Annotated in this window: 54 protein-coding genes (1 of these 54 only partly in view); 27 read left to right on the top strand and 27 right to left on the bottom strand. The window is 68.0% G+C overall.

Annotated elements, in window-relative coordinates; genetic code table 11:
• A protein-coding gene (gene rph, locus LMJ29_RS07170; RefSeq protein ID WP_229604831.1) for a ribonuclease PH crosses the window boundary here: on the bottom strand, positions 1-620 show its 5' portion. Its footprint begins 103 nt before the window's first position; 620 of the gene's 723 nt are visible here — the first part of the coding sequence; it begins with the start codon at positions 618-620; the stop codon falls past the left edge of the window.
• Between the two features lie 167 nt (positions 621-787).
• Here rph and LMJ29_RS07165 point away from each other — a divergent pair, with 167 nt between their 5' ends.
• The 6 genes from LMJ29_RS07165 to LMJ29_RS07140 all read left to right on the top strand — a co-directional run bounded on the left by LMJ29_RS07165 (position 788) and on the right by LMJ29_RS07140 (position 6140).
• The gene (locus LMJ29_RS07165; protein ID WP_229604830.1) at positions 788-1651 is read left to right on the top strand and encodes a YicC/YloC family endoribonuclease; all 864 of its coding nucleotides are present in this window, start codon (positions 788-790) and stop codon (positions 1649-1651) included.
• 23 nt (positions 1652-1674) lie between these two features.
• Entirely contained in the window at positions 1675-2295 is a 621-nt protein-coding gene (gene gmk, locus LMJ29_RS07160; RefSeq protein WP_229604968.1) for a guanylate kinase, read from the top strand.
• Positions 2296-2394: 99 nt separating this feature from the next.
• A complete protein-coding gene (rpoZ, locus tag LMJ29_RS07155; protein ID WP_136491282.1) occupies positions 2395-2658 on the top strand; it encodes a DNA-directed RNA polymerase subunit omega in 264 nt (87 codons plus the stop codon).
• Positions 2659-2717: 59 nt separating this feature from the next.
• Positions 2718-4838: a bifunctional GTP diphosphokinase/guanosine-3',5'-bis pyrophosphate 3'-pyrophosphohydrolase gene (gene spoT, locus LMJ29_RS07150; protein WP_229604829.1), complete on the top strand. Its 2121-nt coding sequence runs from the start codon at positions 2718-2720 to the stop codon at positions 4836-4838.
• 121 nt (positions 4839-4959) lie between these two features.
• On the top strand, positions 4960-5340 hold the full coding sequence (locus tag LMJ29_RS07145) for a RidA family protein (RefSeq protein ID WP_229604828.1): 381 nt from the start codon (positions 4960-4962) through the stop codon (positions 5338-5340).
• 65 nt (positions 5341-5405) lie between these two features.
• The gene (locus LMJ29_RS07140) at positions 5406-6140 is read left to right on the top strand and encodes a YajG family lipoprotein (RefSeq protein WP_229604827.1); all 735 of its coding nucleotides are present in this window, start codon (positions 5406-5408) and stop codon (positions 6138-6140) included.
• A gap of 4 nt (positions 6141-6144) precedes the next feature.
• On the opposite strand, the gene LMJ29_RS07135 is transcribed toward LMJ29_RS07140, so the two are convergent.
• From LMJ29_RS07135 to LMJ29_RS07125, 3 genes are all read right to left on the bottom strand, one after another.
• On the bottom strand, positions 6145-6765 hold the full coding sequence (locus LMJ29_RS07135) for a LysE family translocator (RefSeq protein WP_229604826.1): 621 nt from the start codon (positions 6763-6765) through the stop codon (positions 6145-6147).
• A gap of 79 nt (positions 6766-6844) precedes the next feature.
• Entirely contained in the window at positions 6845-7645 is an 801-nt protein-coding gene (locus LMJ29_RS07130; protein WP_229604825.1) for a helix-turn-helix transcriptional regulator, read from the bottom strand.
• A 1-nt stretch (position 7646) separates the two neighbouring features.
• Complete coding sequence (locus LMJ29_RS07125; protein ID WP_229604824.1) at positions 7647-8510, bottom strand: SDR family oxidoreductase; 864 nt, start codon at positions 8508-8510, stop codon at positions 7647-7649.
• Between the two features lie 223 nt (positions 8511-8733).
• Between LMJ29_RS07125 and exbB the strand changes: the two genes are divergently transcribed.
• The 5 genes from exbB to recG all read left to right on the top strand — a co-directional run bounded on the left by exbB (position 8734) and on the right by recG (position 13942).
• The gene (exbB, locus tag LMJ29_RS07120) at positions 8734-9687 is read left to right on the top strand and encodes a tonB-system energizer ExbB (protein WP_229604823.1); all 954 of its coding nucleotides are present in this window, start codon (positions 8734-8736) and stop codon (positions 9685-9687) included.
• Positions 9688-9690: 3 nt separating this feature from the next.
• Complete coding sequence (gene exbD, locus LMJ29_RS07115) at positions 9691-10116, top strand: TonB system transport protein ExbD (protein WP_229604822.1); 426 nt, start codon at positions 9691-9693, stop codon at positions 10114-10116.
• Positions 10113-10841, top strand: a complete 729-nt coding sequence (locus LMJ29_RS07110; protein WP_229604821.1) for an energy transducer TonB — start codon at positions 10113-10115, stop codon at positions 10839-10841. The genes exbD and LMJ29_RS07110 overlap by 4 nt, the downstream gene beginning before the upstream one ends.
• 87 nt (positions 10842-10928) lie before the next feature.
• Complete coding sequence (locus LMJ29_RS07105) at positions 10929-11867, top strand: hydrogen peroxide-inducible genes activator (protein ID WP_229604820.1); 939 nt, start codon at positions 10929-10931, stop codon at positions 11865-11867.
• Positions 11864-13942 carry an ATP-dependent DNA helicase RecG gene (recG, locus tag LMJ29_RS07100; protein ID WP_229604819.1) on the top strand — a complete coding sequence of 693 codons (2079 nt, stop codon included), beginning with the start codon at positions 11864-11866 and terminating at the stop codon, positions 13940-13942. The genes LMJ29_RS07105 and recG overlap by 4 nt, the downstream gene beginning before the upstream one ends.
• Before the next feature lie 14 nt (positions 13943-13956).
• Here the strand turns inward: recG and LMJ29_RS07095 are convergent, their stop codons facing one another.
• Both LMJ29_RS07095 and LMJ29_RS07090 read right to left on the bottom strand, forming a co-directional pair.
• The gene (locus tag LMJ29_RS07095) at positions 13957-14337 is read right to left on the bottom strand and encodes a helicase (protein ID WP_229604818.1); all 381 of its coding nucleotides are present in this window, start codon (positions 14335-14337) and stop codon (positions 13957-13959) included.
• 141 nt (positions 14338-14478) lie between these two features.
• The gene (locus LMJ29_RS07090) at positions 14479-14751 is read right to left on the bottom strand and encodes an HU family DNA-binding protein (protein ID WP_229604817.1); all 273 of its coding nucleotides are present in this window, start codon (positions 14749-14751) and stop codon (positions 14479-14481) included.
• Positions 14752-15032: 281 nt separating this feature from the next.
• On the opposite strand from LMJ29_RS07090, the gene LMJ29_RS07085 reads away from it, so the two are divergent.
• Entirely contained in the window at positions 15033-15566 is a 534-nt protein-coding gene (locus LMJ29_RS07085; protein ID WP_377656185.1) for a chorismate--pyruvate lyase family protein, read from the top strand.
• A 56-nt stretch (positions 15567-15622) separates the two neighbouring features.
• Positions 15623-16513: a 4-hydroxybenzoate octaprenyltransferase gene (gene ubiA, locus LMJ29_RS07080; RefSeq protein WP_229604816.1), complete on the top strand. Its 891-nt coding sequence runs from the start codon at positions 15623-15625 to the stop codon at positions 16511-16513.
• 28 nt (positions 16514-16541) lie between these two features.
• On the opposite strand, the gene LMJ29_RS07075 is transcribed toward ubiA, so the two are convergent.
• A complete protein-coding gene (locus LMJ29_RS07075) occupies positions 16542-16934 on the bottom strand; it encodes a COG4315 family predicted lipoprotein (protein WP_229604815.1) in 393 nt (130 codons plus the stop codon).
• 198 nt (positions 16935-17132) lie between these two features.
• Here LMJ29_RS07075 and phoB point away from each other — a divergent pair, with 198 nt between their 5' ends.
• The 3 genes from phoB (at position 17133) to LMJ29_RS07060 (ending at position 20645) form a co-directional block, all read left to right on the top strand.
• Complete coding sequence (gene phoB, locus LMJ29_RS07070; RefSeq protein WP_229604814.1) at positions 17133-17822, top strand: phosphate regulon transcriptional regulator PhoB; 690 nt, start codon at positions 17133-17135, stop codon at positions 17820-17822.
• A gap of 57 nt (positions 17823-17879) precedes the next feature.
• Positions 17880-19178: a phosphate regulon sensor histidine kinase PhoR gene (phoR, locus tag LMJ29_RS07065; protein WP_229604813.1), complete on the top strand. Its 1299-nt coding sequence runs from the start codon at positions 17880-17882 to the stop codon at positions 19176-19178.
• Between the two features lie 135 nt (positions 19179-19313).
• Entirely contained in the window at positions 19314-20645 is a 1332-nt protein-coding gene (locus LMJ29_RS07060; RefSeq protein WP_229604812.1) for a hemolysin family protein, read from the top strand.
• A gap of 158 nt (positions 20646-20803) precedes the next feature.
• Here LMJ29_RS07060 and LMJ29_RS07055 read toward each other — a convergent pair whose 3' ends face one another.
• From LMJ29_RS07055 to LMJ29_RS07030, 6 genes are all read right to left on the bottom strand, one after another.
• Positions 20804-21739, bottom strand: coding sequence for a peptidoglycan DD-metalloendopeptidase family protein (locus LMJ29_RS07055; protein ID WP_229604966.1), 936 nt, complete (start codon positions 21737-21739; stop codon positions 20804-20806).
• Positions 21740-22057: 318 nt separating this feature from the next.
• Positions 22058-22786, bottom strand: a complete 729-nt coding sequence (gene phoU, locus LMJ29_RS07050) for a phosphate signaling complex protein PhoU (RefSeq protein WP_229604811.1) — start codon at positions 22784-22786, stop codon at positions 22058-22060.
• A 91-nt stretch (positions 22787-22877) separates the two neighbouring features.
• Complete coding sequence (gene pstB / locus LMJ29_RS07045) at positions 22878-23711, bottom strand: phosphate ABC transporter ATP-binding protein PstB (RefSeq protein ID WP_229604810.1); 834 nt, start codon at positions 23709-23711, stop codon at positions 22878-22880.
• 72 nt (positions 23712-23783) lie between these two features.
• On the bottom strand, positions 23784-25400 hold the full coding sequence (gene pstA, locus LMJ29_RS07040) for a phosphate ABC transporter permease PstA (protein WP_264758803.1): 1617 nt from the start codon (positions 25398-25400) through the stop codon (positions 23784-23786).
• 82 nt (positions 25401-25482) lie between these two features.
• Positions 25483-27771: an ABC transporter permease subunit gene (locus tag LMJ29_RS07035; RefSeq protein WP_229604808.1), complete on the bottom strand. Its 2289-nt coding sequence runs from the start codon at positions 27769-27771 to the stop codon at positions 25483-25485.
• Positions 27772-27908: 137 nt separating this feature from the next.
• Entirely contained in the window at positions 27909-28874 is a 966-nt protein-coding gene (locus LMJ29_RS07030) for a PstS family phosphate ABC transporter substrate-binding protein (protein ID WP_229604807.1), read from the bottom strand.
• A 301-nt stretch (positions 28875-29175) separates the two neighbouring features.
• Between LMJ29_RS07030 and LMJ29_RS07025 the strand changes: the two genes are divergently transcribed.
• Positions 29176-29577: an acyl-CoA thioesterase gene (locus tag LMJ29_RS07025; RefSeq protein WP_229604806.1), complete on the top strand. Its 402-nt coding sequence runs from the start codon at positions 29176-29178 to the stop codon at positions 29575-29577.
• Between the two features lie 60 nt (positions 29578-29637).
• On the opposite strand, the gene aguA is transcribed toward LMJ29_RS07025, so the two are convergent.
• From aguA to LMJ29_RS07005, 4 genes are all read right to left on the bottom strand, one after another.
• Positions 29638-30744 carry an agmatine deiminase gene (gene aguA, locus LMJ29_RS07020; RefSeq protein ID WP_229604805.1) on the bottom strand — a complete coding sequence of 369 codons (1107 nt, stop codon included), beginning with the start codon at positions 30742-30744 and terminating at the stop codon, positions 29638-29640.
• Positions 30745-30813: 69 nt separating this feature from the next.
• On the bottom strand, positions 30814-31695 hold the full coding sequence (aguB, locus tag LMJ29_RS07015; RefSeq protein ID WP_229604804.1) for an N-carbamoylputrescine amidase: 882 nt from the start codon (positions 31693-31695) through the stop codon (positions 30814-30816).
• 220 nt (positions 31696-31915) lie between these two features.
• Entirely contained in the window at positions 31916-32548 is a 633-nt protein-coding gene (locus tag LMJ29_RS07010; RefSeq protein ID WP_229604803.1) for a TetR/AcrR family transcriptional regulator, read from the bottom strand.
• Positions 32549-32662: 114 nt separating this feature from the next.
• On the bottom strand, positions 32663-34039 hold the full coding sequence (locus LMJ29_RS07005) for a glutamine synthetase family protein (RefSeq protein ID WP_229604802.1): 1377 nt from the start codon (positions 34037-34039) through the stop codon (positions 32663-32665).
• Between the two features lie 268 nt (positions 34040-34307).
• On the opposite strand from LMJ29_RS07005, the gene LMJ29_RS07000 reads away from it, so the two are divergent.
• From LMJ29_RS07000 to LMJ29_RS06965, 8 genes are all read left to right on the top strand, one after another.
• Positions 34308-35060 carry a gamma-glutamyl-gamma-aminobutyrate hydrolase family protein gene (locus tag LMJ29_RS07000; RefSeq protein ID WP_229604801.1) on the top strand — a complete coding sequence of 251 codons (753 nt, stop codon included), beginning with the start codon at positions 34308-34310 and terminating at the stop codon, positions 35058-35060.
• Between the two features lie 46 nt (positions 35061-35106).
• Positions 35107-36462 carry a glutamine synthetase family protein gene (locus LMJ29_RS06995; RefSeq protein WP_229604800.1) on the top strand — a complete coding sequence of 452 codons (1356 nt, stop codon included), beginning with the start codon at positions 35107-35109 and terminating at the stop codon, positions 36460-36462.
• A 45-nt stretch (positions 36463-36507) separates the two neighbouring features.
• Complete coding sequence (locus LMJ29_RS06990; protein WP_229604799.1) at positions 36508-37866, top strand: aspartate aminotransferase family protein; 1359 nt, start codon at positions 36508-36510, stop codon at positions 37864-37866.
• Positions 37867-37989: 123 nt separating this feature from the next.
• Positions 37990-39087, top strand: coding sequence for a polyamine ABC transporter substrate-binding protein (locus LMJ29_RS06985; RefSeq protein WP_229604798.1), 1098 nt, complete (start codon positions 37990-37992; stop codon positions 39085-39087).
• Positions 39088-39224: 137 nt separating this feature from the next.
• On the top strand, positions 39225-40319 hold the full coding sequence (locus LMJ29_RS06980) for a polyamine ABC transporter substrate-binding protein (protein WP_229604797.1): 1095 nt from the start codon (positions 39225-39227) through the stop codon (positions 40317-40319).
• A 55-nt stretch (positions 40320-40374) separates the two neighbouring features.
• Positions 40375-41526 carry an ABC transporter ATP-binding protein gene (locus LMJ29_RS06975; RefSeq protein WP_229604796.1) on the top strand — a complete coding sequence of 384 codons (1152 nt, stop codon included), beginning with the start codon at positions 40375-40377 and terminating at the stop codon, positions 41524-41526.
• A 17-nt stretch (positions 41527-41543) separates the two neighbouring features.
• Complete coding sequence (locus LMJ29_RS06970; protein WP_229604965.1) at positions 41544-42425, top strand: ABC transporter permease subunit; 882 nt, start codon at positions 41544-41546, stop codon at positions 42423-42425.
• 73 nt (positions 42426-42498) lie between these two features.
• Positions 42499-43344 (top strand): ABC transporter permease subunit, encoded by an 846-nt coding sequence (locus LMJ29_RS06965; protein ID WP_229604795.1) that lies wholly within the window; start codon positions 42499-42501, stop codon positions 43342-43344.
• A 95-nt stretch (positions 43345-43439) separates the two neighbouring features.
• On the opposite strand, the gene LMJ29_RS06960 is transcribed toward LMJ29_RS06965, so the two are convergent.
• From LMJ29_RS06960 to coxB, 9 genes are all read right to left on the bottom strand, one after another.
• Positions 43440-44072 (bottom strand): SCO family protein, encoded by a 633-nt coding sequence (locus LMJ29_RS06960; protein ID WP_229604794.1) that lies wholly within the window; start codon positions 44070-44072, stop codon positions 43440-43442.
• On the bottom strand, positions 44069-44974 hold the full coding sequence (gene cyoE / locus LMJ29_RS06955; protein WP_229604793.1) for a heme o synthase: 906 nt from the start codon (positions 44972-44974) through the stop codon (positions 44069-44071). Before cyoE ends, LMJ29_RS06960 begins: the two co-directional genes overlap by 4 nt.
• Before the next feature lie 43 nt (positions 44975-45017).
• Positions 45018-46070, bottom strand: a complete 1053-nt coding sequence (locus tag LMJ29_RS06950) for a COX15/CtaA family protein (protein WP_229604792.1) — start codon at positions 46068-46070, stop codon at positions 45018-45020.
• Positions 46071-46226: 156 nt separating this feature from the next.
• Positions 46227-46814, bottom strand: a complete 588-nt coding sequence (locus tag LMJ29_RS06945; protein WP_229604791.1) for a hypothetical protein — start codon at positions 46812-46814, stop codon at positions 46227-46229.
• Positions 46792-47556 carry an SURF1 family protein gene (locus tag LMJ29_RS06940; RefSeq protein ID WP_229604790.1) on the bottom strand — a complete coding sequence of 255 codons (765 nt, stop codon included), beginning with the start codon at positions 47554-47556 and terminating at the stop codon, positions 46792-46794. The genes LMJ29_RS06945 and LMJ29_RS06940 overlap by 23 nt, the downstream gene beginning before the upstream one ends.
• Positions 47557-47566: 10 nt before the next feature.
• A complete protein-coding gene (locus tag LMJ29_RS06935; protein ID WP_229604789.1) occupies positions 47567-48454 on the bottom strand; it encodes a cytochrome c oxidase subunit 3 in 888 nt (295 codons plus the stop codon).
• 12 nt (positions 48455-48466) lie between these two features.
• On the bottom strand, positions 48467-49015 hold the full coding sequence (locus LMJ29_RS06930) for a cytochrome c oxidase assembly protein (protein ID WP_229604788.1): 549 nt from the start codon (positions 49013-49015) through the stop codon (positions 48467-48469).
• 25 nt (positions 49016-49040) lie between these two features.
• The gene (gene ctaD / locus LMJ29_RS06925; RefSeq protein ID WP_229604787.1) at positions 49041-50657 is read right to left on the bottom strand and encodes a cytochrome c oxidase subunit I; all 1617 of its coding nucleotides are present in this window, start codon (positions 50655-50657) and stop codon (positions 49041-49043) included.
• A 12-nt stretch (positions 50658-50669) separates the two neighbouring features.
• Positions 50670-51794 (bottom strand): cytochrome c oxidase subunit II, encoded by a 1125-nt coding sequence (coxB, locus tag LMJ29_RS06920; protein WP_229604786.1) that lies wholly within the window; start codon positions 51792-51794, stop codon positions 50670-50672.
• A gap of 301 nt (positions 51795-52095) precedes the next feature.
• On the opposite strand from coxB, the gene LMJ29_RS06915 reads away from it, so the two are divergent.
• The gene (locus tag LMJ29_RS06915; RefSeq protein WP_229604785.1) at positions 52096-52737 is read left to right on the top strand and encodes a hypothetical protein; all 642 of its coding nucleotides are present in this window, start codon (positions 52096-52098) and stop codon (positions 52735-52737) included.
• A 47-nt stretch (positions 52738-52784) separates the two neighbouring features.
• On the opposite strand, the gene LMJ29_RS06910 is transcribed toward LMJ29_RS06915, so the two are convergent.
• Positions 52785-53498 carry a carbonic anhydrase gene (locus tag LMJ29_RS06910; protein WP_377656170.1) on the bottom strand — a complete coding sequence of 238 codons (714 nt, stop codon included), beginning with the start codon at positions 53496-53498 and terminating at the stop codon, positions 52785-52787.
• A gap of 432 nt (positions 53499-53930) precedes the next feature.
• On the opposite strand from LMJ29_RS06910, the gene LMJ29_RS06905 reads away from it, so the two are divergent.
• Positions 53931-54833, top strand: coding sequence for a D-hexose-6-phosphate mutarotase (locus tag LMJ29_RS06905; protein ID WP_377656167.1), 903 nt, complete (start codon positions 53931-53933; stop codon positions 54831-54833).
• Positions 54834-55068: the final 235 nt, after the last annotated feature.

Here is a 55068-nt window from a genome sequence, read left to right as displayed (position 1 = left end):
CCCTCGGCGGTGCCCTGCACCTCGATGAAACCGCCGGCGTCGGTCATCACCACGTTGAGGTCGGTACCGGCGGCCGAATCCTCCAGGTAGTCGAGGTCGAGCACCGCCTCGCCCTGGTAGATGCCCACCGAGACCGCGGCGACCAGCTGCTTGAGCGGGTTCTGCTTGAGCGCGCCGCGCTTCTTCAGGGTCGCCAGGGCGTCGATCACCGCCACGGTGGCGCCGGTGATCGACGCGGTACGGGTGCCGCCGTCGGCCTGGATCACGTCGCAGTCGATGTACAGGGTGTTCTCGCCCAGCTTGGACAGGTCCAGCGCGGCGCGCAGCGAACGGCCGATCAGACGCTGGATCTCCAGAGTGCGCCCGCCCTGCTTGCCGCGGGTGGCCTCGCGGTGGGTGCGCGAGCCGGTGGCGCGCGGCAGCATGCCGTATTCGGCGGTCAGCCAGCCCTGGCCCTGGCCCTTGAGGAAGCGCGGCACACCGGCCTCCACGCTCACCGTACAGATCACCTTGGTGTCGCCGAACTCCACCAGCACCGAACCCTCGGCATGCTTGGTGTAGTGACGAGTGATTCGGATCGGGCGCATCTGGTCGGCGGCGCGGCCACTGGGGCGATTCATCGGCGGGTCCTGTCGGCAAGAGGGAGATTGGCGGCCCATTATAGGGGGCGGCGGGCACGGCGAACCACCGCCGCGATTGGGAGCGCGGCGACGCCTGGGTTACACTGGCGGACTGACTGCGAGGCGTCCGCGAGCGCCATCCCCCCTGATTACCGCGAGGACCGCCCATGATCCACAGCATGACCGCCTTCGCCCGCGTCGAGAGCACCGGGCCCTGGGGCACCCTGAGCTGGGAACTGCGCTCGGTCAACCACCGCTATCTGGAGCCGCACCTGCGCCTGCCGGAGGCCCTGCGCGACCTCGAGGGCGGCGTGCGCGACGCGCTGCGCCAGACGCTGGCGCGCGGCAAGGTGGAGTGCACCCTGCGCCTGGCCGAGGCGAATGCCGGCCAGACGCTGACCGTCGACCGCGAGCGCGCCAGCCAGGTGGTCGCCGCCGCCGAGACGGTGGCCGCGCTGATCAAGAACCCCGCGCCGCTCGATCCGCTGGAAGTGCTGGCCTGGCCGGGCGTGCTGGTGGCCGACGCCGCCGACCCGCAGGCGCTCAACGCCGCCGCCCTCGCGCTGTTCGACAAGGCCCTGGAGGAACTCAAGGCCGGCCGCGGCCGCGAAGGCGCCGAGCTGGCCCGCCTGCTCGAGGAGCGCCTGACGGCGATCCTTGCGGAGGTCGACAACCTGCGCGAGCTGGTCCCGCAGATGCTCGCCGCCCAGCGCCAGAAGATCCTCGATCGCTGCGCCGAGCTCAAGGCCGACCTCGACCCGCAGCGCCTCGAGCAGGAACTGGTGCTGCTGGCGCAGAAGAGTGACGTGGCCGAGGAACTGGATCGTCTGAGCACCCACGTGCGCGAGGTGCGCCGCGTGCTCAAGGCCGGCGGCGCCGCCGGCCGGCGGCTGGACTTCCTGATGCAGGAGCTCAACCGCGAGGCCAACACCCTCGGCTCCAAGGCCTTCGACCCGCGCAGCACGCAGGCTGCAGTCAACCTCAAGGTGCTGATCGAGCAGATGCGCGAGCAAGTGCAGAACATCGAATGATCCAACGAGTGAAAGACACCCCCATGAACGGCGCCCACGGCACCCTGTACATCGTTTCCGCCCCCTCCGGCGCCGGCAAGACCAGCCTGGTCAAGGCCCTGCTCGACAGCAGCGAACAGATCTGCGTGTCGGTGTCGCACACCACCCGCGCCATGCGTCCGGGCGAAGTGGACGGGGTGAACTACCACTTCGTCAGCCGCGAGGAGTTCCTCGCCATGCTCGAGCAGGACGCCTTCCTCGAGCACGCCGAGGTGTTCGGCAACCTCTACGGCACCTCGCAGCGCTGGGTGGAACGCACCCTCGCCGAAGGCCTCGACCTGATCCTCGAGATCGACTGGCAGGGCGCCCAGCAGGTGCGCCGGCTGATGCCGCACGCGCAGTCGATCTTCATCCTGCCGCCGTCGCAGGAAGCGCTGCGCCACCGCCTGAACAACCGCGGCCAGGACAGCGAGGAGATCATCGAGCGGCGCATGCGTGAAGCAGTCAGCGAAATGAGCCACTACGTCGAGTACGACTACGTGGTAATCAACGACCAGTTCAGCCATGCTCTGGAAGACCTCAAGGCGATCTTCCGCGCCCGCCAGCTGCACCAGGGCGCCCAGCAGCGCCGTCACGGCGAGCTGCTCGAGCACCTGCTGCGCTGACCGCCCGCGCATACGCCACTTCCCTAACCATTGGCGATTTTTTAAACTATCCAATCCGCCCGGCATTCCGGGCCCAGCCGTAGAATCACGAGGAACACCATGGCCCGCGTTACCGTTGAAGACTGCCTGGACAACGTCGATAACCGTTTTGAACTGGTCATGCTCGCCAGCAAGCGTGCTCGCCAGCTGGCGACCGGCGGCAAGGAGCCCAAGGTGGCGTGGGAAAACGACAAGCCGACCGTGGTAGCCCTGCGCGAAATCGCCGAAGGCCTGGTCGACCATGAAGTGGTGCAGCAGGAAGACATCGTCGAGGAAACTCCGCTGTTCGCCGCCTTCGAGGAAAACGGCAGCGAGGAGATCTGAATTGCCGGGTCGACGTCGCGCGCCTGAAGCACCGGCACTGACCGGTCTGGAGTAATACTTTGGCCAGCATAGACGCCCTCGCCGACCGCCTCAGCACTTACCTCTCGCCGGACCAGGTCAATCTGGTCCGCCGCGCCTACTACTACGCCGAGCAGGCCCACGACGGCCAGCGCCGGCGCAGCGGCGAAGCCTACGTCACCCATCCGCTGGCGGTGGCCAGCATCCTCGCCGACATGCACATGGACCATCAGAGCCTGATGGCCGCCATGCTGCACGACGTCATCGAGGACACCGGCATCCCCAAGGACGCCTTGAGCGGGCAGTTCGGCGCCACCGTCGCCGAGCTGGTCGACGGGGTCAGCAAGCTGACCCAGATGGACTTCCAGTCCAAGGCCGAGGCGCAGGCGGAAAACTTCCAGAAGATGGCCATGGCCATGGCCCGCGACATCCGCGTGATCCTGGTCAAGCTGGCCGACCGCCTGCACAACATGCGCACCCTCGAGGTGCTCTCGGGCGAGAAGCGCCGGCGCATCGCCAAGGAAACCCTGGAGATCTACGCGCCGATCGCCAACCGCCTGGGCATGCACAGCGTATTCGCCGAATTCGAGGATCTCGGCTTCAAGGCCATGCACCCGATGCGCGCCGAGCGCATCAAGCGCGCGGTCAAGCGCGCGCGCGGCAACCGCCGCGAGATCGTCGGCAAGATCCAAGAGTCGCTGGCCAACTGCCTGAGCCAGGAAGGCCTGCCCGGCGAGGTCAAGGGCCGCGAGAAGCACCTCTACAGCATCTACCAGAAGATGCGCGGCAAGCGCCGGGCGTTCAACGAGATCATGGACGTCTACGCCTTCCGCATCATCGTCGACAAGGTCGACACCTGCTACCGCGTGCTCGGCGCGGTGCACAGCCTCTACAAGCCGTTCCCCGGGCGCTTCAAGGACTACATCGCGATCCCCAAGGCCAACGGCTACCAGTCGCTGCACACCACCCTGTTCGGCATGCACGGCGTGCCCATCGAGATCCAGATCCGCACCCGCGAGATGGAGGAGATGGCCAACCACGGTATCGCCGCGCACTGGCTGTACAAGTCCAGCGACGAGGCGAACCCGCGCGGCACCCACGAGCGCGCGCGGCAGTGGGTCAAGGGCGTGCTGGAGCTGCAGCAGCGCGCCGGCAACTCGCTGGAGTTCATCGAGAACGTCAAGATCGACCTGTTCCCCGACGAGGTCTACGTGTTCACCCCCAAGGGGCGGATCATGGAGCTGCCCAAGGGCTCGACCGCGGTCGACTTCGCCTACGCGGTGCACACCGACGTCGGCAACAGCTGCATCGCCTGCCGCATCAACCGCCGCCTGGCGCCGCTGTCCGAGGCGCTGCAGAGCGGCCAGACGGTGGAGATCGTCACCGCCCCCGGCGCGCGCCCCAACCCGGCCTGGCTCAACTTCGTGGTCACCGGCAAGGCGCGCACCCACATCCGCCACTCGCTCAAGCAGCAGCGCCGCTCCGAATCGGTGAGTCTCGGCGAGCGCCTGCTCAACAAGGCATTGGCCGGCTTCGACAGCCACCTCGAGCGCATCGCCGCCGAGCGCACCGCCGCGGTGCTCGCCGAATACCAGCTGGCCCATCTCGACGACCTGCTCGAGGACATCGGCCTGGGCAACCGCATGGCCTACGTGGTGGCGCGCCGCCTGCTGGCCGAGAGTCTCGACGCCACCGCCGAGCAGTTGCCCGGCCACGACGGCCCGCTGGCGATCCGCGGCACCGAGGGCCTGGTGATCAGCTACGCCAAGTGCTGCACGCCGATCCCCGGCGATCCCATCGTCGGCCACCTGTCGGCCGGCAAGGGCATGGTCATCCACCTCGACAACTGCCGCAACATCAGCGAGTTCCGCCACAACCCGGACAAGTGCATCCCGCTGTCCTGGGCCAAGGACGTCAGCGGCGAGTTCAACGTCGAGCTGCGCGTCGAGCTGGAACACCAGCGCGGCCTGATCGCCCTGCTGGCCACCGCGGTGGCCAGCGCCGACGGCAACATCGAGAAGATCAGCATGGACGAGCGCGACGGCCGCATCAGCGTGGTCCAGCTGGTGGTCAGCGTGCATGACCGCGTGCACCTGGCGCGGGTGATCAAGCGCCTGCGCACCATCAAGGGCGTCAGCCACATCACCCGTTTGCGCGCCTGAACACGGCGGCGGCTTGTCGGCCGCCGACGCCGCCATCGCCAATCCCCCTGCTTCTTCGGTACAACTGCGCAGCGCGGCGTCGCCCGCGCCATCACCCCGATCCATTCGACGAGGAGTTCCCATGAGCAAGAGCGTCATCAGCACCGACAAGGCCCCGGCCGCCATCGGCACCTACTCCCAGGCCATCAAGGCCGGCAACACCGTCTACCTGTCCGGGCAGATCCCCCTGGACCCGGCCACCATGCAACTGGTGGAAGGCTTCGAGGCTCAGGCCGTGCAGGTGTTCGAGAACCTCAAGGCCGTGTGCGAAGCCGCCGGCGGCTCGCTGGCCGACATCGCCAAGCTGAACATCTTCCTCACCGACCTGGCCAACTTCGCCACCGTCAACGAGGTGATGGGCCGCTACTTCCAGCAGCCCTACCCGGCGCGCGCCGCCATCGGCGTGGCCTCCCTGCCGCGCGGCGCGCAGGTGGAGATGGACGGCATCCTGGTCCTCGCCTGATCCCGCCCCGGCCGCGGCGCGCCCGTGCCGCGGCCTTCCCCCGCTCTTTCGGAAAGGACGCCCGCATGCGTTACCCCCTTCCCCTCGGCGTGCTGCTGGCCAGCGCCCTGCTCGGCGGCTGCGCCAGCGGCCCGCAGCAGCTCGCCGGGGCCTGGATCAACCAACCGGCGATCGACGCCGCCGCCGACAGCGGCCGGCTGCGCGAGTCGCTGCTGGCCTACGGCCCCACCCTGGAATGGCGCTTCGCACCGCAGCGCTACACCGCCTGGTCGAGCGACGGCGTAGCGATCGCCGAAGGCCACCTGGCCGCGGGCGACGACGAACAGTGGCGGGTGACCTTCCACGCCGACCAGCAGGAAAGCCTCCAGCTCGACGGCGACGAGTTGATCCAGCAGCCCAGCGCCAGCAGTCCCGAGCAGCGCTTCGTCGCCGCCGAAGCCACGGAGGATAGCCAGCCCGGGCAAGCCTTCGAGCAGGCGCTGTACGCCGCCCTGCTCGGCGGCGACTGGGAGGTGCTCGAGGGCGCAGGCCAGGACGGCCTGGTGCGCTTCCACCCCGACGGCCGCGTCGAGGGCCTGCCCGGTGTCGCCCAGTACGCCCTGTGCCTGTCCGGCGAGTGCGCCGGGCGCAGCGCGGAAGAGGAGATCATCTGGCTGCAGAACGGCGAGCAGGGGGGCGAATGGCTGTTCCGCCTCGCCGACGACCAGCTGAGCATCTTCCAGGCCGACAACCAGGCGCTGCACTCCGACGCCCCGCAGTACCGCCCGGGCCGCCGTGTCTGGCTGCTCGAGCGCGACTGAGCGCTCAGCGCAGCGCTGCCAGCAGCAGTCCGCCGCCCAGCGCCAGCAGGAGCAGCCCGCAGAGGCGATCCAGGGCGCGCACCCGGCGCTGCAGCCAGCCGCGCCAGCGCCGGCCGTCGAGCAGGCGCACCAGGGCCAGGTCCCAGAGCAGTACCACGGTGCCCATCCACAGCACGCACAGACCCAGCGCCCAGGCGGGCAGGCGGAACTGGCCGAGCATGCCGAACAGCCCGGCGTAGAAGATCGGCAGCTTGGGGTTCAGGCTGCTGGCCAGCAGCCCCTCGCCCAGGCCGGACAGCAAACCGCCGCCCGACGCCACCACGCCCTGCGGAAGCGCCAGCTCGCGCCGGGCCAGCAGCGCCCGCAGGCCGAGCCAGGCGAAGTACGCCCCACCCAGCAGCTGCAACGGACCCCGCGCGTGGCCGGCCAGCGCCGGCAGCAGCTCGAGAATGCCGAGCACCAGACCCATGCTGGCCAGATTGGCCAAGGCGATGCCGCAGGCGCAGCCATCGGCGTGCCGGCGCCCGCGCAGCAGGGCGGCGCGGATCAGCAGGAAGAAGTCCGGCCCGGGCGACAGCAGGGCGGCGAAGTGGGTGCTGGCGACCAGCGCGAAGGCGGCGAGCATGGCGATCTCCGAGAGCGGCGGGAGGCCAGTCTGCTCAGCGACCGCTGACGGCGTCTTGGAAGAAACTCAGGTGGACCGTTTAGAGGCGGGCCGCGCTACGAAAGCGCCCCGGGGTCACGCCGGTGAAGCGGCGGAAGGTGGTCGAGAAATGCGCCTGGTCGTAGAAACCCAGCTCCAGGGCCAACTCCACCGGCGCCGCGCCTTGCACCAGGCGGCGCTTGGCTTCGCGCACGCGGCGCTGCAGCAGATAGGTGTGCGGCGGCACGCCGTAGGCGCGTCGGAAGCTCTCGATCAGATGCCGCGGGTGCCGCCCCAGCAGCGCGGCCAGCCGTTCGAGGCTCAGCGGCTCGCGATAGTGCGCCTCCAGGTAGTCGCGCAGCCGTGCGGTGATCCCACCGTCGCGGCGCGCAGCCGCCGCCGGGCGCAATCCGCCGTGACGCACGAACACCAGTTCCAGCAGGGCCAGCAGCTCGCTCTCCAGACTCAGGGCGTCGCCACGCTCGAACTCCGTGGCCAGCCGCGCCAGGCGGGCGGCCACCTCACCGTCGTCGGCGGGATTGAGGCTGCGAAAGCCGCTCGGCAGGTGCTTGCGACCGAGCAATGCCGGCAGCCGGCCCTCCTCCACGTAGAGCATGCGGTAGACCAGGCGCTCGCTCTCGGCATGGCCGGTGTGCGGCTCCTCCGGATTCATCAGCGACAGGGTTCCGGCCGGCAACACGTGACGGGCACCCCGGCACTGGTAGCCGCCGGCCCCGTGCAGGATGGCGCCGACGGCGAAGGCGTCGTGACTGTGGCGGCCGAACGGCTGGCCGGAGAAATCGGCGTGGAACAGCTCCACGCCGGGCAGCCAGGCGCGCGCCAGCAGGCGGTTGGCGTCCATCTCAGTCCGACTCGGCGGTGAGTAGCGCCGCATAGCCCTCGCGATAGCTCGGATAGCGCGGCGCCCAGCCGAGGGCGCGCGCCCGGGCGTTGCAGCAGCGCTTGCTGCCCACCCGGCGGGCGGACGACTCGGCCGCCCAGTGACTGACGCCCAGGCGGGCGCGCAACCAGTCGACCACCTCGTGCAGCGCCGCCGGCTCGTCGTCGACGCCCAGGTAGACCTCCTCCAGCGCCACGCCGCGGGCGTCGGCCTGCAGCAGGCAGGCCAGCAGGCCGGCGGCATCCTCGGCGTGGATGCGGTTGGCGTACTGCGGCGGCTCGCTGGGCGCCCGGTAGCCGGCGCGCACCTGGCCGAGCAGCCAGCGCCGCCCCGGACCGTAGATGCCGGCCAGACGCACCACGCTGGCGGGGATGCCGCTGTCCAGCGCCAGCCGCTCGGCCTCCAGCAGCACCTGCCCGGACCAGCCGGCCGGCTGGCAGGGCGCCGTCTCGTCGATCCATTCGCCCTCGCGCTGGCCGTACACCCCGGTGCTGGACACGAACAGCAGGCGGCGCGGGCGCTGGCCGCGCTGCTCGAGCCAGCCCAGCACATGGCGCAGCCCCTCGACGTAGGTGGCGCGATAGGCGCTTTCCTCGGAGCTGCCAGGGGTGGCGCAGTACACCAGATAGTCCGGCGTCGTGGCCGGCCACTGCGCCGGACAGGCGAGCTCGGTGAGGTCGGCGGCCAGCGGCAGCAGCCCGGCCGGCAAGGCGGCCACGTTGCGGCGCAGGCCGAAGACCTGCCAGCCGGCCATGTGCAGTTGCAGACCGAGCCGGCTGCCGACATCGCCGCAGCCGGCGATCACCACGCTGGGAGGAACGGACATGCTGGACTCCTTGGGGAAAAGACCAGCATACCCCGCCCGCGTATCGCACGCGAAACACGCCCGCGCCTTGGCCGGACGGGGCCCGCGCCTTGTCGTTCAGATGCTGAAATTTTATCCGAATGATTTACAAACAAGAAACATTTGCAATAATCTCGCACTTGACTCTTTCGCGCCGGCCTTGGGCGGCGCCGCCATCCGCTCATCGCTCAGAGGTCAGGCCCCCATGCAACCGCTCAGCATCGCCAATCCGCCCAACCTTGCCCGCTCCTCCCGCCGCCTGCCGGCGCTCGCCGTGCTGCTCGGCAGCCTGCTGCTGGCGGCGCCGAGCTTTGCCGAGGAGCCGGCCGGCGCCGCGGCACCCGCCGCTGCCGCCAGCGAAGCGCCCGCCCCCGGCGCCGCCGCGACCGCGCAGCCCGCCGTTCCGGTGGCCGAGCCAGGCGCCGACAGCGCCGAGGCCAGCGTCGAGCACGATCTGTCGCCCTGGGGCATGTACCAGAACGCCGACGTGGTGGTGAAGGGCGTGATGCTCGGCCTGCTGCTGGCCTCAGTGGTGACCTGGACCATCTGGCTGGCCAAGGGCCTGGAGCTGCTCGGCGCGCGTCGCCGCCTGCGCGGCGAGCTGGCCGACCTAAAGGGCATGCGCACCCTCGCCCAGGCCTCCGAGCAGGCCCACGCCAAGCACAGCTTCAGCGCGCTGCTGATCGAGGACGCCCAGAACGAGCTGCAGCTTTCCGCCGACAGCGTGGAGAAGGAAGGTATCAAGGAGCGCGTCAGCTTCCGCCTCGAGCGCCTGGTCGCCGCCAGCGGACGCAAGATGAGCGTGGGCACCGGCGTGCTCGCCACCATCGGCTCCACCTCGCCCTTCGTCGGTCTGTTCGGCACCGTGTGGGGCATCATGAACAGCTTCATCGGCATCGCCAAATCGCAGACCACCAACCTCGCGGTGGTCGCCCCCGGTATCGCCGAGGCCCTGCTGGCCACCGCTCTGGGCCTGGTGGCGGCGATCCCGGCGGTGGTGATCTACAACGTGTTCGCCCGCGCGATCGCCGGCTACAAGGCCCAGGTCGCCGACATCTCCGCCCAGGTCCTGCTGCTGGTCAGCCGCGACCTCGACCGCCAGCCGCCGGCCGCCGGCGTGCGTCCCGCCACCACCCCGCACGTGGTGAAGGTGGGCTGAGCCATGGGCATGCACATGAACGAGGGCAGTGACGAGCTGCAGGAATCCCACGAGATCAACGTCACTCCCTTCATCGACGTGATGCTGGTGCTGCTGATCATCTTCATGGTCGCCGCGCCCCTGGCCACCGTCGACGTCAAGGTCGACCTGCCCGCCTCCAGCGCCACGCCGCAACCGCGCCCCGAGCAGCCGATCTACCTGAGCATCAAGGAGGACGACGGCCTGTTCCTCGGCAACGATGCGGTGGCCCCCGAGCAGCTGGGCGCCGCCCTCGACCGACATAGCAAGGGCGACAAGGAGCAGACCATCTTCATCCGCGGCGACCAGGAGGTCGACTATTCCCGCCTGATGGAGGTGATGGACCTGCTGCGCGGCGCCGGCTACCTGAAGATCGGCCTGGTCGGCCTGGAAACGGTCGGCCGCCCATGAGCCGCACGCGCAGCCTGCCCCGCTGGGTTCTCAGCCTGCTGCTGGTGCTCGGCCTGCACGTCGGCCTGGCGCTGTGGTCGCTGTACTGGCAGCCGCAGGCCGCCCCGGTGCCGCTGCCGCCGCCGGCCATGCTCATCGAATTGCCGCCGGCGCCGCCCACCCCCGCCGCACCGCCGCCGCCCGAGCCGGTGCAGGCCCCCGAGCCGCCGCCGCAGCCCAAGGTGATCGAGGCGCCCAAGCCCAAGCTGGCCCTGCCGCCGCCGCCCAAGCCCCGCCCCAAGCCGCCGAAGCCGCAGCCCGAGCGCAAGCCCGAGCCCAAGCCGGCGGTGGAGCCGCAGGCGAACGCCCAGCCCAGCGCCGCCCCCGCCGCGCGCAGCGAGCCGGCCGCCCAGCCCAGCCCGCAGGCCGGCAGCCCGGCGCCGTCCAAGGCCCTGCCCAGCTGGCAGAGCCGCCTGCTCGCGCACCTCAACCGCTACAAGCGCTACCCCGAGGATGCGCGCCGTCGCGGCCAGCAGGGCGTGGTCAAGCTGCGCTTCGTGGTCGACGGCCAGGGCCAGGTGCTGTCCTTCGAGCTGGTCGGCAAGTCCGGCAGCGGCAGTCTGGATCGCGCCACCCTGCAGATGATCCGCCGCGCCCAGCCGCTGCCGCCGCCGCCGGCCGAGCTGCTGCAGAACGGCTCGCTCGAGGTGGTGGCGCCCTTCGTCTACTCCCTCGAACGGCGCTGAGGCTCCGCCAGCCGCCCGCCTCGCGCGGGCGGTTGGTTCCATTGAAGACAGTCGCTATGCTTGACGGCATCTCAATGGATATTCGCTATGACACTCACGGAACTGCGCTATATCGTCACCCTCGCCCAGGAACAGCACTTCGGCCGGGCCGCCGAGCGCTGCCACGTCAGCCAGCCGACCCTGTCGGTCGGGGTGAAGAAGCTCGAGGACGAGCTGGGTGTGCTGATCTTCGAACGCAGCAAGAGCGCGGTGCGCCTGACCCCGGTCGGCGAGGGCATCGTCGCCCAGGCGCAGAAGGTGCTCGAGCAGGCGCAGTGCATCCGTGAGCTGGCCCAGGCCGGCAAGAACCAGCTGGCCGCGCCGCTCAAGGTCGGCGCCATCTACACCGTCGGCCCCTACCTGTTCCCCCACCTGATTCCCCAGCTGCACCGCGTCGCCCCACAGATGCCGCTGTACATCGAGGAAAACTTCACCCACGTGCTGCGCGACAAGCTGCGTACCGGCGAGCTGGACGCGATCATCATCGCCCTGCCGTTCCAGGAGGCCGACGTGCTGACCAAGCCGCTGTACGACGAGCCCTTCTACGTGGTGATGCCCGCCGACCACGTCTGGAGCCAGCGCGCCAGCATCGACGCCGCCATGCTCAACGACAAGAGCCTGCTGCTGCTCGGCGAGGGCCACTGCTTCCGCGACCAGGTGCTCGAGGCCTGCCCGGCCACCCGCCGGGGCAGCGAGGCGCAGCAGCACACCACGGTGGAGTCCAGCTCGCTGGAGACCATCCGCCACATGGTCGCCTCGGGTCTCGGCGTGTCGGTACTGCCGTTCACCGCGGTGGACAGCCACCACTACGCCCCCGGGGTGATCGAAGTGCGCCCGCTGACCCCGCCGGTGCCCTACCGCACCGTGGCCATCGCCTGGCGCGCCAGCTTCCCGCGGCCCAAGGCCATCGAGGCGCTGGCCGACTCCATCCGCCTGTGCTCGGTGTCGCGTCCGCCGCAACCGGTGGAGGCGGCGCAACCGGCATGAGCGAACTGGCGCAGGTCGCCGTCACCACGCTCAAGGGCGTCGGTCCGGCACTGGCGGAGAAGCTTGCCAAGGTCGGCCTGGAAACCTTGCAGGACGTGCTGTTCCACCTGCCGCTGCGCTACCAGGACCGCACCCGGGTCACCCCGATCGGCGCCCTGCGTCCGGGCGGCGACGCCGTGGTGGAAGGCGTGGTGGCCGGCGCCGATGTGATCATGGGCCGCCGGCGCAGTCTGCTGGTACGCCTGCAGGACGCCACCGGCACCCTCAGCCTGCGTTTCTTCCATTTCAGCCAGGCACAGAAAGACGCCTTGAAGCGCGGCACCTGCCTGCGCTGCTACGGCGAGGTGCGCCCCGGCGCCACCGGCCTGGAAATCTATCATCCCGAGTACCGCACGCTCGCCGCCGACGAACCGTCGGCGGCGGTCGAGCAGACCCTCACGCCGATCTATCCGAGCACCGAGGGACTCACCCAGCAGCGCCTGCGCGCCCTCAGCCAGCAGGCGCTGTACGGCCTGAACGCCAACAGCCTGCCCGACTGGCTGCCGGCCGAACTGGCCCGCCAGTACCAGCTGGCGCCGCTGGCCGACGCCATCCGCTACCTGCACCGCCCGCCGCCCGACGCCGATCTCGAGGAGCTGGCCGAGGGCCGCCACTGGGCGCAGCATCGCCTGGCCTTCGAGGAGCTTTTGACCCACCAGCTGTCGCTGGCGCGCCTGCGCGCGAGCATCCGCGCCCAAGAGGCGCCGCCGCTGGCCAAGCCCAAGCGGCTACCGGCGCAATTTCTTGCCAACCTCGGCTTCGCGCCCACCGGCGCCCAGTTACGGGTGAGCGAGGAAATCGCCTGGGATCTGGCCCAGACCGAGCCGATGCTGCGCCTGGTGCAGGGCGACGTCGGCGCCGGCAAGACGGTGGTCGCCGCGCTGGCCGCGCTGCAGGCCATCGAGGCCGGCTACCAGGTGGCGCTGATGGCGCCCACCGAGATCCTCGCCGAGCAGCACTTCCTCAACTTCAGCAAGTGGCTCGAACCGCTGGGCATCGAGGTCGCCTGGCTGGCCGGCAAGCTCAAGGGCAAGGCGCGCAACGCGGCGCTGGAGCGCATCGCCGCAGGCGCACCCATGGTGGTCGGCACCCACGCGCTGTTCCAGGACGAGGTGCAGTTCAACAACCTGGCCCTGGCGATCATCGACGAACAGCACCGCTTCGGCGTGCAGCAGCGCCTGGCGCTGCGCCAGAAGGGCGTCGACGGCCGCCTCTGTCCGCACCAGCTGATCATGACCGCCACGCCCATCCCGCGCACCCTGGCGATGAGCGCCTACGCCGACCTCGACACCTCGATCCTCGACGAGCTGCCGCCCGGACGCACCCCGGTGACCACCCTGGTGATCGCCGACAGCCGCCGCCTGGAGGTGATCGAGCGGGTGCGCGCCGCCTGTCTGGAGGGCCGCCAGGCCTACTGGGTGTGCACGCTGATCGAGGAATCCGAGGAGCTGACCTGCCAAGCGGCGGAGACCACCTTCGAGGAACTGTCGGCCGCCCTCGGCGAACTGCGCGTCGGTTTGATCCACGGGCGCATGAAGCCGGCCGAGAAGGCCGCGGTGATGGAGGAGTTCAAGGCCGGCCGCCTGCAGCTGCTGGTCGCCACCACGGTGATCGAGGTCGGCGTCGACGTGCCCAACGCCAGCCTGATGATCATCGAGAACCCCGAGCGCCTCGGCCTGTCGCAGCTGCACCAGCTGCGCGGCCGGGTCGGCCGCGGCAGCGCGGTCAGCCACTGCGTGCTGCTCTACCACGCCCCGCTGTCGCACATGGGCCGCGAGCGCCTGGCAATCATGCGCGAGACCGGCGACGGCTTCGTCATCGCCGAGAAGGACCTCGAGCTGCGCGGCCCCGGCGAGATGCTCGGCACTCGGCAGACCGGCCTCTTGCAGTTCAAGGTCGCCGACCTGCTGCGCGACGCCGACCTGCTGCCGGCGGTGCGCGAGGCGGCGCAGACCCTGCTGGCGCGCTGGCCGCAGCACGTCAGCCCGCTGCTCGAGCGCTGGCTGCGCCACGGGCAGCAGTACGGCCACGTCTAGCGCGGGGGGACGGCTCAGGCCGGCTGCTTGTGGCGCGCGCCGAGCTGGCTGACCAGGCCCTGGAACCACAGCAGCAGCGCCGGATTGCCGAGGATCTGGATGTCCTTGTTCTGGATGCCCTGCATGAAGGCCAGCTGCTTGTTGGTCGCGGTGAGGATGCCGAAGCCGTAGGCGGCGTCGCGGAAGGCGATGCTGAAGTCCGGGTGCGCCACACAGCCGGCGCCGCTGCGGATGCGCAGGTTCTGGACGATGAAATGGCGGGCGACGCGCCCGTCGCGGGTCTGCAGTTGGAACACCAGATCGCGGTCGACCAGCTGCTCGCGGAACTCGGCATTGCTGCGACTGGCCCCCGCCAACAGGCGGCCGAGCAGCCAGAGGAGGAAACGGAATTTCACTGCGACACCTCGCGATCCGCACCAGGAAGTCTGGATTCTAGCGCGCGGCCCCACCGGCCGGGATGCATGGCGCACGCTTGCGCACACGGCCCGCCCAGCGGGCGCAATGACCCGGAGCCGGACGGCCCCGGGTCGTCGGGGTCAGTTGATCGCTTCGCGCAGGGCCTTGCCCGGCTTGAACGACACGGTGTTGCTGGCGCGGATCTTGACCGGCTCGCCGGTCTGCGGGTTCTTGCCCATGCGGGCGCCACGATGGCGTTGCAGGAAGGTGCCGAAGCCGACCAGGGTGACGCTGTCCTCGCGGTTCAGCGCATTGGTGATCTCCTCGAGCACCGCGTTGAGCACGCGATTGGCCTGCTCCTTGCTGAGGTCGGTTTTCTCCGCTACGGCGGCAGCGAGTTCGGGTTTGCGCATAGATGCCTCTGTCGAATTTGTTCTTGTTGTTGCCGCCGGTCCTGGCGAGCGCTCCGTCACCGGCACCGAATCTGCCTGCGCATGCGGGGGTAAGTCCGCGGACAGGCTCTGGCGCGCGGCTGACCGCAGAAGAATGGCACGCCGGCACGGCGTTCGCCAGCCGCCGGCCTCGCTCAATGGTCGTAGATCGAACGGATGGACGAACGGCGCGCCGGGCGTCGGTCGGCAGGCTGGCGGGGCCGTGCTAGACTCGCCGCTGGTTTTTGCCGCGACGCCCCGCCGTGCCCCAGATCGCCTGCGCCCAGTGGCGCGCCCTCGACCAGCTCCACCCCGCCCCCAGCCCCCGCGAGCTCGACTGGCTGAACGAGCAGGGTTCGCTGACCCGCCGCCTCACCGAACTCAGCGGCGAGCGCTTCGCCGTCGAGCCGCTGGCCGAGGGCTGGCAGATCCTGCGCGACGACGAATGCGCCGCCCTCGGCGTCGCCGCCGGCAGCGAGGGCTGGGTGCGCGAGGTCTACCTGTACGGCGCCGGCGTGCCCTGGGTGTTCGCCCGCAGCGTGGCGGCACGCAGCGCCCTGGAGGCTCACCCCTTCGCCCTCGACCGGCTCGGCACCACCTCGCTCGGCCACCTGCTGTTCCGCGACCCGGCGTTCAGCCGCCAGCCGATCGAGGCCTGCCGCTATCCGGCCGAACTGCTGCCGGCGGCGGTGCGCAGCGCCGGGCTGTGGGGGCGCCGCTCGCTGTTCCGTCGCGGCGCGCTGGGCGTGCTGGTCGCCGAGGTATTCCTGCCGGAACTCTGGCAGGCCGACGCCTGAGCCGCGCGGCCGCGCCGGGCCGTATAATCGGCGCTTCGCTTCCCCGGAGGTCCGCGATGTCCTTCTCCCTGCTCAAGCCTCTGGCGCGCCTGCATCCGCGCGCCCAGGACTTCATCGACCTGACCCGCCTGAACCGGCCGATCGGCATCTACCTGCTGCTGTGGCCGACCCTCAGCGCGCTGTGGATCGCCGCCAAGGGCGTGCCATCGCTGGCCAACCTGCTGATCTTCACCTTCGGCGTGGTGCTCACCCGCTCGGCCGGCTGCGCGATCAACGACTTCGCCGACCGCCGCTTCGACGGCCACGTCGAACGCACCCGCGCCCGCCCCCTGGCCAGCGGGCGGATGCGCCCGCGCGAGGCGCTGGTCACCTTCGCCGTGCTGATGCTGGTGGCCTTCGCCCTGGTGCTGCTGACCAACGCGACCACCGTCTGGCTGTCGTTCGGCGCCGTGGCGCTGGCCGCGCTCTATCCGTTCATGAAGCGCTACACCTACTACCCGCAGGTGGTGCTCGGCGCGGCCTACTCGTGGGGCATCCTGATGACCTTCACCGCCAGCGGCGACGCGCTGCCGGCGGCGGCCTGGCTGCTCTACCTGGCCAACCTGCTGTGGACGGTGGCCTACGACACCTACTACGCGATGACCGACCGCGACGACGACCTGCGCATCGGCGTGAAGTCGACCGCCATCCTGTTCGGCGACGCCGACCGGGCGATCATCGCCCTCCTGCAGGGCCTCAGCCTGGTGTTCCTGCTGCTCGCCGCGGCGCGCTTCGAGCTGGGCGTGTACTTCCACCTCGGCCTGGCGGTGGCCGCCGGCTGCTTCGCCTGGGAATACTGGAGCACCCGCTCGCGCGATCGGCAGGCCTGCTTCCATGCATTCCTGCACAACCACTGGGCCGGCCTGGCGATCCTCGCCGGCACCGTCGCCGACCACGCGCTGCGCTGAGCCCGCGATAGGTGCCGGCGGCCAGGCGCTAGTCTTCGGTCACCTGCGGCCTGGCCACGTGCCAGACGTCCATCTTGCCGTCGCCGAGCTTGTCGCCCGGTCGCTTGTCCTGCTTGAAGCGGTACAGCGGCCGCCCCTGGTAGGCCCACTGCCAGCTGCCGTCGGCACGCCCGACCAGGGTCCAGTCGTCGCTCTCCTCGGCATCGGCGGTGGCCGCCAGCGGCGGCCAGTTGTCGGCACAGGCGTCGTTGCAGGTCGATACGCCCGGACTGTCCTTGTCGAAGGTGTACAGGGTCATGCCCTTGGCGTCGACCAGCATGCCGTCCTTGGTGGTGGCCGGATCGGCCGCCTGGGCCTGGCCGAGCAGCGCCAGCAGCAGGCCGCCGGCCAGGGCCTGCAGGAGTGGGGGGATTCTGAGCATCGCGGCTCTCCTCGAAAGGCGGGGAAGACCCGGCGACCGCGGGGTGGGCGGCGGACGGCTCGTCGGGCACCGGCTGCCGACGCGGGCCGGCAGGCCCTTCCAGCATAGCCAAGCGCCTGCCGGGCGGGCGCAGTGTCACATCGCTGCAATAATTCCGTTATGTAATGCGGCATCACCACGGAATACAGAGACACTCCCATGGTTGGCAAATCCATCCTCATCGTTGACGACGAAGCACCGATCCGCGAGATGATCGCCGTCGCCCTGGAAATGGCCGGCTACGACTGCCTCGAAGCGGAAAACAGCCAGCAGGCCCACGCGCTGATCGTCGACCGCAAACCCGACCTGATCCTGCTCGACTGGATGCTGCCCGGCACCTCCGGCATCGAACTGGCGCGCCGCCTCAAGCGCGACGAGCTGACCGCCGGCACGCCGATCATCATGCTCACCGCCAAGGGCGAGGAGGACAACAAGATCCAGGGCCTGGAAGTCGGCGCCGACGACTACATCACCAAGCCGTTCTCGCCGCGCGAGCTGGTCGCCCGCCTCAAGGCGGTGCTGCGCCGCGCCGGCGCCAGCGACGGCGAGGCGCCGATCGAGGTCGGCGGCCTGGTCCTCGACCCGCTCAGCCACCGCGTCACCATCGACGGCAAGCCGGCCGAGATGGGGCCGACCGAGTACCGCCTGCTGCAGTTCTTCATGACTCACCAGGAGCGCGCCTACACGCGCAGCCAGCTGCTCGACCAGGTCTGGGGCGGCAACGTCTACGTCGAGGAGCGCACGGTCGACGTGCATATCCGCCGCCTGCGCAAGGCGCTCGGCGAGAGCTGCGAAAACCTGGTGCAGACCGTACGCGGCACCGGCTATCGTTTCTCCACCAAGGCCTGACGCGGCCGGATCGCACTCGCCGCCCCGCCGGGGCGGCCGCCTCACAAGGATCGCAAGGTGAACCAAGACTGGCGCGGCATTCTCCTCCGCCGCCTGCTGCTGTTGGTCGGCGCCTGCCTGCTGCTCGGCCTGCTCACCGGCCAGTACGCCTGGGCGCTGGTGGTGGGCCTGTCCGCCTACCTGTACTGGAACCTGCGCCAGCTGCTGCGCCTGCACCAGTGGCTGAAGAGCGCCGACGCCGACGAGCTGCCGCCGGAAAGCTCCGGGGTATGGGGCGAGGTGTTCGACCAGATCTACCACCTGCAAAAGCGCAACCAGCGCGCCCGCGGCCGCCTGCAGGCGGTGATCGACCGCGTCCAGGAGTCCACCGCCGCGTTGCGCGACGGCGTGATCATGCTCGACCGCCAGGGCAACCTGGAGTGGTGGAACCGCGCCGCCGGCAACCTGCTCGGCCTCAAGCGCAAGCAGGACGGCGGCCAGCCGATCACCAATCTGGTCCGCCATCCGCGCTTCAAGGCGTACTTCGAGCAGGGCAACCATCCCGAGCCGCTGGAGCTGCCCTCGCCGGTCAACGACCGCATCCGCCTGCAGCTGCAGCTGACCCTCTACGGCAACGGCGAGCACCTGATGCTGGTGCGCGACGTGACCCGCGTGCACCAGCTCGAGCAGATGCGCAAGGACTTCGTCGCCAACGTCTCCCACGAGCTGCGCACGCCGCTGACCGTGCTCAGCGGCTACCTGGAGACCCTGCTGGACAACGTCGACGACATCAATCCGCGCTGGCGCCGCGCCCTGCAGCAGATGCAGCAGCAGGGCGCGCGCATGCAGAACCTGCTCAACGACCTGCTGCTGCTCGCCCGCCTGGAGGCCACCGACTATCCCGCCGACAACAAGCCGGTGGCCGTCGACCTGCTGCTCGCCAGCATCCGCGCCGACGCCCAGGCGCTGTCCGCCGGCCGCCACCGCATCAGCCTGGAGGCCGATTCCGGGGTCCGGCTCAAGGGCAGCGAGGCGGAGCTGCGCAGCGCCTTCTCCAACCTGGTGTTCAACGCGGTCAAGTACAGCCCCGATGGCGGCGAGATCCGCCTCCAATGGCGCAGCGATGCGGACGGCGCGCACTTCAGCGTGCAGGACAGCGGCCTGGGCATCGACGCCAAGCACATTCCGCGCCTCACCGAGCGCTTCTACCGGGTCGACGCCAGCCGCTCGGCCAACACCGGCGGTACCGGGCTGGGCCTGGCCATCGTCAAGCACGTGTTGATCCGCCACCACGGCCAGCTGCACATCGACAGCGCGCCGGGCAAGGGCAGCACCTTCACCTGCCACTTCCCGCCGGCCCAACTGGCGCAGCGCTGAGGCGCCGGGGGTTGCCGACCAGTCACGACAGGCAACCTGCCCGGCTGCCACGGCGGCCTCCTCCGTCAGTCGCACTTGAAAGCCGGGGGACGACCTTCCATCCTATAAGTCTTTCCGTCACCAACAAGACCCTCCATGGACCCTTCTAGTAGTACCCTCCTCGGCTACTTCGCCGACTTCGGCTTCATCCTGTTCGCCCTGCTGCTCGTTCTGCTCAACGGCTTCTTCGTCGCCGCCGAATTCGCCATGGTCAAGCTGCGCGCCACCCGCGTCGAGACCATCGCCGCCGCCCACGGCTGGCGCGGGCGCATCCTGCGCACCGTGCACAGCCAGCTCGACGCCTACCTGTCGGCCTGCCAGCTGGGCATCACCCTCGCCTCGCTCGGCCTGGGCTGGGTCGGCGAGCCGGCCTTCGCCCACCTGCTGACCCCGCTGCTCGACCAGCTCGACCTCAACAACCCGGCGCTGGTGCACGGCATCGCCTTCTTCAGCGCGTTCTTCGTGATCTCCTACCTGCATATCGTGGTCGGCGAGCTGGCGCCCAAATCCTGGGCGATCCGCCGACCCGAGCTGCTGTCGCTGTGGACCGCGGTGCCGCTGTACCTGTTCTACTGGGCGATGTACCCGGCGATCTGGCTGCTCAACGCCAGCGCCAACGCCATCCTGCGCATCGCCGGGCAAGGCGAGCCGGGGCCACACCACGAGCACCACTACAGCCGCGACGAACTCAAGCTGATCCTCCACTCCAGCCGCGCCCGCGACCCCAGCGACCAGGACATGCGCGTGCTGGCCTCGGCGGTGGAGCTGGGCGAGCTGGAAGTGGTCGACTGGGCCAACTCGCGCGAGGACCTGGTGAGCCTCGACGCCGACGCCAACCTCGAGGAGATCCTCGCCGAGATCCGCCGCCACAAGTTCAGCCGCTACCCGGTGGTCGACGCCGAGCAGCAGTTCATCGGCGTGCTGCACATCAAGGACCTGCTGCTGGCCCTGCCCTGCCCGGGCCAGACCGGCGCCTTCGACCTGCACGCCCTGCTGCGGCCCATCGAGCGGGTGTCGCGGCACATGCCGCTGAGCCGCCTGCTCGAGCAGTTCCGCCAGGGCGGCGCGCACTTCACCCTGGTCGAGGAAGCCGACGGCAAGGTGGTCGGCTTCCTGACCATGGAGGACGTGCTCGAGGTGCTGGTCGGCGACATCCAGGACGAGCACCGCAAGACCGAGCGCGGCCTGCTCGCCTACCAGCCGGGCAAGCTGCTGGTGCGCGGCGACACCCCGCTGTTCAAGATCGAGCGCCTGCTCGAGGTGAACCTCGACGACGTCGAGGCCGAAACCCTCGCCGGGCTGATCTACGACAGCTTGAAGCGCCTGCCCAGCGAGGACGAGACCCTGGAGACCCACGGCCTGCGCATCATCGTCAAGAAGATGAAGGGACCGAAGATCGTCATGGCCAAGGTGCTCAAGCTGCACTGAGGGCGGCGGCATGTGCGACCAACGAAAAGGGCCACCCCGCAGGGTGGCCCTTTTCGTTGGTGCCCCTGCAGCGCCGAAGCTGCAGGGGCGAATTCATGCGCCCGGTCCGGCGGCTGCGACAGGCGATGAATTCGCCTTCACCGCCAGCGATGGCGACCTCAGTCCTCACCGCCGACGGCGAAGCGCGGCAGGCTGTCGACCGGCTGGGCGAAGCGGAAGGGGATCGACTCCACCGCCAGACCGACATTGCGCTGCACCACGAAGTGCAGGTGCGGGCCGGTGCTGCGCCCGGTGTTGCCGGAGCGGGCGATCGGCGTGCCGGCGCCGATCCGCTGGCCGACGCCGACCTGCACCGAGCCCTGCTGCAGGTGCAGGTAGACGCCCATGGTGCCGTCGTCGTGGAGGATGCGCACATGGTTGCCGCCCGGATTGGGCGTGGCGCCGGCCTGGTCGTTGCGCGTGCTCACCACCACCCCGCCGCGCGCGGCGCGGATCGGCGTGCCGACCGGCATGGCGATGTCCACCGCGTAGCGCCCCTTGGGGGTGAAGTGGCTGAACAGCCCATTGGCGCCCTGGCTCTGGCGGAACGGGCCGCCCTGCCAGGGCAGCGGATAGCGGAACGGCTTGGGCAGCAGGCGCGGGTCGCCGAGCGCATGGCTGAGCTTGGGCGTGTAGCGCAGCGGCTGGGCGGGATCGCGCGGCGCCAGGGTCAGCAGGCGGATCTGGCTGCGCGGCGGCAGCACCCAGCGCACCGGCTTGTCCGGGGCGCCGCTGGCGTTGGCGACGTTGTCCAGGCGCAGTTCCAGCTCGACCGGCGCGAACAGCTCGTTGCGCACCCGCAGGGTGTCGCCGCCGGCGTGCTTGAGCACCTCCAGCTTCACCTGGCGGGCGAGGTCGTCGGACATTTGCGGCAGGCCGCCGGGCTTGCGCAGGGCGCTGCCCGGCTCGCCGAGCTCGAACACCCGGGCGCCCGGACGGGCCTTGTCGCTGTAGGTGACCACGCCGTTGGCGTCGACGTGCTTGTAGATGGTCAGTGCGCCGGCCGGAGCGGCCAGGCCCAGCAGGAGGGGCAGCAGGAGCAGACGGGCGGGCATCATGGCGGGGCGGTTTCGCTGGTCGGAATAGCGGCAAGACTAGCAGTCCGCCATCACCCGGGCGAGCCACCGACCGTGGCGGTGTGACCGGCCTCGCGCTGCCCCGCCCGCTCGCCGACCGGCGGCGCGCCTCGGCGGGGAGGGGCGCGGCACGGCAACGGCCGGGAAAACACCAACGGCGCCGCAAGCCCCTTTCCAGACGCTCCGGGGCAGGCGCGCCGGCTGGAAGACCGGGGGTTCGGCGTGCCGAACGACCCGGCTTTTCCCATCGAGCCCCCAGCGGCGGACGTTTGCAGGCGGGCGTTTTCTCCCCGCCTCTCAGCCCTGGCTGTCGTCGGCCTGGGCCGCCATCCGCTTGGCCAGACCGGTGTGGCGCACGTCGGTGCCGCGCACCAGGTAGATCACCAGTTCGGCGATGTTGCGCGCGTGGTCGCCGATACGCTCCAGCGAGCGCAGCGCCCAGATCACGCTGAGCACGCGGGAGATCGAGCGCGGGTCTTCCATCATGTAGGTGACCAGCTCGCGCAGCGCGCTCTTGTACTCGCGGTCGACGGTCTTGTCGTACTGCGCCACCGACAGCGCCAGGTCGGCGTCGAAGCGGGCGAAGGCGTCCAGCGCCTCCTGGACCATCTTGCGCACCTGCTCGCCAATGTGGCGGATCTCCACGTAGCCCTTGGGCGCCTCGCCGGCCTCGCTCAGCTCGATGGCGCGCTTGGCGATCTTGGTGGCCTCGTCGCCGATGCGCTCGAGGTCGATCACCGACTTGGAGATGCTGATGATCAGACGCAGGTCGGAGGCGGCCGGCTGGCGGCGGGCGAGGATGCGCACGCACTCCTCGTCGATGTCGCGCTCCATCTGGTTGATCTGGTCGTCGACCTCGCGCACCTGCTGGGCGAGCCCCGAGTCGGCGTCGATCAGCGCGGTGACCGCGTCGTTGACCTGCTTCTCCACCAGCCCGCCCATGGCCAGCAGATGGCTGCGGATCTCCTCCAGCTCGGCGTTGAACTGGGCGGAGATGTGGTGGGTGAGGCTGTCCTTGTTGATCATGTACGAACCCTCGATGAAGCCGAATGCATAAGGAAGATGAATGGGGCCCTGGCCAATCGCCGCCGCGTCCCGGCGCGATTCGCCACGGCCACTAGCCGTAGCGACCGGTGATGTAGTCTTCGGTCTGCTTCTTCGCCGGGTTGGTGAACAGGGTGTCGGTGTCGCCGAATTCGATCAGCTTGCCCATGTACATGAACGCGGTGTAGTCGGAGACGCGCGCCGCCTGCTGCATGTTGTGGGTGACGATGACGATGGTGTACTGGCCCTTGAGCTCGTTGATCAGCTCCTCGACTTTGAGGGTGGAGATCGGGTCGAGCGCCGAGCAGGGTTCGTCGAGCAGCAGCACTTCCGGCTGCACCGCCACGGTACGGGCGATCACCAGACGCTGCTGCTGGCCGCCGGAGAGGCCGAGCGCCGAGTCGTGCAGGCGGTCCTTGACCTCGTTCCACAGCGCGGCGCTCTTCAGCGCCCACTCGACGGTCTCGTCGAGCACGCGCTTCTGGTTGATGCCCTGGATGCGCAGGCCGTAGACCACGTTCTCGTAGATGCTCTTGGGGAACGGGTTGGGCTTCTGGAACACCATGCCGACGCGGCGGCGCAGTTCGGCGACGTCGACGCCCTTGGCGTAGATGTCCTGGCCGTCGAGGCGGATCTCGCCGTCGACGCGGCAGCCGTCGACCAGGTCGTTCATGCGGTTGAAGGTGCGCAGCAGGGTCGACTTGCCGCAGCCGCTCGGGCCGATGAACGCGGTGACGCGGTTGCGCGGGATGTTCATCTGCACGTCGAACAGCGCCTGCTTGTCGCCGTAGAACAGGTTGAGGCCGGGCACCTCGAGGGCCACCGGCTCGCTGGCCAGGTCGAGGGTCTGCTTCTTGCGGCCCAGGCTGTCGAGGCTGATGCCGTGGGTGTGTGCTTGTTGCGACATGGGGGACTCCCTACGCTCACGGTTCGGTTGCGCAGCGCGGGCCAGGGGCCCGCCGGCTGCGGCGGAAATCGGTCAGTGGTCCAGCGCCTTGTACTTCTCGCGCAGGTGGTTGCGGATGTACACCGCGCTCAGGTTGAGCAGGGCGATCACCAGCACCAGCAACAGCGCGGTGGCGTACACCAGCGGGCGGGCGGCCTCGACGTTGGGGCTCTGGAAGCCGACGTCGTAGATGTGGAAGCCCAGGTGCATGATCTTCTGGTCGAGGTGCAGGTACGGATAGTTGCCGTCCACCGGCAGGCTCGGCGCCAGCTTGACCACGCCGACCAGCATCAGCGGCGCCACTTCGCCGGCGGCGCGCGCCACGGCGAGGATCATGCCGGTCATCATCGCCGGGCTGGCCATCGGCAGCACCACCTTCCACAGCGTCTCGGCCTTGGTCGCGCCGAGCGCCAGCGAGCCCTCGCGCAGGGCGCGCGGGATGCGCGCCAGGCCTTCCTCGGTGGCCACGATCACCACCGGCACGGCGAGGATCGCCAGGGTCAGCGACGCCCACATCAGGCCCGGGGTGCCGAAGGTCGGCGCCGGCAGCGCCTCGGCGAAGAACAGCCGGTCGATCGAGCCACCCAGCACGTAGACGAAGAAGCCCAGGCCAAACACGCCGTAGACGATCGCCGGCACGCCGGCCAGGTTGTTCACCGCGATGCGGATGATGCGGGTCAGCAGGCCCTGCTTGGCGTACTCGCGCAGGTAGATGGCCGCCAGCACGCCGAACGGGGTGACGATCACCGCCATGATCAGGGTCATCATCACGGTACCGAAGATCGCCGGGAAGATGCCGCCCTCGGTGTTGGCCTCGCGCGGCTCGTCGCTGACGAACTCCCACAGCTTGGCCATGTAGAAGCCCAGCTTGGCGAAGGTGCCCATGGCGTTGGGCTGGTAGGCGCGCACGATCTTGGCCAGGCTCAGCTCGACCTCGCGGCCGTCGACGGTGCGTACCAGCACGCTGTCGCGGTTGACCTGCTGCTGCAGCTCGACCAGGCGGCCTTCCAGCACCTTGTACTGGGCGTTCCACTGGGCACGCTCGGCGTCCAGGTCGGCCTGGGCGGCGGCGTCCAGCTTGCCGGCCAGCTCGCGCTTGCGGGTTTCCAGGCGCAGGCGCTCGAGGCCGGCGTTGATGGCGCCGATGTCCTTCTTCTCCAGGCGCACCAGCTGCTCGTGCAGCTCGTCGACTCGCTCGATACGCGTCTGCAGCTCGGCCCAGGCGGCGTCACCCTCGGCGACCAGGTTGCCGCTCTCCTTGACGCTCTGCAGGTAACCGTAGAAGTTGCCCCACTCGCGACGCTCGAGGACCAGCAGGTTGTCCGGGGTGCGGGGCGCGCCCAGCCACTCGCCGACCACCCAGTTGAAGTCGGCGCCGTAGATCTCGCGGTTGCCGACCTTGAGCAGCTCGCGGGTCATGAACTCGCCGCCGTCGGCCTGCACCGGCAGGCCGCTGGCGGCCAGGCGCGCGCGCGGCACCTCCTCGGCCTCCACCACCTCGCCGGCGACCAGCTTGGCTTCCTGGCCGGGCATCCGGTACTCGGCCTCGATCACGTCGGCCGGCCAGAAGTGGCCGAGGCCACGCACGGCGATCACCGCCAAGAGGCCGATGGTCATGATCACGGCGATCGACACCGCGCCGCCGGTCATCCACACCCAGGGCGTGCCGCTCTTGAACCAGGTTTTCAGGTTTTGCTGTTTCACGTTCACGGACGTCTACCTTTCCAGGGCCTCAGAGCGACGCGTATTTCTTGCGCAGGCGGGTGCGGATCACTTCCGCCAGGGTGTTCATCACGAAGGTGAAGGCCAGCAGCACCAGCGCGGCGAGGAACAGCACGCGGTAGTGGGTACTGCCCACCTCGGACTCCGGCATCTCCACCGCCACGTTGGCGGCCAGGGTGCGCAGGCCTTCGAAGATGTTGATGTCCATGATCGGCGTGTTGCCGGTGGCCATCAGCACGATCATGGTCTCGCCCACCGCACGGCCCATGCCGATCATCAGTGCCGAGAAGATGCCCGGGCTGGCGGTGAGGATCACCACGCGGGTCAGGGTCTGCCAGGGCGTGGCGCCGAGGGCCAGGGAACCGAAGGTCAGGCTCTTCGGCACGCTGAACACGGCGTCTTCGGCGATCGAGAAGATGTTGGGGATCACCGCGAAGCCCATCGCCAGACCGACCACCAGGGCGTTGCGCTGGTCGAAGGGAATGCCCAGATCGTTGGACAGCCACAGGCGCATGTCGCCGCCGAACAGCCAGTTCTCCAGGTGACCGCTGATGCCCAGGGAGAAGGCGCCGACGGCGAGGATCACCGGGATCAGCAGCGCCGCTTCCCAGCCGTCCGGCACGCGCAGGCGGATGCGCTCCGGCAGGCGGCTCCACAGCCACGCGGCGAGCACCACGCCGACCGGGGTCAGCAGCAGAAGGCTGAAGATGCCCGGCAGGTGGCCTTCGACGTAGGGGGCGAGGAACAGGCCGGCGAAGAAGCCGAGGATCACCGTCGGCAGCGCTTCCATCAGCTCGATCACCGGCTTGACCTTGCGGCGCATCGCCGGGGCCATGAAGTAGGCGGTGTAGATGGCCGCGCAGATGGCCAGCGGGGCGGCCAGCAGCATGGCGTAGAAGGCTGCCTTGAGGGTGCCGAAGGCCAGCGGGGCGAGGCTCAGCTTGGGCTCGAAGTCGGAGTTGGCCGAGGTCGACTGCCAGACGTACTTGGGCTCGTCGTAGCTCTCGTACCAGACCTTGCTCCACAGCGCGCTCCACGACACTTCCGGGTGCGGGTTGTCGACCACGAAGCGCTTGAGCTGGCCGCCCTCCTCCACCACCACGCGATTGGCGCGCGGCGACAGGGCGGCGACGGTGCTGCCGGCGGCGGCGACCTGCTCGGTCAGCAGGGTGCGATGCGCGGTGCTGTGGAAGATGCCCAGGGTGCCGGCGGCGTCGAGGGCGAGGAAACCCTTGCGGCGCTCTTCGGGGAGGATCTGGGTGACCGCGCTGTCGCCCAGCTGGAAGTCGCGGATGCGGGTCAGGGTGGCCTTGCCGTCCTGGTCGCGGACCATGAACCACTGGGCGATGCCGCCCTTGGAGTCGCCGACCATCAGCGAGATGCCGCCGAGCAGCGGGCTGACGGTGGTGACTTCGGTGGCGCCGTCGCGGGCCAGGTCGTAGCGGCCGTTGAGGCTGTGGCTGCGCAGGTCGAACACGTCGGCGGTGGCGCGGCCGTTGAACACGTACAGCCACTGCTGGCGCGGGTCGATGGCCAGGGCGCGGATCGGGTCGGCGATCTGCGGCAGGGCGACGCGCTGCTCGCTCAGGGTGGTTTCGCCGGTGAACAGGTTCTCCTCGCGCTCGAGGCTCAGCAGGTGCACCTCGCTGCCGGTGGAGGCGGCCAGCAGCAGGGTTTCGTCGTCCTGGCTGATCGCCACGTGATCGAGGGCGCGGCCCTGCGCGTCGAGGGCGATGGGCGCCGCGCCGAACGGGTACTCGACCGCCGGGACGATGGTCTTGACGTTGTTCGGGTAGCTGACCTTGTAGCTGTGCTGCAGCACCAGCACCTGGCCGTTGGACAGACCGAGCGCCACGCGATGGCTGCCCGGCTGGTCCTCGGCGACCGTGACGATGCGGCTGCCCTCGGGCAGCGGCAGGCGCACGCTGTCGAGCGCCTCGCCGTTCTTCAGGGCGAAGAACTGCACGGTGCCGGCGCGGTCCAGGCGCATGGCGACCTGGTTCTGCTCCTCGATGGCGAGCAGCAGCGGCTGCTCCTGCTGGGCCAGCCAGGCCGGCTGCTGGGCCGGGCGCGCCTTCAGCTCGGCGCCGCCGAAGATCGGCAGGACCACGTAGACCAGGTAGAAGAAGATCAGGGTGATGGCGCCGAGCACGGCCAGGCCGCCGATGGACACGTACCAGCCGGCCAGGCGGTCCTTGAGCGCGCGCAGACGGCGCTTGCGCTGCAGGGCCGGGGTATCGAAGTCCAGACGCTGCGATTTGGTGTAAGAGGTCATGGTTTGCTGGGCCAAGTCGTTCATGCGCACACCCTAGCGTGAGTTTATGACACAAAAATTACAGAGCAGTGACGTGGCGACGCCCGCCTCTCTCGCGAGGGCGGGCGTCGCTGTGGCTCAGGCTCGCGCCTGTGGCGTCCGTGCCGTTGCCGGCTGCGGCCTTACAGGCCGAGGTCCTTGAGGGTCTTCTCGGCGACCTTGGCGGGCACCGGGATGTAACCGTCCTTGACCACCACTTCCTGGCCCTGCTTGGACAGCACCATCTTGACGAACTCGGCCTCCAGCGGAGCCAGCGGCTTGTTCGGCGCCTTGTTCACGTAGACGTACAGGAAGCGGCTCAGCGGGTACTTGCCGGCCAGGGCGTTGGCCTCGTTGGCTTCTTCGGCGTTGCCCTGCTTGTCGACCAGCGGTACGGCGCGCACGCTGGCGGTCTTGTAGCCGATACCCGAGTAGCCGATGGCGTTCACGGTGCTGGAGATCGACTGCACCACCGAGGCGGAGCCCGGCTGCTCGTTGACGTTGGGCTTGAAGTCACCCTTGCACAGGCCTTCTTCCTTGAAGTAGCCGTAGGTGCCGGAAACCGAGTTGCGGCCGAACATCTGCACCGGCTTCGCGGCCCACTCGCCGGTCAGGCCCAGGTCGCCCCAGGTCTTGACGTTGGAGCCGCCGCACAGACGGGTGCTGGAGAAGATGCCGTCGACCTGCTGCATGGTCAGGCTCTTGATCGGGTTGTCCTTGTGCACGAACACGGCCAGGGCGTCGACGGCGACCGGGATGGCGGTCGGCTTGTAGCCGTGCTTCTCCTCGAAGGCCTGCAGCTCGTTGTCCTTCATCTTGCGGCTCATCGGGCCGAGGTTGGCGGTGCCCTCGGTGAGCGCGGGCGGCGCGGTGGAGGAACCGGCGGCCTGGATCTGGATGTTCACGCTCGGGTAGAGCTTCTTGTAGTCCTCGGCCCACAGCGTCATCAGGTTGGCCAGGGTATCCGAGCCGACGCTGGACAGGTTGCCCGACACGCCGCTGGCTTTTGCGTAGGTCGGCAGAGCCGGGTCGATGGCGGCTGCCGCACTGGCGGCGGCGACGCCGGCGGCGACGAAGGTCATGGCCGCCATCAAACGCTTCAATTTCATGCCTTGCTCCTAGGGAATGGAGATGGTTTGGATCGGGGGCCAGTATCGGGAGGCCGCATGAACACTCTATGAAGCCATTGTGACAATTATGTGACTGAAGTCCGCCAAGCCGCGGCCCGGCGGCGGTTATTCGTCGCAGGCGCTGTCGCAACCCAGTGGATCTTGGCACAATTGCTGCTTCAAACTGCTGAGCAACCCTGCCGGTAACAGTCCCGGGCAAGCCGTTATAGTGGCTGTGCGGATCGACGGGATTTTGCCGCGGTCGACACAACAACAAATTTCGCCCGAGCCTCCCTCTCCGATGAACGACTTAGAACAGGAAGACCCTATCCCGCAAGGCGACCTGGCCCTGCAGATCACCGCGCTGCCGCGCGACGCCAACGGTTACGGCGACATCTACGGCGGCTGGCTGGTCGCCCAGATGGACCTGGCCGGCACCGCCATGGCCAGCCGCATCGCCGGCGGCCGGGTGGCCACCGTAGCCATCGACCGCATGGCCTTCCTGGTGCCGGTGCCGATGGGCGCGCAGCTGTCCTTCTATACCCAGACGGTGGACATCGGCCGCAGTTCGGTGCGCCTGCTGATCGAGGTGTGGAGCGACGACCCGCGGACCAGCGAGTGGCGCAAGGTCACCGAGGCGGTATTCGTGTTCGTCGCCATCGACAGCGACGGCCGCACCCGCTCGCTGCCCGCGCGCGGCTGAGCCGACGCCTTCGCGCCCGCCCAGCGGCGGGCGTGGGCGGTCCCCTGCGCGCCCGGCGCTTCAGCCCCGCTGCGGCGCCGGCTGCTGCTGGGTGATGCAGTGGATGTTGCCGCCGCCGAGGAGGATCTCGCGGCCCGGCACCATCACCACCTCGCGCTCGGGGAACAGGCGCCGCAGGATCGCCTCGGCCTCGGCGTCGCCGGGATCGTCGAAGCACGGTGCGACGATGCCGCCGTTGACGATCAGGAAATTGACGTAGGAGCCGGCCAGGCGGATCGCCGGATCGCGCGGCTGGCTGCCGGGCACCAGGTCCACCCCTTCGCACTCCTCCGCGCTGGCGTACAGCGGGCCGGGAATCGGCAGGCGGTGGACGACCAGCGCGCGGCCACGGGCGTCGCGACTGCGCTCGAGCACCGCCAGCGCGGCGCGGCAGCGCGACCAGTTGGGATCGCGCTCGTCGTCGGTCCAGGCCAGCAGCACCTCGCCGGGGCGCACGAAGCAGCAGAAGTTGTCCACGTGGCCGTCGGTCTCGTCGTTGTACAACCCCTGCGGCAGCCAGATCACCGTATCCACCGCCAGATGGGCGCGCAGCACCGCCTCGATCTCGCCGCGCGAGAGCTGCGGATTGCGGTTGGCATTGAGCAGGCACTCCTCGGTGGTCAGCAGGGTGCCCTCGCCGTCGACGTGGATGCCGCCCCCCTCCAGCACGAAGCCCTCGGTGCGGTAGCGCGCGCAGCGCTCGATCTCGAGGATCTTGCCGGCCACCTGGTCGTCGCGGTGCCAGGGCGCGTAGAGGCCGCCGTCGAAGCCGCCCCAGGCGTTGAAGGTCCAGTCCACCCCGCGCACCTCGCCGCCGTCGTCGACCACGAAGGTCGGCCCGGTGTCGCGCACCCAGGCATCGTCGCTGCTCAACTCCAGCACGCGGATGTCGTCATGGGCCAGGCGCGCCCTGGCGTTCTCGTACTGGGCGGCGCTGACGCCGACGGTCACCGGTTCGAAGCGGGCGATGGCCTTGGCTGCCGCGATGAAGGCGGCCTGCGCCGGCTTGCCGCCCAGACGCCAGTTGTCCGGCCGTTCCGGCCAGAGCAGCCAGGTCTGCGCGTGCCGCTCCCATTCGGCCGGCATGCGGAAGCCGTCGGCGCGCGGGGTGGTGTTCAGGGTGGTCATGCGCTCACCTGCTGGAGAGAAAGGGATGGCGCCCGGCGCCGAGAGGGCGCGCCGGGCGGGACACAGGGTTCAGGCCGAGGGGTGGCTGCCGTCGAGGGTCGCCAGCGGCCCGTACAGGTTCGGCCGGCGGTCGCGAAATACCCCCCAGGCGCTGCGCACGTGCTCGAGGCGGTCGAGGTCGAAGGTCTGCACCAGCACGCCCTCCTCGTTGCCGCTCAGTTCGGCCAGCTTCGCGCCGAACTGGTCGGCGATGAAGGAGGAGCCATAGAAGGTGATGTGGTAGTCCTCCTGGTCCTCGCGGCCGATGCGGTTGCTGGCGATCAGCGGGGTCAGGTTGGCGCCGGCGTGGCCCTGCTGCACGCGCTGCCAATGGTCGCGCGAGGTGATGGTCGGGTCGTGCGGCTCGCTGCCGATGGCAGTCGGATAGAACAGCAGTTCGGCGCCCTGCAGCGCCATGGCCCGCGCGCTCTCGGGGAACCACTGGTCCCAGCAGATGGCGACGCCGATGCGCGCGTAGCGGGTGTTCCACACCTTGAAGCCGGTGTCGCCGGGGTTGAAGTAGTACTTCTCGTGGTAGCCCGGACCGTCGGGAATGTGACTCTTGCGGTAGACGCCGAGCAGGCTGCCGTCGGCGTCGATGATGGCGATGCTGTTGAAACGCGCCGCCCCGGCGCGTTCGAAGAAGCTGATCGGCAGCACCACCGCCAGTTCGCGGGCGACCTTGCGGAAATGCGCGATGGCTTCGTTGGTCTCCAGCGGGCTGGCCAGCTGCAAATATTCCGGATTGGGCTTCTGGCAGAAGTACGGGGTCTCGAACAGTTCCTGCAGGAGGATGATCTGTGCCCCCTGCGCCGCCGCCCGGCGCACCAGCTTCTCGGCGTTGGCGATGTTGGCCTGGCGATCCCAGGAGCAGGCCATCTGGGTGGCGGCGACGGTGACGTGGCGGGTCATGGAGCACCTCGTGGACGGATGCGGAGGGGTCTACTGACCATAGCAGAGCCCGGTGACGAAACTGCGCGGCAGGCCGATCGTTCCAGGCGCAGGACTGAACGATTTATAACCGATAAAAATCGATCAATGAAGAGACTTTTTTCTATATCAGCGTGAGACAAGATTAATTAACGGATAAAAATCCGTTTACGGTGGGCCACCCTATCGTCGGCGGCTGCGCCTACCCTGCGCGCTTGGGCAGCCAGGGCGGCAGGTAGAGCCCCAGATAGGCGTCGAACACGCGCATGCCCTCCTCGGCCAGGCGCGCCTCGATGTGGCCGTGGCGCTGCACCGAGAGGGCGTAGACCCGGTCGCCCAGCTCCATGGCCAGGCTGAACACCTCGATGTCGTCGGGCAACGGCGGCAGGTGGAAGTGGCGCTCGAACAGCGCGCGCAGGGCCTTGCCCAGCTGCAGGTCGTGCTGGCGGTCGGCGAGGGTCAGCTCGGCGAGGCCGTGGTTGGCGAGAATCAGCTGGCGCGCCGCGGCGTCGGCGGCGTAGACCGCCAGCATGCGCTCCTCGACGATCCGCGACAGATCGCGCCACTGGCGCAGCGCGGCATGCTCCACCGGGGCGTCCAGGCAGGCGCGGAAGGCGGCGTGGACCTCGGCGGTCAGCGCCTGCAGCAGGGCCGGCACGCTGGGAAAGAAGTGGTAGACCGAGGACGGCGGCATCCCGGCGCGCTCCGCCACGGCGTAGATCGACAGGCCGGCGGTGCCGTGGTCGGCGAGCAGGGCACGGGCCGCGGCGAGGATGGCGGCGATGCGCGCCTGGCTGCTGGCGCGCGGCTTGCGGGGGGTGGGGGTGACGGGCATGAAGGTCTCCGGCGGCGAGCGGCTATTGGATGCCAGCTCGCCCCGCAGCGACAAGCCGCTGCGCGCCGCGGCGCCGAAAAACGGCGCCGGCGCGAGGCCGGCGCCGGGTCTGCTTCAGACGGTATGCAGGTACCAGTTGTACTCGAGGTCGGAGATGGTGGTCTCGAATTCCTCCAGCTCGGCTTCCTTGCAGGCGACGAAGATGTCGATGTATTCCGGGCTGATGTACTTGTTCAGCACTTCGCTGTCGTCCAGCTCGCGCAGGGCGTCGCGCAGGTTGTTGGGCAGGCTCTGCTCGAGCTGCTCGTAGGAGTTGCCCTCGATCGGCTCGCCCGGCTCGATCAGGTGGGTCAGCCCGTGGTGCACGCCGGCCAGCAGGGAAGCCATCAGCAGGTAGGGGTTGGCGTCGGCGCCGGCGACACGCTGTTCGATACGCAGCGCGTCGGGGTTGCCGGTCGGCACGCGCAGGGCCACGGTGCGGTTGTCCACGCCCCAGGACGGCGCGTTGGGCACGTAGAACTGCGAACCGAAGCGGCGGTAGGAGTTGACGTTGGGGCAGAGGAAGGCCATCGACGCCGGCAGGGTTTCCAGTACGCCGCCGATGGCATGGCGCAGGGCATCGTTGGTCAGCGGGTCCTCGGCGGCGAAGATGTTGTTGCCGTCCTTGTCGAGCAGCGAGATGTGCACGTGCAGCCCGTTGCCGGCCTGGCCCGGATAGGGCTTGGCCATGAAGGTCGAGTCCATCTCGTGGTCGTAGGCGGTGTTCTTGATCAGACGCTTGAGCAGCACCGCGTAGTCGCAGGCCTTCATCGGATCGGCGACGTGGTTGAGGTTGACCTCGAACTGCGCCGGGGCGCTTTCCTTGACGATGGCGTCGGCGGGGATGTCCTGGATGTGTGCGCCGTCGATGATGTCGCGCAGGCAGTCGGCGTATTCGTCGAGGTCGTCGATGGAGTAGACCTGCACCGCCTGCGGGCGCTTGCCGGAGATCGGCGAGCGCGGCGGCTGCGGGCGGCCGTTCACGTTCTCCTGGTCGATCAGGTAGAACTCCAGCTCGAAGGCGGCGCACACCGTCAGGCCCATGTCGGTGAACCGCTGCACCACCCGGCGCAGCACTTCGCGCGGGTCGGCGAAGAACGGCTGGCCTTCGTGTTCGTACATCGACATCAGCAGCTGCGCGGTCGGTCGGCGCTGCCAGGGCTCCATGCTAAGGGTGCCGGGAATCGGCTTGCAGACCCGATCGGCGTCGCCGATGTCGAGGCCCAGACCGGTGCTTTCCACGGTCGAGCCGGTGATGTCCAGGGCGAAGAGCGAAGCCGGAAGGTTGATCCCCTTTTCGTAAACCTTTTGCAGACTGCTACGGTCGATACGCTTGCCGCGCACCACCCCGTTCATGTCCGAGATGAGAAGGTCCACGAACTGGACCTCCGGATGTTCCGCAAGGAACTCGTTCGCTTCGCTGAGCGGAACGGCACTCGTAGCGGGTGACATGATGGGACACCTTATCTATTGTTAAAAATTTCAATCAGGTACCTATACAGGTCTGAGTCAATCTTAAAGGCCTAGCTTTGTCAACAGCCCCGGATGTTGCTCAATGTTTGCACTCGAAGACCTTGGAAGGGGCCTTTCCGGCGCCCCGGACAGGCCCGGACCAGAGCCTTTCGTCGGCGCCGTTCAGGCAATCATCTAGGTGTTGTCAAAAAAAATGAACGCGACTACTCTCGAATCGAGTCCTATCATTGCGACATCCCGGTGCCCCATGCCTCTCCAGCCCCTGATCGGCGTCACCGCCTGCAGTAAAGAGATCGGCCTGCATCCCTTCCATATCGTCGGCGACAAGTACCTGCGCGCCGTCGCCGTCGCCGCCGGCGGCCTGCCGCTGGCGATCCCGGCCATTCCCGAACTGATCGACCTCGCCAGCCTCCTCGCGCGTCTCGACGGCCTGCTGCTCACCGGCTCGCCATCCAACGTCGAGCCGCACCACTACCAGGGCCCGGGCAGCGCGCCCGGCACCCCTCACGACCCGGCCCGCGACGGCCTGACCCTGCCGCTGATCCGCGCCGCGGTGGACGCCGGGGTGCCGCTGCTGGGTATCTGCCGCGGTTTCCAGGAAATGAACGTGGCCTTCGGCGGCAGCCTGCACCAGCGCGTGCACGAGGCCGGGCCGTTCATGGACCACCGCGAGGACCACGCGGCGCCGCTCGAGGTCCAGTACGGCCTGCGCCACCCGCTGCTGGTGCAGCCCGGCGGGCTGCTCGAGGAGCTTGGCCTGGCGCCGCAGTTCGAGATCAACTCGGTGCACGGCCAGGGCGTCGAGCGCCTGGGGGCCGGCCTGCGCGTCGAGGGGCTGGCGCCGGACGGGCTGATCGAGGCGTTCTCCGTAGAGGGGGCGAAGAGCTTCGCGCTCGGCGTACAGTTCCACCCGGAGTGGCGGGTGACCGAGCATCCGGCCTACCTGGCGATCTTCCGGGCCTTCGGCGATGCCTGCCGCGAGCGGGCGGCTCGGCACTGAGCCATCCTGTAAGGATTCCCACCGACAGGCAAAACCCGAGGTCGTTATGGCTACCAAGCTGGACCGGCTGAGCAACTGGCTGAAGGAAAACCGCATCACCGAAGTGGAGTGTCTGGTCACCGACCTCAACGGCATCGCCCGCGGCAAGATCGCGCCGACCAGCAAGTTCCTCGCCGAGCGCGGCATGCGCCTGCCCGAGAGCGTGCTGCTGCAGAGCGTCACCGGCGACTACGTCGACGACGAGATCTACTACGAACTGCTCGACCCGGCCGACATCGACATGTTCTGCCGCCCGGACGAGAACGCGGTGTTCCCGATACCATGGGCCGCCGAGCCGACCGCCCTGGTGATCCACGACAGCTACGACAAGGTCGGCAACCCCACCGACCTCGCACCGCGCAACGTCCTCAAGCAGGTGCTCAAGCTGTACGCCGACCGCGGCTGGAAGCCGATCGTGGCACCGGAAATGGAGTTCTACCTGACCAAGCGCTGCGACGATCCCGACTATCCGCTGCAGCCGCCGGTAGGCCGCTCCGGACGCCAGGAGACCGGCCGGCAGTCGTTCTCCATCGACGCCGCCAACGAGTTCGACGCCCTGTTCGAGGACATGTACGCCTGGTGCGAGGCGCAGGGCCTGGATCTGGACACCCTGATCCACGAGGAAGGCTCCGCGCAGATGGAGATCAACTTCCGCCATGGCGACGCGCTGCAGCTGGCCGACCAGATCTTCGTGTTCAAGCGCACCCTGCGCGAGGCGGCGTTCAAGCACGGCGTCACCGCCACCTTCATGGCCAAGCCGATGACCGGCGAGCCGGGCAGCGCCATGCACCTGCACCAGAGCGTGCTCGACGCCAGCGGCCGCAACGTGTTCTCCAGCGAGGACGGCAGCATGAGCGAGCTGTTCCTCAACCATGTCGCCGGCCTGCAGCGGCTGATCCCCGAGGCGCTGCCGCTGTTCGCCCCCAACGTCAATTCGTTCCGCCGCTTCCTGCCGGACACCTCGGCGCCGGTCAACGTCGAGTGGGGCGAGGAGAACCGCACCGTCGGCCTGCGCGTACCCGACGCCGACCCACAGAACCGCCGGGTGGAAAACCGCCTGCCGGGCGCCGACGCCAACCCCTACCTGGCCATCGCCGCCAGCCTGCTGTGCGGCTACATCGGCATGATCGAGGGCCTGCACCCGACCCCGCAGGTCAAGGGCCGCGCCTATCAGCGGCGCAACCTGCGCCTGCCGCTGACCCTGGAGGCGGCGCTGGAGGCCATGGAGCAGTCCAAGCTGCTCGAACGCTACCTGGGCCGGCGCTTCTGCCGCGGCTACGTGGCGGTCAAGCGGGTCGAGAACGAGAACTTCAAGCGGGTGATCAGCTCCTGGGAGCGCGAATTCCTGCTGCTTTCGGTTTGAGGGCAGCCACCCGCCCCCCACTTCCTAGCGCGGAGAACGACAACAATGACGCAGCAACGCACCACCACCGAGTGGCAGGCCCTCAGCCGCGAGCACCTGCTGGCACCGTTCAGCGACTACAAGCAGCTCGCCGCCAAGGGCACCCGCATCGTCACCCGGGCCGACGGCGTCTACCTGTGGGACAGCGAGGGACACAAGATCCTCGACGGCATGGCCGGCCTGTGGTGCGTCAACGTCGGCTACGGCCGCCGCGAGCTGGCCGATGTCGCCCATCGGCAGATGCTCGAACTGCCGTACTACAACCTGTTCTTCCAGACCGCCCACCCGCCGGCGCTGGAGCTGGCCAAGGCGATCGCCGAGATCGCCCCGCAAGGCATGCAGCACGTGTTCTTCACCGGCTCGGGCTCGGAATCCAACGACACCGTGCTGCGCCTGGTGCGCCACTACTGGGCGATCAAGGGGATGCCTGCGAAGAAGGTGATCATCGGCCGCATCAACGGCTACCACGGCTCCACCGTGGCCGGCGCCAGCCTCGGCGGCATGAAGGCCATGCACGAGCAGGGCGATCTGCCGATCCCCGGCATCACCCATATTCCGCAGCCGTACTGGTACGGCGAGAGCGGCGCGATGGACCCGCAGGCGTTCGGCGAGTGGGCCGCCGACCAGCTGGAGCAGAAGATCCTCGAGGTCGGCGAGGAGAATGTCGCCGCCTTCATCGCCGAGCCGATCCAGGGCGCCGGCGGAGTGATCATCCCGCCGGAAAGCTACTGGCCGCGGGTGCGGCAGATCCTCGCCAAGTACCAGATCCTGTTCATCGCCGACGAGGTGATCTGCGGCTTCGGCCGCACCGGCGAGTGGTTCGGCAGCCAGTACTACGGCCTGGAGCCGGACCTGATGCCGATCGCCAAGGGCCTGACCAGCGGCTATATCCCGATGGGCGGGGTGATCGTCCGCGACCACGTGGCGCAGACCCTCGCCGAAGGCGGCGAGTTCTACCACGGCTACACCTACTCCGGGCATCCGGTGGCGGCCGCCGTGGCGTTGGAAAACATTCGTATCCTGCGCGACGAAAAGATCGTCGAACGGGTCAAGCAGGACACGGCACCCTATTTGCAGAAACGCTGGCAGGAACTCGCCGACCACCCGCTGGTGGGCGAGGCCCGTGGCCTGGGGATGCTCGGTGCACTGGAGCTGGTCAAGGACAAGAAGACCCGTGCCCGTTTCGAGGGCGGCATCGGCATGCGCTGCCGCGAGCACTGCTTCCGCAACGGCCTGATCATGCGAGCGGTCGGCGACACCATGATCATCTCGCCGCCGCTGGTGATCACCAGGGAGCAGATCGACGAGCTGATCACCCTGGCGCGAAAGTGCCTGGATGCGACCGCCAGCGAAGTTCTTGGCTAAGTCGGGCGTTGAGCGCCGCCGCAGTCCTTGCCAGACTTGGCGTCACGTTGCCCAGGCCCCCGGCGGTGCGGAAGGCGACGGCGCTTCAGGAACCCAACAGCAACGAACAGGAAGCACACTCACATGAAAGCATTCGCCAAGACCCTTCTCGCGGCAGCCCTCGCCACCACCGTGGCGGGCGCAGCCCAGGCCGACGACAAGGTGCTGCACGTCTACAACTGGTCCGACTACATCGCCCAGGACACCCTGGCCAAGTTCGAGAAGGAATCGGGCATCAAGGTCGTCTACGACGTCTACGACAGCAACGAGACCCTGGAAGCCAAGATGCTGGCCGGCAACTCGGGCTACGACATCGTGGTGCCGTCGAACAACTTCCTCGCCAAGCAGATCAAGGCCAAGGTCTACCAGCCGCTGGACAAGTCCAAGCTGTCCAACTGGGACAACCTCAACAAGGACCTGCTGAAGGCCGTGTCGGTCAGCGACCCGGGCAACCAGTACGCCATCCCCTACATGTGGGGCTCGATCGGCATCGGCTACAACCCGGAGAAGGTCAAGGCCGCCCTCGGCGACAACGCCCCGGTCAACTCCTGGGACCTGCTGTTCAAGCCGGAGAACATCGAGAAGCTCAAGGGCTGCGGCGTCAGCTTCCTCGACTCGCCGACCGAGATCCTGCCGATCGCCCTGCACTACCTGGGCTACCCGACCGATACCCAGGACTCCAAGCAGCTCAAGGAAGCCGAGGCGCTGTTCCTCAAGATCCGTCCCTACGTGACCTACTTCCACTCCTCCAAGTACATCTCCGACCTGGCCAACGGCAACATCTGCGTGGCGGTGGGCTACTCGGGTGACGTCTACCAGGCCAAGTCGCGCGCCGAGGAAGCCGGCGGCAAGGTCAAGGTCTCCTACAACATTCCGAAGGAAGGTGCCGGCACCTTCTTCGACATGGTGGCCATCCCCGCCGACGCCAAGAACCCGGCCGGCGCCCACGCCTTCATCAACTTCCTGATGAAGCCGGAAATCATGGCCGAGATCACCAACGAGGTGCAGTTCCCCAACGGCAACGCCGCCGCCACCCCGCTGGTGAACGAGGAGATCCGCAACGACCCGGGCGTCTACCCGAGCAGCGAGACCATGTCCAAGCTGTACGCCATCGCCGACCTGCCGGCCAAGGTGCAGCGTGAAATGACCCGCATCTGGACCAAGATCAAGTCGGGCAAGTAACACCGCGCAACCCCGGGTCGCCGGCTCCGCCGGCGGCCCGGATCCCAGCCACCCACCTGCGCTGTCTGCCGTTCACCTCTACCGACGCCCTCGCGCCTGCGGTGCTGACAAAAGAACAACAACACGAGGATCCCGCGATGCAGACTTCGCTGCTCCCCAGCCTGTGCGCCCTTGCCCTGGGTGCGCTGCTCGCCGCGTCGGCCGTGGCCGCTCCGCGCGTGCATATCTACAACTGGTCCGACTACATCGGCGAGAACACCCTGCGCCAGTTCGAGGACGAAACCGGCATCGCCCCGCAGTACGACGTCTTCGACTCCAACGAAACCCTCGAGGGCAAGCTGCTCGCCGGCCACAGCGGCTACGACGTGGTGGTGCCGTCCAACCACTTCCTCGGCCGGCAGATCCGCGCCGGCGTGTTCCAGAAGCTCGACCGCAGCCAGCTGCCCAACTGGAAGAACCTCGATCCGCAGCTGATGAAGCAGCTCGAGCGCAACGATCCGGGCAACCAGTACGCCGTGCCCTACCTGTGGGGCACCAACGGCATCGGCTACAACGTCACCAAGATCAAGGCGATCCTCGGCATCGAGCGCATCGACTCCTGGGCGGTGCTGTTCGAGCCGGAGAACGTCAAGAAGCTGTCCGCCTGCGGGGTGGCCTTCCTCGACTCGGCCGACGAGATGATCCCGGCGATGCTCAACTACCTGGGCCTCGACCCCAACAGTCAGAATCCCGAGGACTACGCCAAGGCCGAGGCCCGCCTGCTGGCCATCCGTCCCTACGTCACCTACTTCCACTCCTCCAAGTACATCGCCGACCTGGCCAACGGCGACATCTGCGTGGCCGCCGGCTATTCCGGCGACGTGCTGCAGGCGGCCGACCGCGCCGAGGAGGCCGGCAAGGGCTTCGAGATCGCCTACAGCATTCCCAAGGAGGGGGCCAACCTGTGGTTTGACATGCTGGCCATCCCGGCCGACGCCGGCAACGTGCGCGAGGCGCACCGCTTCATCAATTACCTGCTGGAGCCTGCGGTGATCGCCGGGGTCAGCGACAGCGTCGGCTACGCCAACCCCAATCCCAAGGCGGACGCGCTGATGGATCCGGAGGTGCGTGGCAACAGTTCGGTCTATCCGCCGCAAGAAGTTCTCAATCGCCTCTTCGTTTCTGCCGAATTGCCCGCTAATGTGCAGCGCCTCATGACCCGTAGCTGGACGCGCATCAAGTCCGGCCAATGAGCCCATTCAACCGACCCGGCCCTGCGGCCGAAACATTCAGCTCAGGGAGCAGTAAATGGCAACAACCGCCAGTGCCAACCCCAAAGCCCTGACCGGCGTCCCGCAAGCCAAGGAAGTGCTGGTCAAGATCGACAGGGTGACCAAGAAGTTCGACGAGATGATCGCGGTGGACGACGTGTCGCTGTCCATCCACAAGGGCGAGATCTTCGCCCTGCTCGGCGGCTCCGGTTGCGGCAAGTCCACCCTGCTGCGCATGCTCGCCGGCTTCGAGCGGCCGACCGAGGGGCGCATCTTCCTGGATGGCCAGGACATCACCGACCTGCCGCCCTACGAGCGGCCGATCAACATGATGTTCCAGTCCTACGCGCTGTTCCCGCACATGAGCGTGGAACAGAACATCGCCTTCGGCCTCAAGCAGGACGGCCTGCCCAAGGACGAGATCGCCACGCGCGTCGCCGAGATGCTCAAGCTGGTGCAGATGACCCAGTACGCCCAGCGCAAGCCGCACCAGCTGTCCGGCGGTCAGCGCCAGCGCGTGGCGCTGGCCCGCTCGCTGGCCAAGCGTCCCAAGCTGCTGCTGCTCGACGAGCCGATGGGCGCGCTGGACAAGAAGCTGCGCTCGCAGATGCAGCTGGAGCTGGTGGAGATCATCGAGCGGGTCGGCGTGACCTGCATGATGGTCACCCACGATCAGGAAGAGGCCATGACCATGGCCGGGCGCATCGCCATCATGCACCAGGGCTGGATCGCCCAGGTCGGCACGCCGATGGACATCTACGAGACCCCGGCCAACCGCCTGGTCTGCGAGTTCATCGGCAACGTCAACCTGTTCGAGGGTGAGCTGGTCGAGGATCTGCCCGATCACGCGATGATCGCCTGCCCGCAACTGGAGCGGCCGATCTACGTCGGCCATGGCATCTCCACCCGCGCCGAGGAGAAGCACGTCAGCTACGCCCTGCGCCCGGAGAAGCTGCTGCTCAGCATGGACAAGCCCGAGCTGGAGCACGCCGACTACAACTGGTCGACCGGCAAGGTACAGGACATCGCCTACCTCGGCGGCCACTCGGTGTACCACGTCGCGCTGCCCTCGGGCATGGTGGTGCAGGCGTTCATGGCCAACTCCGAGCGCCACGTGAAACGGCCGACCTGGAACGATCCCGTGTACGTATCCTGGATCGACGACAGCGGAGTGGTTCTGCAATCATGAATGCCCTCAAGCGCCTGCTGCCCTCCGGCCGCCACTGCGTCATCGGTGTTCCGTTCTTCTGGCTGCTGCTGTTCTTCCTGCTGCCCTTCGTCATCGTGCTGAAGATCAGCTTCGCCGAAGTCGACGTGGCCATCCCGCCGTACACCGAGATCGTCACCTGGGTCGACAACCAGCTCACCGTGCTGCTCAACCTGGGCAACTACGTGTTCCTCAGCGAGGACGAGCTGTACCTCGCCGCCTATCTCGGCTCGCTGAAGATCGCCACCCTCAGCACCCTGCTGTGCCTGCTGATCGGCTACCCGATGGCCTACGCCATCAGCCGCGCCAGCAAGGAAATGCAGACGGTATGGCTGCTGCTGGTGATGATGCCGACCTGGACCGCGATCCTCATCCGCGTGTACGCCTGGATGGGCATCCTCAGCAACAACGGCCTGCTCAACGCCCTGCTGCAGAGCCTGGGCCTGATCGACGAGCCGCTGCAGATCCTCAACACCGACCTCGCCGTGTACATCGGCATCGTCTACGCCTACCTGCCGTTCATGGTGCTGCCGCTGTACGCCAACCTGGTCAAGCACGACCCCAGCCTGCTGGAGGCGGCCGCCGACCTCGGCGCGCACCACCTGACCAGCTTCTGGAAGATCACCGTGCCGCTGTCGAAGAACGGCATCATCGCCGGCTGCATGCTGGTGTTCATCCCGGTGGTCGGCGAGTTCGTCATCCCCGAGCTGCTCGGCGGCCCGGAGACGCTGATGATCGGCAAGGTGCTGTGGCAGGAATTCTTCAACAACCGCGACTGGCCGGTGGCCGCCGCGCTGGCGGTGGTGATGCTGGCGATCCTGCTGGTGCCGATCATTCTGTTCAACCGCAACCAGGCGAAGGAGCTGGAGGGCAAGCTATGAACAAATCGTTTGGCTGGGGCCCGGCCTCTTCCTCGATCACCCGCGACCGGGCGAAGGCACTGGAGGTCACGCCATGAAGCGCTTCAGCTTCTCGAGCTTCATGCTGATCGCCGGCATGGCGTTCATCTACCTGCCGATGCTGATCCTGGTGATCTACTCGTTCAACGCCTCGCGCCTGGTCACCGTGTGGGGTGGCTGGTCGATGCACTGGTACTTCGGCCTGCTCGACAACGCCCAGCTGATGAATGCCGTGGGCCGCTCGCTGGAGATCGCCTGCTATACCGCGATCGCCGCCACCGCGCTGGGCACCCTGGCCGCGCTGGTGCTCACCCGCATTCCGCGTTTTCGCGGACGTACGCTGTTCGGCGGCATGGTCACCGCGCCGCTGGTGATGCCCGAGGTGATCACCGGTCTGTCGCTGCTGCTGCTGTTCGTGGCCATGGGTCAGCTGATCGGCTGGCCGGCCGAGCGCGGTCTGATGACCATCTGGATCGCCCACACCACCTTCTGCACCGCCTATGTGGCGATCGTAGTGTCGGCGCGCCTGCGCGAGCTGGACCTGTCCATCGAGGAGGCGGCCATGGATCTGGGCGCGCGGCCGTGGAAGGTGTTCTTCCTGATCACCATCCCGATGATCGCGCCCTCGCTGGCGGCCGGTGCGATGATGTCGTTCGCGCTGTCGCTGGACGACCTGGTGCTGGCCAGCTTCGTCTCCGGCCCCGGCTCCACCACCCTGCCGATGGAGATCTTCTCCGCCGTGCGCTTGGGCGTGAAGCCGGAGATCAACGCGGTGGCCAGCCTGATCCTGCTGGTGGTGTCGCTGTTCACCTTCTGCGCCTGGTACTTCAGCCGGCGCGCCGAGGAGCACCGCAAGCGCGCCATCCAGCAGGCCATGGAGGAAACGGTGAAGGGCGCCTGAGCGGCGTTTTCCCCGGCCAGCATGCACAAGGGCCACCCCGCGGGGTGGCCCTTGTCGTTTCTAGCCGACAATCCGGCTTCGGCGGGACCCGCCCCTCACTCCTGCTTGAGCACCTGCGGCAGCTGCGCCGCCAGCTTGGCCGGGTTCAGCGGGGCGCGAAGGAAGCCGCGCTGGCGACCGTCGGGACCGATCAACGCCAGGTTGCCGCTGTGGTCGACGGTGTAGTGCTCCTGGCGGGTGTCGCCGGGAATGAAGGGGATGCTCACCGCGTTGGCCAGCGTCTGGATGTCCGCCAGTTCGCCGGTCAGCCCGCTGTAGCCGGCGTTGTAGTAGCCGAGGTACTGCTTGAGCTGCGCGGGTGTGTCGCGTGCCGGGTCGACGCTGACCATGGTCACCTGCAGGCGGGCGAGCGCCTCCGGCGGCAGCTGGCTACGCACCTGGCGCAGCTCGGCCAGGGTGGTCGGACAGATATCCGGGCAGAAGGTGTAGCCGAAGAACAGCAGCGTCCAGCGCCCCTTGAGCTGGTCGACCGCCTGCGGCCGGCCGTTCTCGTCGGTGAGGCTGAGCGCCGGCAGGGCGCGGCTCTGCGGCAGGAGGATGATACCGGCGTCGGCCAGCGCTACCGGGTCGGCCTGCTGCGGGCCGTTGAGCACCTTGCTGACGGTGAGGCCGAGTAACACGGCGATGGCGGCGACGAGGAGCAGAACGGTCTTGTGGATGCGGGTCATGGACTCAGGTTCAGGGCGAAGTAGTGATCGGCGAGCAGGACGATGAACAGGGCGAACAGGTAGGTAATAGAGTACTTGAAGGTCCTCAGCGCAGCCTGCGGTCGGCTGTCACGGTACAACGCCCAGGCCCAGTCGAGGAAGCGCGCGCCGAGCAGCACGGCGCCGGCCAGGTACAGCGGTCCGCTCATGTGGATGACGAAGGGCAGCAGGCTGACGGCGAACAGGATCAGCGTGTAGAGCAGGATGTGCAGCTTGGTGTAGCGCTCGCCGTGGGTCACCGGCAGCATGGGGATCTCCGCCTTGGTGTAGTCGTCCTTGCGGTGGATGGCCAGCGCCCAGAAGTGCGGCGGGGTCCAGGCGAAGATGATCAGCACCAGCAGCAGCGCCTCGGCGTCCAGGTGGCCGGTCACTGCGGTCCAGCCGAGCATCGGCGGCGCCGCCCCCGCTATGCCGCCGATGACGATGTTCTGCGGCGTTGCGCGCTTGAGAAAGCCGGTGTAGATCACCGCGTAGCCGACCAGCGAGGCCAGGGTCAGCCAGGCGGTCAGCGGGTTGGTGGCGGCCAGCAACAGCGCCTGACCGGCCAGCGCCAGGACAAAGGCGAACAGCAGCGCCGCGCGCGGCGAGACCCGACCGGCGACCAGCGGGCGCAGGCGGGTGCGCGCCATCAAGGCGTCGATGCGCCGGTCGACCACATGATTGACCGCCGCCGCCGCGCCGGCGCACAGGGCGATGCCGAGGTTGCCCAGCAGCAGCACGCTCCACGGCACCCAGCCGTCGCTGGCCAGCAGCATGCCGACCAGCGAGGTGATCAGCATCAGCACCACCACCTTGGGTTTAGTCAGCTCCAGATAGTCGTGCCAGCCGGCCCGGGTCTGGCGCTCGTGTACCAGTGTGGTCATGGCCTTCATCCCCTTGTTGTCGTTGTTCCTTGCCGGCGCCCGCTCACAGCCGTGGCAGGTCGCAGTTGCCGCGCACCACCAGGCGCAGGCCGACGCTCACCGGCGCCGGCGCCGGGCGCAGGCGGTAGTTGATCGCCACCAGTACCAGCAGCAGCGCAGCGCCCCCGAGGTTGTGCGCCACCGCCACTGGCAGCGGCAGATGCAGCAGCACATTGGCGATGCCGAGGCTGACTTGCAGGGTCAGCGCCAGCAGCAGCAGGCCGGCCAGGCGCGGCAGGCCGCCGCGCCACAGGCGCCAAGCCAGGGTCAGCAGCAGCAGGGCAACCAGGAGTGCGCCGAGACGATGGCTGAGGTGGATGGCGGTACGCGCCGCGCTGTCGAGCTGGCCGCCGAGGTAGTTGGGGCCGATCTGCTGGGCGAGATGGAAGCCATTGGCGAAGTCGGTGGCCGGCCACCACTGGCCGTGGCAGGTCGGCAGGTCGGTACAGGCCATGGCCGCATAATTGCTGCTCACCCAGCCGCCGAGCGCGATCTGCCCGACCAGCGCCAGCAGTCCCAGCGCCGCCAGACCGCGCAGCCGCACCGAGCCGCCGGCCCACGTCGGCACCGCGCCGGACAGGCGCAGGCTGAGCAGGCACAGCAGGGCAAGGGTGGCGAAGCCACCGAGCAGATGGGCACTGACCACCTGCGGCCACAGCTTGAGGGTTACCGTCCACATGCCGAAGGCCGCCTGCAGAAGCACCAGCGCCAACAGCAGCAGCGGCAGCTTCAGCGGCTGGCCCGGCAGGCCGCGGTGACGGACGGCCAGCAGCGCCAGCAGGGCGATCAGCAGGCCCAGGCTGCCGGCGAAGTAGCGGTGGACCATCTCGTTCCAGCCCTTCTCCGCCTCTACCGGCGCGTCGGGGAAGTGGCGCTCGGCGTGGGCGAGCTGCTCGGAACTCTGCGGAACGCCCATGAAGCCGTAGCAACCGGGCCAGTCGGGGCAACCGAGGCCGGCATGGGTCAGACGGGTGTAGGCGCCGAGCATCACCACTAGCAGCGCCAGCAGGGTGGCGGCCAGCGCCAGCCGGAAGCCCGGTCTTGGTGAGAAAGCCATGGCAGTGTCTCCCCCAGGATTGCTGCACAGCCGACAAAGGCGGATGGCGAACGCGACTCGGCGTCCTCTCCATTGCCCGCCCGACGCTCCCCCGCCGCTCGGGCCTTGTCTTGACTCTAGCAGGCGTGGGCAAAGCTGCCCGGCGCGCCGGCCTGCTCAGCCGATCTGCGAGATCTTCAGCAGATGGCGCAGGTCTTCGAGAATCTGTTTGCCGTCGCTGCCGGCGTCGTAGCGCAGCACCAGGTTGCCGTGCGGATCGACGATCCACAGCTGTGCGCCCTGCTCCGGATAGCGGTCGGCATCGAGAATGAGGCGGCGCAGCTTCGGGTCACCGGCGCGCAGCTCGGCGTCGTAATCCGCGGCCAGCGGCGCGCCCTGGGCCAGCGCATGGCCGGCACGGTCGGCCTCGCGCCCCAGGCCGATGTGGATCTGCCGCGCCAGGTAGACCAGCCGGCGGCACTCGGCGGCACAGTCGTCGGCGCTGGTGACCAGCAGTTGCCAGGACGCCGCCTCGTCGCCCACCGTTACGCCCCAGTGGCCGGCCACGCCGAGATCGGCCGGGGTCTGGCCCGTGGCGATCAGTTCGCCGTGGTAGCTGCGCCCCTGCGGCACCCAGAACTGCCAGCGATACATGGCGCTGGCCAGCAGCATGGGGCCGAGCACCACGGCAAGCAGGCCGAGCAGCTGCCAGCGGCCGCGGCCGCGCCGCGGCGCTCCCCGTTCAAGCGTCAGAGCGGTAGCCATCGCGCACCTCCCGTGCCTGTTTCACGCCCAACCACAGATACAGCCCGAGCAGCGTGGCCGCCAGGGCGAACCACTGCACGGCGTAGCCCAAATGCCGCTCCGGGCCCATGTTCACCGCCGGCCAGTCGCCGACGTAGCTTGCCGGCCCCGGCTGCAGACGCAGCTCGCCGGGCAGGCCGTCGCGGCCCAGTTCGTCCCACAGCGCCGGCGCGTCCACGGCGTTGACCAGCCGCGGCCAGCCCGCCTCCGCCGCGCCGCCGCCGAGCAAAAATGCCTCGCCGGGCGGCCGGTATACGGTGGCTAGGACGCTGAGTTCGCCGGCCGGCGTGGCGAACTCCGGCGGCCGACGCCGATCCGGCCAGGGCAGCCAGCCGCGGTTGACCAGCACCCAACGACCGCTGGGGCGATCGAGGAACGGTTGCAGCAGCTCGACGCCGACCCGTCCGCCGCGCTGGCGGTTGTCCAGCAGCAGACTGTGCGCGGCGTCGAACGTCCCGATCAGGCGCACGCGGCGAAAGCCGGGCTCGCCCAACGCCACCAGTTCGGCCAGCACCAGCACCGGCGCGCGGGCCTGGGTGGCCTGCTCGCCGAGTAGCGCGCGCTTCTCCTCGGCACGCTGCAGCTGCCATCCACCCAGACTGAGCAGCAGCGGCAACAGGGCCGCGACCAGCAGACTCGGCAGCACACCCGGGCGGAACCGCGGCGTGCGCCTCAGCCGGTTAATGCCGGCAACTCCGAGCATGGCGGCGCCATCACAGCACGTAGACGAAGATGAACAGGCAGACCCAGACCACGTCGACGAAGTGCCAGTACCAGCTGGCCGCCTCGAAGCCGAAGTGATGTTCCGGGGCGAAATGGCCACGCAGGATGCGGATCAGCATTACCGTGAGCATCAGCGCGCCTATGGTCACGTGGGCGCCGTGGAAGCCGGTGAGCATGAAGAAGGTCGCGCCATACACGCCGGAGGCGAGGGTCAGATCCAGCTCGGTATAGGCGTGCACGTACTCCTCGGCCTGCAACACCAGGAAGGCCACGCCGAGCAGCACGGTCAGCGCCAGCCAGGCCTTGAGCGCACCGCGGCGATCGTGCCGCAGGGCGTGGTGGGCGAAGGTCAGGGTGAAGCTGGAGGACACCAGCAGCACGGTGTTGATCAGCGGCAGGTGCCAGGGGTCGATGATCCCCTGCGGCGCCGGATAGCTCTGCGGGTCCGGGTTGTTCAGCAATGGCCAGTGGAACTGGAAATTCGGCCACAACATGGCACTGGCGCCCTTCTCGCCGACGCCATCCAGCCAGGGGCCGGCGAACAGCCGCAGGTAGAACAGCGCGCCGAAGAAGGCGGCGAAGAACATCACTTCGGAGAAGATGAACCAGCACATGCCCCAGCGGAACGAGCGATCCATCTGACCGCTGTACAGGCCGCTGCGGCTCTCGCGGATGACGTTGCCGAACCAGCCGAACAGCATGTAGGCCAGCAGCAAGGCGCCGACGATGAAGATCAGCGGGCCCACGGAGCCGGTGCGCGCGGCCTTGAGGTCGTTGAACCAGGTGCCCAGGCCGATCACCGTCACCAGCAGCCCGAGGGTCGCGATGATCGGCCACTTGCTCTGCTCGGGAACGTAGTACTGCTCGTGCGTTGCCATGTGTCGTTCTCCTTAGCCGCCGTTGCGCGCCACTGCTGGCTGGCGGGCGGTGATGTCGAACAGCGTGTAACCCAGGGTCAGGTGCTGCACGTCGGCCGGCAGGTCGCGGTCGACGATGAAGCGCACCGGCATCTCGATACGCTCGCCCGGCTGCAGCACCTGCTGGGTGAAGCAGAAACACTCGGTCTTATGAAAGAAGGCGGCCGCCTTGGACGGTGCCACGCTGGGGACGGCCTGGGCGGTCATCGGCTGCTGCGTCGGGTTGTGGGCGACGAACAGCATCTGGTTGACCGCGCCGGGATGCACGACCAGCTCGTCCTGCTGGGGGGCGAATTCCCAGGTCATACCGGCGGCGTTGGTGGCGAGGAACTGCACGCGCACCGCGCGGCCCGCGTCCACCGCCTGGCGGCCCTGCCAGGCACCGGCAGTCTTGCCGTTGATGCCGAAGGCCTGGCACATGACGTCGTACAGCGGCACCAGGGCGAAGCCGAAGCCGAACATCGCCACCGCCACCAGCAGCAGGCGGCGCACCAGGCGGCTCGTGTCGGTGTTGTCGCTCATCACGGGCTCCTCGCGCGGCTCGGAATCAGTGCAGGCGGCTGCGCTCGTCCAGCTCCGGCGGGGTCTGGAAGGTGTGGTAGGGCGCCGGCGAAGGCACCGTCCATTCCAGGCCATGGGCACCGTCCCATGGCTTGTCCGCCGCCTTCGGCCCGCCGCGCACGCACTTGATGACGATGAACAGGAACAGCAGCTGGGTGGCGCCGAACAGGAAGGCGCCGATACTGGAAACCATGTTGAAGTTGGCGAACATCAGGTTGTAGTCGGGGATGCGCCGCGGCATGCCGGCCAGACCGACGAAGTGCATGGGGAAGAAGGCCAGGTTCATGCCGATGAAGCTCAGCCAGAAGTGCAGCCTGGCCAGGCTCTCGTCGTACATGTGCCCGGTCCATTTGGGCAGCCAATAGTAGGTGGAGGCGAAGATGCCGAAGATCGCCCCCGGCACCAGCACGTAGTGGAAGTGGGCGACCACGAAGTAGGTGTCGTGATACTGGAAGTCGGCCGGAGCGATGGCCAGCATCAACCCGGAGAAGCCGCCAATGGTGAACAGGATGACGAAAGCCACGGCGAACAGCATCGGGGCCTCGAAGGACAGCGAGCCGCGCCACATGGTGCTCACCCAGTTGAACACCTTCACCCCGGTGGGCACGGCGATCAGCATGGTGGCGTACATGAAGAACAGCTCGCCGACCACCGGGATGCCGACCACGAACATGTGGTGGGCCCAGACGATGAACGACAGGAAGGCGATGGCGCCGATGGCGTAGACCATCGAGGTGTAACCGAACAGTTGCTTGCGGCTGAAGGTGGGGATGATCGAGCTGACCGCGCCGAAGGCCGGCAGGATCATGATGTATACCTCGGGGTGGCCGAAGAACCAGAACACGTGCTGGAACAGCACCGGGTCGCCGCCACCGGCCGCGCTGAAGAAGCTGGTGCCGAAGTGGATGTCCATCAGCATCATGGTCACGCAGCCGGCCAGCACCGGCATCACCGCGATCAGCAGGAAGGCGGTGATCAGCCAGGTCCACACGAACAGCGGCATCTGCATCAGCGTCATGCCGGGGGCGCGCAGGTTGAGCACGGTGGCGATCACATTGATCGCGCCCATGATCGAGCTGATGCCCATCAGGTGAATGGCGAAGATGAAGAAGGTGACGCTCTGCGGGGCGTAGGTGGTGGACAGCGGCGCGTAGAAGGTCCAGCCGAAGTTGGGTCCGCCGCCCTCCATGAAAAGGGTGCTGGCGAGCAGGCTGAAGGCCGCCGGCAGCAACCAGAAGCTGAAGTTGTTCATCCGCGGCAGGGCCATGTCCGGCGCGCCGATCATCAGCGGGATCATCCAGTTGGCCAGGCCGACGAAGGCCGGCATCACCGCGCCGAACACCATGATCAGGCCGTGCATGGTGGTCATCTGGTTGAAGAATTCCGGCTGGACGATCTGCAGACCCGGCTGGAACAGCTCGGCGCGGATCACCATGGCCATGCTGCCGCCGAACAGGAACATGGCGAAGCTGAACACCAGGTACATCGTGCCGATGTCCTTGTGGTTGGTGGTCAGCACCCAGCGCATCAGGCCCTTGGCCGGTCCGTGATGGCCGTGTTCTGTGTGGCCGTGCCCCTCATGGGAGTCGATCGCTGCACTCATCGCGGCCTCTCCTTACTTGGCGGAATTCTTGAACGCCACGATGTCCTGCGGCGTGACCATGTCCCCGGTCTTGTTGCCCCAGGCGTTGCGCTCGTAGGTGATGATCGCGGCGAGGTCGGTCTCGGACAGCTGCTTGCCGAAGGCAGGCATGGCGGTGCCGGGCTTGCCGTGGAACACGATGTGCATGTGACCTTCCTTCGGACCGGTGGCGATCTTCGAGCCCTTGAGCGCCGGGAACATAGGCGGCAGGCCTTCGCCGGTGGGCTGGTGGCAGGCCGCGCAGTTGGTCTGGTAGGCCTTTTCGCCATGCGCCATCAGCTCGTCGAGGGTCCACTCCTTGCCGGTCAGTTCCTTGGCCTTGAGCGCCTCGGCCTTGCGTTCGGCCAGCCAGGCAGCGTAGTCGGTGGGACTCTTGGCCTCGACAACGATGGGCATGAAGCCGTGATCCTTACCGCACAGCTCGGTGCATTGGCCGCGGTACAGGCCCGGTTGCTCGATGCGTGTCCAGGCCTCGTTGACGAAGCCGGGAATGGCATCCCTTTTCACCGCCAGCGCGGGCACCCACCAGGAATGAATCACGTCGGCGGCAGTGATCAGGAAGCGCACCTTGGCGCCGACCGGAACCACCAGGGGCTGGTCCACCTCGAGCAGGTAGTGCTCGGTCTTGGCTTCCTGGTTGTCGATCTGCGCGCGCGGGGTAGCGAGGTTGCTGAAGAACTCGACGTCCTCGCCCAGATATTTGTAGTGCCACTTCCACTGGTAGGCGGTGACCTGCACGTCGAGGTCGGGTTCGCTGTTGTCGTAGATTTCGATAAGGGTACGGGTGGCCGGTATCGCCATCAGCACCAGGATGACGAAGGGCACGATGGTCCAGAGGATCTCGACCCAGGTATGTTCGTGAAACTGCGCCGGTTGCTGACCCTGGCTGCGCCGATGCATGAGCATCGACCAGAACATCGCACCGAACACCACAACGCCGATGACCACGCAGATCCAAAAGATGGTCATGTGCAGGTCGAACACGGAGCGGCTGACCGCGGTGGCCCCCGATCCCATGTTGACGGTCCAGTCGGCGCGGGCCGTCAGTGCGGTCAGCGTCAGTATGGCTCCCAGCCAGAATTGCGGCAGTCGCAACATCCCTGGTCCCCTTCTGCTCGTTCTTGTCATTGCCGCCAACTGTCTGCGGCTAGGGCTGTGCAGTCGCGGCCACACGCTCCCCCCTGTCGCCGGGGTGCCGCAGGGATTCGTACAGTGCACACCAGACGAGCTGAGTATAGACAGGCGTGGCGACGCGGCAATTTCGCCACCGAACTGTGATAGCCATCACAATGAAAAGAAGAAACGCTTCCGAGGAACTTGCCACAGGTCAAGTGGCAGCCGTGGCTATTTGCAACTATGTTGCAACTTATTCTCAAAGCCCAGCGGAGGCCTGCCCCCCATGAATATCGCCGCGCTGCGCGAGCGCATCGACTTGGCTCTGCAACACGAAACCGATAACGGAACCCTGGCAGCCGGACTCGCCGAGCGAGTGGAGGGACTGCACCGCGCCATCCGGCTGCCCGACAGCGGCGCGCCGCAAACCCTGTTGCGCTTCGTCCAGGCGTACGTCGACGAAGTCCCGGCTCTGGTTGAAGCGGCTGCCAGTGTGGCCGTCGAGGCCGGCATCGACGCGCAGATCAAGCCGGTGCTGCGCTTGGCCGAGGAGTTCTTTCTCCATCCTCCGCAGTTGGTGGAGCACCAGGAAGGGCTGGAGGCGCTGCTGGACGAGGCCTATCTGGCCCATCGCCTTGTGGAGGAGGTCAACGACCGCTATATCGCCCACTTCGGCCAACCGCTGATCCCACTGGACACCACGGTGGCCAACCTGGTGGCCCATCACCTGATCGGCGAGGATTTCGCCAACCAGCTGGATGCCGCGGTCCATCATGCCAGCGAGACCCTGCTGGACCCGCGGATCTTCACCGCCGAGTCGGCCGACAACTACCGTGTCAAGCTGTCCAATCCGCGGCTGCTCGCCGCCTGGCGGCAATGGCCGTGTCTGTCGCGGCGGCTGGGCATCGAGCTGCAGCTCTCCTCCTGAGCGCTCAGGACCCCGGAAGCCGCAGCACAGGCTGCGGCCGGGTACTCTCAGGAATTGAAGCGCGAGCGCGGAGTGGCCATCGGCAGCTCCTCGCCGTCGAGCGGCAGGAAACGACCGCTTTCCGCGTCGTAGCCAATGATCTCGCTGGTTTCGATGTTGTACACCCAGCCGTGTATGAACAGCTGACCACTGGCCACCCGCGCAGCCACCGACGGATGGGTCAACAGGTGATTGAGCTGGGCCACCACGTTCTCCTCGGTGAGCAGCTCGAGGTGTTCCTGGCCGCAATCGCAGCGGGCGAAGTTCTGTTCGACCACCGTGCGCGCCACCTCGGCGTGGCGCAGCCAGCCCTTCACCGTCGGCATGCTTTCCAACGATTGCGGGTTGAGCACTGCCTTCATGGCGCCGCAATCGGAATGGCCGCAGACGATGATGTGGCGAACGCCCAGCGCTACTACCGCATACTCGATGGCGGTGGACACGCCCCCATTCATCTGGCCGTAGGGTGGCACCACGTTGCCGACGTTGCGGGTGACGAACAGGTCGCCCGGCGAGCTCTGGGTGATCAGCTCGGGAACGATGCGCGAATCGGCGCAGGTGATGAACATGGCCCGCGGGTTCTGCGCGGTGGCCAGCTTCTTGAACAGCTCTTCCTGAGCGGGAAACACATCGCGGCGGAAACGCTTGAAACCATCAACGATACTGCTCAGCGCTTCATCGCCAATGGACGGGTAGTTCTTCTCTTGCAGGGACTCATTCACGATTGGCTCTCCGAACTGTTGCGCGTCCGTCCGGTCTGCGCCGGCGGAGCTTCAAGGGGGATGTTCTAACCGACAACGGCAGGCGCGGCAAAGTCACACTTTGCCACTCGGACTTTGTAACGCAATCTGTTTCCGAGGTTTCATTCGCTGCATAGCGCCTCCCCGGAGACAGGTGCGCCGTCCCAGCGCAGCAAGCAGCGATATCAACCGAAGGAGTAGCGGCTGCGGACGCCGCTGCAGGCCGGGCATCGCGGCGTACAGGGTGCCAAGAAGCCCCCGAGCGGCAGCGCGGCCAGCCCCAAGGAGGAATGCCCCTACCATCCACGTGCGTATGCCTCCTTCCCGAGTAGGCATCTGGATTTCAGGGTAGACGGCTGGCATGGCATCGGCCGTGGTCTGGAGGAATAATGCCGACTTTCCCTGCCACTCAGGATGGCCGCTGTGACTCAGATCCGCCGAGAGCTCTTTGGTGACCTGCCTTGCTGGCGGGTACTGACCGCCGATGCCGACCTGCTGGTCGCCGAACAAGGCGCCCAGATCCTCAGTTACCAGCGCACCGGCGAACCGCCGCTGATCTGGCTCAGCGACCAGGCACGCGGTATTCGCGGCCAGTCGGTACGCGGTGGCGTGCCGGTGTGCTGGCCGTGGTTCGGCGATCTGGCCCGCAATCCGGCGGCCCTGCTCGCTCAGTACCGGGGCGAGGCGGCGCCTTTCCATGGTCTGGTGCGGAGCCTGGCTTGGGAGTGCCGACAACACGAAGTGGTAAATGATGAGGTGCGCCTGCTGTTCGTCTGCCCGCAGAGCGAAGAAGGTCTTCCCGACTGGCCTCAGGCTGTCGATGTGGAACTGGAGATCCGCCTCGGCGAACGTCTGCATCTCGATTTGCGTAGCCACAACCGCGGCCCGCGCCCCGTATGGATCAGTCAGGCCCTGCACAGCTACTTTGCAGTCAGCGATATCCGCGCGGTTGAAGTCTGCGGCCTTGAGAAGTGCCGGTATATCGAGACTCTCGACGGCTGGTCAGAATGCCGCCAGGAGGGCGTTCTGCGCTTCGCCGGCGAAACCGACCGTATCTACCTCGGCCTGCCTGCGCGTCTGGAACTGCACGACGGCGGCTGGCAGCGCACGCTGTGTCTGGAGAGTCACAGCGCACATACCGCAGTGCTGTGGAATCCATGGATCGACAAGGCGCAACGGCTGTCGCAATTCGCCGCAGACGCCTGGCAGCGCATGCTATGCATTGAAACCGCCAACGTCTGGGACGACTGCGTGCAGCTAGCTCCAGGGGCGACGCATAGTCTGGATCTGTGCCTGTGGAGCGAGACCCGACGCTGAGCAGTGGGCTGTATTGTGCTGCAGGAGCAAATTCATTCTCCCCTGCAGCGACGATACGTCTGCCGCGAGTCATTTTCTGTGGCAGACCGGCCGCCCGCAAGGATAACCCTGACCACCCCCCAGGCAGCCAGGCTTTTCCGGCCCGCAAAGACGAACCCCCGACCAGCAATGCTGATCGGGGGTTCGGTATAGGTGCTTGACGATGACCTACTCTCACATGGGGAAGCCCCACACT

The organism is Pseudomonas oryzagri (genome assembly GCF_020831405.1).
Lineage (GTDB): Bacteria > Pseudomonadota > Gammaproteobacteria > Pseudomonadales > Pseudomonadaceae > Geopseudomonas > Geopseudomonas oryzagri.
Note: the sequence above shows the minus strand (reverse complement) of the source record. Positions and strands in the feature narration are given on the sequence as shown.

What these genes read in the sequence shown, in the direction of transcription:
- LMJ29_RS07165 (WP_229604830.1), top strand. Translation starts at nt 788, where the DNA reads ATGATCCACAGCATGACCGCCTTCGCCCGCGTCGAGAGCACCGGGCCC.
- gmk (WP_229604968.1), top strand. Translation starts at nt 1,675, where the DNA reads ATGAACGGCGCCCACGGCACCCTGTACATCGTTTCCGCCCCCTCCGGC.
- rpoZ (WP_136491282.1), top strand. Translation starts at nt 2,395, where the DNA reads ATGGCCCGCGTTACCGTTGAAGACTGCCTGGACAACGTCGATAACCGT.
- LMJ29_RS07145 (WP_229604828.1), top strand. Translation starts at nt 4,960, where the DNA reads ATGAGCAAGAGCGTCATCAGCACCGACAAGGCCCCGGCCGCCATCGGC.
- LMJ29_RS07140 (WP_229604827.1), top strand. Translation starts at nt 5,406, where the DNA reads ATGCGTTACCCCCTTCCCCTCGGCGTGCTGCTGGCCAGCGCCCTGCTC.
- LMJ29_RS07135 (WP_229604826.1), bottom strand. Translation starts at nt 6,765, where the DNA reads ATGCTCGCCGCCTTCGCGCTGGTCGCCAGCACCCACTTCGCCGCCCTG.
- LMJ29_RS07130 (WP_229604825.1), bottom strand. Translation starts at nt 7,645, where the DNA reads ATGGACGCCAACCGCCTGCTGGCGCGCGCCTGGCTGCCCGGCGTGGAG.
- LMJ29_RS07125 (WP_229604824.1), bottom strand. Translation starts at nt 8,510, where the DNA reads ATGTCCGTTCCTCCCAGCGTGGTGATCGCCGGCTGCGGCGATGTCGGC.
- exbB (WP_229604823.1), top strand. Translation starts at nt 8,734, where the DNA reads ATGCAACCGCTCAGCATCGCCAATCCGCCCAACCTTGCCCGCTCCTCC.
- exbD (WP_229604822.1), top strand. Translation starts at nt 9,691, where the DNA reads ATGGGCATGCACATGAACGAGGGCAGTGACGAGCTGCAGGAATCCCAC.
- LMJ29_RS07110 (WP_229604821.1), top strand. Translation starts at nt 10,113, where the DNA reads ATGAGCCGCACGCGCAGCCTGCCCCGCTGGGTTCTCAGCCTGCTGCTG.
- LMJ29_RS07105 (WP_229604820.1), top strand. Translation starts at nt 10,929, where the DNA reads ATGACACTCACGGAACTGCGCTATATCGTCACCCTCGCCCAGGAACAG.
- recG (WP_229604819.1), top strand. Translation starts at nt 11,864, where the DNA reads ATGAGCGAACTGGCGCAGGTCGCCGTCACCACGCTCAAGGGCGTCGGT.
- LMJ29_RS07090 (WP_229604817.1), bottom strand. Translation starts at nt 14,751, where the DNA reads ATGCGCAAACCCGAACTCGCTGCCGCCGTAGCGGAGAAAACCGACCTC.
- ubiA (WP_229604816.1), top strand. Translation starts at nt 15,623, where the DNA reads ATGTCCTTCTCCCTGCTCAAGCCTCTGGCGCGCCTGCATCCGCGCGCC.
- LMJ29_RS07075 (WP_229604815.1), bottom strand. Translation starts at nt 16,934, where the DNA reads ATGCTCAGAATCCCCCCACTCCTGCAGGCCCTGGCCGGCGGCCTGCTG.
- phoB (WP_229604814.1), top strand. Translation starts at nt 17,133, where the DNA reads ATGGTTGGCAAATCCATCCTCATCGTTGACGACGAAGCACCGATCCGC.
- LMJ29_RS07060 (WP_229604812.1), top strand. Translation starts at nt 19,314, where the DNA reads ATGGACCCTTCTAGTAGTACCCTCCTCGGCTACTTCGCCGACTTCGGC.
- LMJ29_RS07055 (WP_229604966.1), bottom strand. Translation starts at nt 21,739, where the DNA reads ATGCCCGCCCGTCTGCTCCTGCTGCCCCTCCTGCTGGGCCTGGCCGCT.
- phoU (WP_229604811.1), bottom strand. Translation starts at nt 22,786, where the DNA reads ATGATCAACAAGGACAGCCTCACCCACCACATCTCCGCCCAGTTCAAC.
- pstB (WP_229604810.1), bottom strand. Translation starts at nt 23,711, where the DNA reads ATGTCGCAACAAGCACACACCCACGGCATCAGCCTCGACAGCCTGGGC.
- pstA (WP_264758803.1), bottom strand. Translation starts at nt 25,400, where the DNA reads ATGACCGGCGGCGCGGTGTCGATCGCCGTGATCATGACCATCGGCCTC.
- LMJ29_RS07035 (WP_229604808.1), bottom strand. Translation starts at nt 27,771, where the DNA reads ATGAACGACTTGGCCCAGCAAACCATGACCTCTTACACCAAATCGCAG.
- LMJ29_RS07030 (WP_229604807.1), bottom strand. Translation starts at nt 28,874, where the DNA reads ATGAAATTGAAGCGTTTGATGGCGGCCATGACCTTCGTCGCCGCCGGC.
- LMJ29_RS07025 (WP_229604806.1), top strand. Translation starts at nt 29,176, where the DNA reads ATGAACGACTTAGAACAGGAAGACCCTATCCCGCAAGGCGACCTGGCC.
- aguA (WP_229604805.1), bottom strand. Translation starts at nt 30,744, where the DNA reads ATGACCACCCTGAACACCACCCCGCGCGCCGACGGCTTCCGCATGCCG.
- aguB (WP_229604804.1), bottom strand. Translation starts at nt 31,695, where the DNA reads ATGACCCGCCACGTCACCGTCGCCGCCACCCAGATGGCCTGCTCCTGG.
- LMJ29_RS07010 (WP_229604803.1), bottom strand. Translation starts at nt 32,548, where the DNA reads ATGCCCGTCACCCCCACCCCCCGCAAGCCGCGCGCCAGCAGCCAGGCG.
- LMJ29_RS07005 (WP_229604802.1), bottom strand. Translation starts at nt 34,039, where the DNA reads ATGTCACCCGCTACGAGTGCCGTTCCGCTCAGCGAAGCGAACGAGTTC.
- LMJ29_RS07000 (WP_229604801.1), top strand. Translation starts at nt 34,308, where the DNA reads ATGCCTCTCCAGCCCCTGATCGGCGTCACCGCCTGCAGTAAAGAGATC.
- LMJ29_RS06995 (WP_229604800.1), top strand. Translation starts at nt 35,107, where the DNA reads ATGGCTACCAAGCTGGACCGGCTGAGCAACTGGCTGAAGGAAAACCGC.
- LMJ29_RS06990 (WP_229604799.1), top strand. Translation starts at nt 36,508, where the DNA reads ATGACGCAGCAACGCACCACCACCGAGTGGCAGGCCCTCAGCCGCGAG.
- LMJ29_RS06985 (WP_229604798.1), top strand. Translation starts at nt 37,990, where the DNA reads ATGAAAGCATTCGCCAAGACCCTTCTCGCGGCAGCCCTCGCCACCACC.
- LMJ29_RS06980 (WP_229604797.1), top strand. Translation starts at nt 39,225, where the DNA reads ATGCAGACTTCGCTGCTCCCCAGCCTGTGCGCCCTTGCCCTGGGTGCG.
- LMJ29_RS06975 (WP_229604796.1), top strand. Translation starts at nt 40,375, where the DNA reads ATGGCAACAACCGCCAGTGCCAACCCCAAAGCCCTGACCGGCGTCCCG.
- LMJ29_RS06965 (WP_229604795.1), top strand. Translation starts at nt 42,499, where the DNA reads ATGAAGCGCTTCAGCTTCTCGAGCTTCATGCTGATCGCCGGCATGGCG.
- LMJ29_RS06960 (WP_229604794.1), bottom strand. Translation starts at nt 44,072, where the DNA reads ATGACCCGCATCCACAAGACCGTTCTGCTCCTCGTCGCCGCCATCGCC.
- cyoE (WP_229604793.1), bottom strand. Translation starts at nt 44,974, where the DNA reads ATGACCACACTGGTACACGAGCGCCAGACCCGGGCCGGCTGGCACGAC.
- LMJ29_RS06950 (WP_229604792.1), bottom strand. Translation starts at nt 46,070, where the DNA reads ATGGCTTTCTCACCAAGACCGGGCTTCCGGCTGGCGCTGGCCGCCACC.
- LMJ29_RS06945 (WP_229604791.1), bottom strand. Translation starts at nt 46,814, where the DNA reads ATGGCTACCGCTCTGACGCTTGAACGGGGAGCGCCGCGGCGCGGCCGC.
- LMJ29_RS06940 (WP_229604790.1), bottom strand. Translation starts at nt 47,556, where the DNA reads ATGCTCGGAGTTGCCGGCATTAACCGGCTGAGGCGCACGCCGCGGTTC.
- LMJ29_RS06935 (WP_229604789.1), bottom strand. Translation starts at nt 48,454, where the DNA reads ATGGCAACGCACGAGCAGTACTACGTTCCCGAGCAGAGCAAGTGGCCG.
- LMJ29_RS06930 (WP_229604788.1), bottom strand. Translation starts at nt 49,015, where the DNA reads ATGAGCGACAACACCGACACGAGCCGCCTGGTGCGCCGCCTGCTGCTG.
- ctaD (WP_229604787.1), bottom strand. Translation starts at nt 50,657, where the DNA reads ATGAGTGCAGCGATCGACTCCCATGAGGGGCACGGCCACACAGAACAC.
- coxB (WP_229604786.1), bottom strand. Translation starts at nt 51,794, where the DNA reads ATGTTGCGACTGCCGCAATTCTGGCTGGGAGCCATACTGACGCTGACC.
- LMJ29_RS06915 (WP_229604785.1), top strand. Translation starts at nt 52,096, where the DNA reads ATGAATATCGCCGCGCTGCGCGAGCGCATCGACTTGGCTCTGCAACAC.
- LMJ29_RS06905 (WP_377656167.1), top strand. Translation starts at nt 53,931, where the DNA reads ATGGCCGCTGTGACTCAGATCCGCCGAGAGCTCTTTGGTGACCTGCCT.